The 41,955-nt window shown below is 49.9% G+C and carries 43 protein-coding genes and 1 riboswitch (1 of these 44 only partly in view); of the genes, 37 read left to right on the forward strand and 6 right to left on the reverse strand.

The annotated features are described in order from the left end of the window. Window positions 1-378 carry the 5' end (the start) of an anaerobic ribonucleoside triphosphate reductase gene (locus tag ACIFQM_RS18305; protein ID WP_430065944.1) on the reverse strand. It extends 1,572 nt beyond the left edge of the window, so 378 of the gene's 1,950 nt are visible here — the first part of the coding sequence; its start codon is at window positions 376-378; its stop codon lies beyond the left edge, outside the window. Window positions 379-636: 258 nt separating this feature from the next. Further along, window positions 637-1,107, reverse strand: coding sequence for an AbrB/MazE/SpoVT family DNA-binding domain-containing protein (locus ACIFQM_RS18310; RefSeq protein WP_430038825.1), 471 nt, complete (start codon window positions 1,105-1,107; stop codon window positions 637-639). 377 nt (window positions 1,108-1,484) lie between these two features. On the opposite strand from ACIFQM_RS18310, the gene ACIFQM_RS18315 reads away from it, so the two are divergent. Both ACIFQM_RS18315 and ACIFQM_RS18320 read left to right on the forward strand, forming a co-directional pair. Then, window positions 1,485-4,469, forward strand: a complete 2,985-nt coding sequence (locus tag ACIFQM_RS18315; protein WP_430065946.1) for a glycoside hydrolase family 3 C-terminal domain-containing protein — start codon at window positions 1,485-1,487, stop codon at window positions 4,467-4,469. A gap of 66 nt (window positions 4,470-4,535) precedes the next feature. Next, a complete protein-coding gene (locus tag ACIFQM_RS18320) occupies window positions 4,536-5,033 on the forward strand; it encodes an Rrf2 family transcriptional regulator (protein WP_430038821.1) in 498 nt (165 codons plus the stop codon). Between the two features lie 117 nt (window positions 5,034-5,150). Here ACIFQM_RS18320 and ACIFQM_RS18325 read toward each other — a convergent pair whose 3' ends face one another. After that, window positions 5,151-6,242: a GGDEF domain-containing protein gene (locus ACIFQM_RS18325; protein ID WP_430065948.1), complete on the reverse strand. Its 1,092-nt coding sequence runs from the start codon at window positions 6,240-6,242 to the stop codon at window positions 5,151-5,153. Between the two features lie 434 nt (window positions 6,243-6,676). On the opposite strand from ACIFQM_RS18325, the gene ACIFQM_RS18330 reads away from it, so the two are divergent. The 7 genes from ACIFQM_RS18330 to ACIFQM_RS18360 all read left to right on the forward strand — a co-directional run bounded on the left by ACIFQM_RS18330 (window position 6,677) and on the right by ACIFQM_RS18360 (window position 12,390). Beyond that, window positions 6,677-6,991, forward strand: coding sequence for a hypothetical protein (locus tag ACIFQM_RS18330; RefSeq protein WP_430039058.1), 315 nt, complete (start codon window positions 6,677-6,679; stop codon window positions 6,989-6,991). A gap of 95 nt (window positions 6,992-7,086) precedes the next feature. Beyond that, window positions 7,087-7,482, forward strand: a complete 396-nt coding sequence (locus ACIFQM_RS18335) for a Fur family transcriptional regulator (protein WP_430038817.1) — start codon at window positions 7,087-7,089, stop codon at window positions 7,480-7,482. After that, the gene (locus ACIFQM_RS18340; RefSeq protein WP_430038815.1) at window positions 7,458-8,297 is read left to right on the forward strand and encodes a winged helix-turn-helix domain-containing protein; all 840 of its coding nucleotides are present in this window, start codon (window positions 7,458-7,460) and stop codon (window positions 8,295-8,297) included. Before ACIFQM_RS18335 ends, ACIFQM_RS18340 begins: the two co-directional genes overlap by 25 nt. 145 nt (window positions 8,298-8,442) lie before the next feature. Continuing rightward, a complete protein-coding gene (locus tag ACIFQM_RS18345) occupies window positions 8,443-8,856 on the forward strand; it encodes a BlaI/MecI/CopY family transcriptional regulator (protein ID WP_430038813.1) in 414 nt (137 codons plus the stop codon). 3 nt (window positions 8,857-8,859) lie between these two features. Continuing rightward, the gene (locus ACIFQM_RS18350) at window positions 8,860-9,720 is read left to right on the forward strand and encodes a M56 family metallopeptidase (protein WP_430038811.1); all 861 of its coding nucleotides are present in this window, start codon (window positions 8,860-8,862) and stop codon (window positions 9,718-9,720) included. A gap of 120 nt (window positions 9,721-9,840) precedes the next feature. Continuing rightward, on the forward strand, window positions 9,841-10,248 hold the full coding sequence (locus ACIFQM_RS18355; protein ID WP_430038809.1) for a DoxX family protein: 408 nt from the start codon (window positions 9,841-9,843) through the stop codon (window positions 10,246-10,248). Between the two features lie 156 nt (window positions 10,249-10,404). Continuing rightward, on the forward strand, window positions 10,405-12,390 hold the full coding sequence (locus ACIFQM_RS18360; RefSeq protein WP_430038807.1) for a methyl-accepting chemotaxis protein: 1,986 nt from the start codon (window positions 10,405-10,407) through the stop codon (window positions 12,388-12,390). A gap of 96 nt (window positions 12,391-12,486) precedes the next feature. Here ACIFQM_RS18360 and ACIFQM_RS18365 read toward each other — a convergent pair whose 3' ends face one another. Beyond that, window positions 12,487-13,467, reverse strand: a complete 981-nt coding sequence (locus tag ACIFQM_RS18365; protein WP_430038805.1) for a DMT family transporter — start codon at window positions 13,465-13,467, stop codon at window positions 12,487-12,489. Between the two features lie 179 nt (window positions 13,468-13,646). On the opposite strand from ACIFQM_RS18365, the gene ACIFQM_RS18370 reads away from it, so the two are divergent. From ACIFQM_RS18370 to ACIFQM_RS18470, 21 genes are all read left to right on the forward strand, one after another. Beyond that, window positions 13,647-14,504: a LysR family transcriptional regulator gene (locus tag ACIFQM_RS18370; protein WP_430038803.1), complete on the forward strand. Its 858-nt coding sequence runs from the start codon at window positions 13,647-13,649 to the stop codon at window positions 14,502-14,504. A 69-nt stretch (window positions 14,505-14,573) separates the two neighbouring features. Next, on the forward strand, window positions 14,574-15,287 hold the full coding sequence (locus ACIFQM_RS18375; RefSeq protein ID WP_430038801.1) for a pirin family protein: 714 nt from the start codon (window positions 14,574-14,576) through the stop codon (window positions 15,285-15,287). Window positions 15,288-15,302: 15 nt separating this feature from the next. Continuing rightward, entirely contained in the window at window positions 15,303-15,638 is a 336-nt protein-coding gene (locus tag ACIFQM_RS18380; RefSeq protein WP_430038799.1) for a hypothetical protein, read from the forward strand. Between the two features lie 176 nt (window positions 15,639-15,814). Continuing rightward, on the forward strand, window positions 15,815-17,440 hold the full coding sequence (locus ACIFQM_RS18385) for a spore germination protein (protein WP_430038797.1): 1,626 nt from the start codon (window positions 15,815-15,817) through the stop codon (window positions 17,438-17,440). Then, window positions 17,440-18,660: a Ger(x)C family spore germination protein gene (locus tag ACIFQM_RS18390; protein ID WP_430038795.1), complete on the forward strand. Its 1,221-nt coding sequence runs from the start codon at window positions 17,440-17,442 to the stop codon at window positions 18,658-18,660. The genes ACIFQM_RS18385 and ACIFQM_RS18390 overlap by 1 nt, the downstream gene beginning before the upstream one ends. Further along, complete coding sequence (locus ACIFQM_RS18395) at window positions 18,653-18,877, forward strand: hypothetical protein (protein ID WP_430038793.1); 225 nt, start codon at window positions 18,653-18,655, stop codon at window positions 18,875-18,877. The genes ACIFQM_RS18390 and ACIFQM_RS18395 overlap by 8 nt, the downstream gene beginning before the upstream one ends. A gap of 40 nt (window positions 18,878-18,917) precedes the next feature. Beyond that, a complete protein-coding gene (locus ACIFQM_RS18400; protein WP_430038791.1) occupies window positions 18,918-20,030 on the forward strand; it encodes a GerAB/ArcD/ProY family transporter in 1,113 nt (370 codons plus the stop codon). Between the two features lie 68 nt (window positions 20,031-20,098). Beyond that, entirely contained in the window at window positions 20,099-21,253 is a 1,155-nt protein-coding gene (locus ACIFQM_RS18405) for a GerAB/ArcD/ProY family transporter (RefSeq protein WP_430038789.1), read from the forward strand. A 101-nt stretch (window positions 21,254-21,354) separates the two neighbouring features. After that, window positions 21,355-22,200, forward strand: a complete 846-nt coding sequence (locus ACIFQM_RS18410; RefSeq protein ID WP_430038787.1) for a uroporphyrinogen-III synthase — start codon at window positions 21,355-21,357, stop codon at window positions 22,198-22,200. A gap of 170 nt (window positions 22,201-22,370) precedes the next feature. Beyond that, entirely contained in the window at window positions 22,371-22,925 is a 555-nt protein-coding gene (locus tag ACIFQM_RS18415) for a TIGR00730 family Rossman fold protein (RefSeq protein ID WP_430038785.1), read from the forward strand. Between the two features lie 57 nt (window positions 22,926-22,982). Next, a riboswitch (cobalamin riboswitch) is annotated at window positions 22,983-23,166 on the forward strand. Beyond that, entirely contained in the window at window positions 23,125-23,352 is a 228-nt protein-coding gene (locus ACIFQM_RS18420; protein ID WP_430046858.1) for a hypothetical protein, read from the forward strand. (Overlaps the previous riboswitch by 42 nt.) 128 nt (window positions 23,353-23,480) lie before the next feature. Then, the gene (gene cobJ / locus ACIFQM_RS18425; protein ID WP_430038781.1) at window positions 23,481-25,319 is read left to right on the forward strand and encodes a precorrin-3B C(17)-methyltransferase; all 1,839 of its coding nucleotides are present in this window, start codon (window positions 23,481-23,483) and stop codon (window positions 25,317-25,319) included. A 95-nt stretch (window positions 25,320-25,414) separates the two neighbouring features. Further along, on the forward strand, window positions 25,415-26,518 hold the full coding sequence (locus ACIFQM_RS18430; RefSeq protein ID WP_430038779.1) for a sirohydrochlorin chelatase: 1,104 nt from the start codon (window positions 25,415-25,417) through the stop codon (window positions 26,516-26,518). Further along, window positions 26,515-27,294, forward strand: a complete 780-nt coding sequence (gene cobK, locus ACIFQM_RS18435; protein ID WP_430038777.1) for a precorrin-6A reductase — start codon at window positions 26,515-26,517, stop codon at window positions 27,292-27,294. Before ACIFQM_RS18430 ends, cobK begins: the two co-directional genes overlap by 4 nt. Window positions 27,295-27,430: 136 nt before the next feature. After that, entirely contained in the window at window positions 27,431-28,075 is a 645-nt protein-coding gene (locus tag ACIFQM_RS18440; protein WP_014278561.1) for a precorrin-8X methylmutase, read from the forward strand. Window positions 28,076-28,149: 74 nt separating this feature from the next. After that, window positions 28,150-29,295, forward strand: coding sequence for a cobalt-precorrin-5B (C(1))-methyltransferase (locus ACIFQM_RS18445; protein WP_430038775.1), 1,146 nt, complete (start codon window positions 28,150-28,152; stop codon window positions 29,293-29,295). After that, window positions 29,288-30,544 (forward strand): precorrin-6y C5,15-methyltransferase (decarboxylating) subunit CbiE, encoded by a 1,257-nt coding sequence (gene cbiE / locus ACIFQM_RS18450; RefSeq protein WP_430038773.1) that lies wholly within the window; start codon window positions 29,288-29,290, stop codon window positions 30,542-30,544. The genes ACIFQM_RS18445 and cbiE overlap by 8 nt, the downstream gene beginning before the upstream one ends. 29 nt (window positions 30,545-30,573) lie before the next feature. Beyond that, entirely contained in the window at window positions 30,574-31,290 is a 717-nt protein-coding gene (gene cobI, locus ACIFQM_RS18455) for a precorrin-2 C(20)-methyltransferase (RefSeq protein ID WP_430038771.1), read from the forward strand. Then, the gene (gene cobM, locus ACIFQM_RS18460) at window positions 31,287-32,081 is read left to right on the forward strand and encodes a precorrin-4 C(11)-methyltransferase (RefSeq protein ID WP_134912100.1); all 795 of its coding nucleotides are present in this window, start codon (window positions 31,287-31,289) and stop codon (window positions 32,079-32,081) included. Before cobI ends, cobM begins: the two co-directional genes overlap by 4 nt. Further along, window positions 32,074-33,162: a cobalt-precorrin 5A hydrolase gene (locus ACIFQM_RS18465; protein ID WP_430065950.1), complete on the forward strand. Its 1,089-nt coding sequence runs from the start codon at window positions 32,074-32,076 to the stop codon at window positions 33,160-33,162. The genes cobM and ACIFQM_RS18465 overlap by 8 nt, the downstream gene beginning before the upstream one ends. Then, complete coding sequence (locus tag ACIFQM_RS18470; RefSeq protein ID WP_430038767.1) at window positions 33,155-34,609, forward strand: cobyrinate a,c-diamide synthase; 1,455 nt, start codon at window positions 33,155-33,157, stop codon at window positions 34,607-34,609. Before ACIFQM_RS18465 ends, ACIFQM_RS18470 begins: the two co-directional genes overlap by 8 nt. A 174-nt stretch (window positions 34,610-34,783) precedes the next feature. On the opposite strand, the gene ACIFQM_RS18475 is transcribed toward ACIFQM_RS18470, so the two are convergent. Continuing rightward, a complete protein-coding gene (locus ACIFQM_RS18475; protein WP_430038765.1) occupies window positions 34,784-35,233 on the reverse strand; it encodes an AbrB/MazE/SpoVT family DNA-binding domain-containing protein in 450 nt (149 codons plus the stop codon). Window positions 35,234-35,664: 431 nt separating this feature from the next. On the opposite strand from ACIFQM_RS18475, the gene ACIFQM_RS18480 reads away from it, so the two are divergent. From ACIFQM_RS18480 to ACIFQM_RS18505, 6 genes are all read left to right on the forward strand, one after another. Beyond that, a complete protein-coding gene (locus tag ACIFQM_RS18480) occupies window positions 35,665-36,303 on the forward strand; it encodes a ThuA domain-containing protein (protein WP_137060635.1) in 639 nt (212 codons plus the stop codon). Between the two features lie 102 nt (window positions 36,304-36,405). Further along, window positions 36,406-36,765, forward strand: a complete 360-nt coding sequence (locus ACIFQM_RS18485) for a phasin family protein (protein WP_430038763.1) — start codon at window positions 36,406-36,408, stop codon at window positions 36,763-36,765. Window position 36,766: 1 nt separating this feature from the next. Further along, on the forward strand, window positions 36,767-38,437 hold the full coding sequence (locus tag ACIFQM_RS18490; RefSeq protein ID WP_430039056.1) for an ABC1 kinase family protein: 1,671 nt from the start codon (window positions 36,767-36,769) through the stop codon (window positions 38,435-38,437). A 23-nt stretch (window positions 38,438-38,460) separates the two neighbouring features. Next, window positions 38,461-39,033: a hypothetical protein gene (locus ACIFQM_RS18495; RefSeq protein WP_430038761.1), complete on the forward strand. Its 573-nt coding sequence runs from the start codon at window positions 38,461-38,463 to the stop codon at window positions 39,031-39,033. 143 nt (window positions 39,034-39,176) lie between these two features. Then, on the forward strand, window positions 39,177-39,308 hold the full coding sequence (locus ACIFQM_RS18500) for a hypothetical protein (protein WP_430065952.1): 132 nt from the start codon (window positions 39,177-39,179) through the stop codon (window positions 39,306-39,308). Then, window positions 39,305-40,753 carry a SulP family inorganic anion transporter gene (locus tag ACIFQM_RS18505; protein ID WP_430038757.1) on the forward strand — a complete coding sequence of 483 codons (1,449 nt, stop codon included), beginning with the start codon at window positions 39,305-39,307 and terminating at the stop codon, window positions 40,751-40,753. The genes ACIFQM_RS18500 and ACIFQM_RS18505 overlap by 4 nt, the downstream gene beginning before the upstream one ends. A 164-nt stretch (window positions 40,754-40,917) precedes the next feature. On the opposite strand, the gene ACIFQM_RS18510 is transcribed toward ACIFQM_RS18505, so the two are convergent. Beyond that, a complete protein-coding gene (locus ACIFQM_RS18510) occupies window positions 40,918-41,154 on the reverse strand; it encodes a helix-turn-helix domain-containing protein (protein ID WP_430038755.1) in 237 nt (78 codons plus the stop codon). Between the two features lie 171 nt (window positions 41,155-41,325). On the opposite strand from ACIFQM_RS18510, the gene ACIFQM_RS18515 reads away from it, so the two are divergent. Beyond that, window positions 41,326-41,685 (forward strand): hypothetical protein, encoded by a 360-nt coding sequence (locus tag ACIFQM_RS18515; protein WP_430038753.1) that lies wholly within the window; start codon window positions 41,326-41,328, stop codon window positions 41,683-41,685. Window positions 41,686-41,955 lie beyond the last annotated feature (270 nt).

Consider the following 41,955-nt stretch of genomic DNA (forward strand, 5'->3'; position numbering starts at 1 on the left):
TTGCTGAGACTGGAATATGATAGCCACCAGTGCCATAGCAGACATAATAGTTTGTGGTGTGCGCACAGAGCCGTTGCCTGTATTAAAACCATCTTGCAACAAGCGGCCAAAGGGAATAAAGATACAGTTCGTAGTCCCGAGCGCATATTGGTCCAAATCGTGAACATATACATATCCACGGTCAATCGCGTCCGTCAGTTCAGACGGAAGCACACGTAGCCGCGCATACCACTTGGCGTACTCGGAGCCGAGCTTGCTCATTTTGCCGCTGAACGATTCTCCATTCAAATTTGCATTCTCCCGCAGCATGTCCAAGTCTTGTGCGCCAATGACCCGCTCGCCGATGCTGTATAATTGATGTTCCTCCAACACCTTCATTGCAAAAACCTCCATATAGTAAAATATATATTATTCTCCAAAAAACAATATATTGACGATATCATGTACTAAACATTTGTTTCAGTCTATATATTGTATATATGGATGGATGGAGAGTATGTGATTTTTGTCACGTTGATAAGGGGGAGAACACACAAAAAAGTCAGGTGGAAATTAGGAACATATCAACGAATACGCTCCTTATTCTACACCTGACGATCGGATATTTGACAAAAAACAATAAAATTGCTGAATAATCTAAAGCAGCTTTTTCAGTTGGGACACCCGGCCTTGTGAGATATCGAGCATTTCGGCATATATCTTTTGCGGCAGGTTGGGATGTTCCTGAATCAGCTTTCGGAGCTTTTTTACCATTTCTCCTTGCTGGATTCTGGATTGTTTAGGCTGCCAGGTTGTATAGTTACGAACCGGCTTGGTATGCTCTTGAGCCTGGATGGCTTCAGTGCTGGTGGGATGTACATTTTCCTCTGTCTTTAATACCTGAATGCAATCGGCGCAAATAAAGCTATCACGAAAATAAGTCAAATGATCAACTGTGCCGCAAAATTTGCAGGATACACCTGTATATTTCCTTAATACAAATCCTTCTTCATTCACGAAAAATTCGAGCGAATCACCAATATTGATATCCATCGTGGTGCGCATTTCCTTGGGAAGCACGATTCGCCCCAATTGATCCAGAGGCCGTGTCATTCCGGTATTTTTCATAAACCCTTCCTCCTTTGATTATATATCCTGATTATACCAAAAAATATTATTTTTTGCTTTGTTTATTGAAGAAAATATACAATTTTTTTAATTTACGCACTGTTACTCACCAGGTAGATTGGCTAAGAGCTTCCTGAATGGTTCTGTAGAAGGCGCGGACGAAGCTACAAATTCATGATTATAAGCTCATGTCCAAACAAACATCCGATATCCATGCCATTGGCGACACTAGTCTATTCGGTATTGCTTGAGGAAAGACACCAAATGGTGAGCAGCAGCAGTTGTTGCCGGGGTACTCCTTTTTCGCTATGATATATTAAAACGCTTTCATAAGGGCCTTTTATGATATTTTAAATGAAGACAAGGAGATGACGGATATGAGTCATGAAACAACGGATTTAGAATATCTTTTTCAAAATCCGAAGCTTCATCTGGACGAACGTGTCTGGGATTTGGTGTCCCGGCTCACCTTGGAGGAAAAGATTGAATCCATGCTGCAATATCAGCCTGCCATTGAACGATTGGGAGTCCCCGCATACAAGCATGGTACGGAAGCAGCACATGGTATAGCCTGGTTAGGAGAGGCGACTTCCTTTCCGCAGCCTGTGGGTTTGGCTTGTACGTGGGATACGGAGCTGATGCGACAAGTCGGCTCGATTATTTCGGATGAGGCGCGTGTATACTACCGCCGGGACCCGGCGCTAAACGGACTGACGTTATGGGCACCAACCGTAGATATGGAGCGTGATCCGCGCTGGGGGCGTAATGAGGAAGCGTATGGAGAAGACCCGTATTTGACGGGAGAACTGACGAAGGAATTGGTCAAAGGCATACAGGGCGATCATCCGGTATATTTGAAAGCGGTTGCGACATTAAAGCATTTCCTCGGAAACAATAACGAGGTGGACCGGGGAAGTGATTCCTCCAGTATAGACCCGCGAAACCTTCGTGAATACTATTTGAAAGCCTTTGAGAAGCCTTTTACGGAAGGCAAAGCCCAGTCCATGATGACCTCTTATAACCTGATCAATGGAACGCCTGCTACGTTGTACCACGGTGTGAATGATATTGTCAGGCACGAATGGGGAATGGACGGCTTTGTCGTCAGTGATGCTGGTGATGTGATGGGAATCGTAAAGGACCATCAGTATTATGACTCCCACACACCGGGTGTGGCTGAATCTATTCGCGCAGGAATCGACAGCATTACAGATGATGCGGATTTGTCCAAGCAGGCCATTCGTGATGCCTTGGCGCAAGGAACGCTGCAAGAAACGGACCTGGATCAGGCGTTGTTCCATACATTTCGTGTTCGCTTTCGTCTGGGGGAATTTGATCCGGCGACAGACAATCCCTATGCCTTGATCGGGGAAGAGGCCCTGATGACAGAGCAAGCCCGTGAGCTGTCGTTGCGTGCAGCGAGAGAGCAGATCGTACTGTTGAAAAATGAGCGTTCGCTCCTGCCGCTGGACCCTGTGGGGTGCGGCAAGGTGGCGGTGATCGGGGCACTCGGCAATGAGGTGTACCGTGACTGGTATTCCGGTACACTTCCATATTTTGTGACACCGCTTGAAGCGATTCGCGCCAAGCTGGTAACCAAAGACGCGCAGGAGCGCGTCATATACCGCGATGCCAAGGATCGCGTGACCTTCGCGGCGGCGGCTGACGGAGCGAAGCTCACAGTTGATTCCTTCGGTGACATGCGGTTGTCCCATGATGCCGAGCCAACGGTTTTGACCGTGAACGATTGGGGCTACGGCAGCGTCACGTTGACCGACGAGCGCCTGGGTACCTATGTGACGAGCGATGAGGAGACGCTTCGTGTGACAGCTGAGGAAGCGTATGGCTGGTATGTCAAAGAAGTCTTTGGTCTGACTCCTGTTGAAAAAGGGGAGCATCTGTGGACAACATGGAATGGCAAGCCTGTGATCACAGGGCCGGAGGGCTCATTGAAGGTAGCCGAGGCTGCGAGTTCCGTACCTAACGCTGTAGGGGATAACGGGACGAAGGCTTCGACAGCCTTGGAACAGGTAGATGCAGCTTTCCGGGTAGAGACGGTGTCGGATGGTTTAGTGGAAGCGATAGCCACTGCGCAAGCGGCAGATACAGTGATTGTATTCGTCGGCAATCACCCGTTGATTAACGGCAAGGAAGAGAATGACCGTCCGGGTTTGGAGCTGGCAGCTTCCCAGCAGCGGCTCATCGAGGAAGTGTATCGGGTTAATCCCAATACGATCGTGGTTCTGACGGGCAGCTATCCGTTTGCCATCCCTTGGGTACAGGAGCATATTCCAGCGATCGTGTACACGTCTCATGCCGGGCAAGAGCATGGCACGGCAGTAGCGGATGTGCTGTTTGGGGATTACGCGCCAGCGGGTCGTTTAAATATGACATGGTATCAAGCGGAGGACCAATTGGGTGATATCAAAGATTACGATATTATTCGCGGCGGACGTACCTATCAATATTTTGAAGGTGAACCTTTATACGTTTTCGGCCACGGTTTGACGTATTCGCCATTTGAGTACAGCCATCTGCGCACAGATGTCCAAGCGCCCGATCCCAACGATACGTCTGTCCCCGAAGGTCGAGACAACTCTTTTGATGCCCTGGATGCCACGGATACCCTGAAGGTATGGGTGGATGTTACGAATCGGGGCACAGCTGCTGGGGAGGAGGTTGTACAGCTATATGTACGGCCCGGAGCTTCGCGAGTAAAGCGAGCGTTGAAAACCTTGTGTGGATTTCAACGCATCCGCTTGGAGCCGGGGGAGACGCGAACGATTTCTTTTACAATGCGAGTGAAGGGTTGGGCGATTTGGGATGTCACACGGGATTGCTATTGCGTTGAAGCTGGCGAGTACACCTTGCTGGCAGGTGCTTCTTCAGCGGATATCCGGCTGGAGCATCCTGTGAGCGTTCGAGGCGAAGTTATTCCACCCCGGCAAGCCGGACAACGCATTCGCGCTGAAAACTTTGATGATTGTTCCCATGTCCTGCTGGATGAAAGCAAGGAGCAAAAGGAGGCCTGTGTACGTCTACGTTCACCTCAATGTCCCGGCTGGCTTGCCTTTTATGGCGTCGAGTTGGGAACGGCGTGTGTGATTGAACTTCAATGTCGCGTGTCAGGCAATAGCCACGATGCAGCAATTGAGCTTCGTTTGGATACGCCGGACAGCGAAGCTGCAGCACGTATAAACGTTGGCCATACGGGAGGAGCGCAAGCGTGGATGACGCTCTCCGAAGCACTGGGTCCAGTCTCAGGTTCACGTGATGTGTACCTGTGGTTGAGTGGCGAAGTGCGGCTAAGTTATTTTACTTTGAGCGCTTGTGCTACAGGAGATTCCAGCCTTCAGGCTTGAACTTACTTCTGACTTCACGTACAATGCATTCAACGAAGTTTCTACAGCTTAGGGGTGTCATTTCATTTGAATAGTGAAAAAAGACTACGCACCGCAACGCCCAGATGGCTTGGGGTGGCGGTAAAGGCGCTTGTCTATTTGGAAAAGCATGGAGAGCTCTGTGCCAGCGGGTCTATTGCCCGCTCTATTGACTGTGAGGTCACCTTGGTGCGCAGGGTGCTGACGCGACTTGTACAGGCAGAATTAATAGCAGCACGTGAAGGCCGTGAGGGAGGCTATGTGCTTACCCGTTCGGCAGACCATATTACACTTGCCGATATATACCACGCCATTGAAATATGTGATCCGATTTTTCCAGGTATGATGCATGAACCAGAGACGAACCCTTTTTGTGAGGAGCTTGCAACCGCTGTATCCGAAATCGTAGTCGAGAGCGAACGACGTATGCTGGAGGTATGGGAGTCCCATACGCTGGCCTCACTCGCCAAGCGTACAACGTTGGTTGTGGGCGGCAGTAGCCATAGTGAAGGCGAGGATGCCAAGGCTTCTTCCAAAGGGGATTAGCACATTTTTTTAAAAAAGGATAATAGCCGATACGATTCTTCCAAGAGAGGAGTGTATCGGCTATTTCTTAGGGTACTTCATATGATGCGAAATCGTAAATGAAAAGAATGCCCGGCTTTATACCTGATAGGAGCAGACCCGATTACGCCCTGCATTTTTAGCCTCGTATAGCGCTCGATCCGCCTGTTCCAGCAGAGCCGCCCCGGACATATCCACCCCGGTATCAGGAAAGGTCGTTACGCCGATAGACACCGTGACTTTGAGTACAAGCCCGTCCGACAAAACGAACTCGTACTGATCTACCCCGCCAAGGATCTGATTCGCTATGCGTAACGCTTGCCGGAAAGCACAATTTGGCAGAAGTACGGTGAATTCCTCCCCGCCGCTGCGGGTTACCACATCAAAGGAGCGACATTTTTCCCTCAAAATCTGACCTAGCTGACGCAGCACCGCATCCCCGGCCGCATGACCGTAGGTATCGTTCACTTCCTTAAAATGATCAATATCCAACACCAGTACAGATAAGTGCTCGTGACGTTGACGAGCTTGAGGAAGCTGTTCTTCCAATGAAAATTCGAGCTGTCTTCTGTTGCTTAAATTGGTGAGATGATCTGTATAGGAGGTATGCTCCAGACGAAGTAACAGCTCATTGGAGGTATTGATGGACTCAGCAATGAGATACAGAAGAAATCCGCCTGCCATAGAAATAACAAAATGGAGCGGATAAACGTCCAGAACATCATTAATATCATTCAAATTAATTGTGAGAGAGCAGAAAATAATGCCCAAAGCGAAAACGTTCATCATCATCATCTTCGTTAAACGTGACCAGGACAGATGTGACAGCAAAGCGCAACCCAGGCCCACAAGCATCATAAAAAAAGCCCCCACAATGGCTTGAGTGGTGATACCAAACAGCATTAATCTGCCTAAGCATATAAATAGGGTAGCCATGAGTGTTGCCGGTCCACCAATGTAAGCCGCCGTAGCTACGATGGCCAGATGACGAAGATCGGCAATGGTATTAAAGCCCAATGGAAACGAATAGTACATCAAGATAATGCCATAGCATCCAAAAAGAGCGCCTCCGATCCAATGTGCCTTACGCTTTAAGGTATGTAGGCGGATTTTATATCTTTGTAATATGAGCCCGGTTATGTACAAAAAGGTGACAAGGATACAGGTATTTATAAAAAACATACTGAACAAGATGTTAACCCTCCCGAGAGGCATATTCCTTCATTTTATCAAAAAAACTGACAATAAGCTTGAAAATAAAGAATTTATTGAAATTTATTACGCGGATGTGGCTTATAACGTTTCGTCCTTAAACTTAGTGCATAACTGGGAATAGATTGAGCATACTCCAAACATACAAAAATTAGGAAAAAAAGGTGCTGTCTAAAGCTACCTTTCTGGTGATGAGGTTTGCTCATGATTCGTTATCCCTATCGCAAACATAATAAAAAGTCGGGTGCGGACAAGAATAATGGAACGCCTTTGCATTCTTTAAAGATTGAAGCTAATGTGGAAGCCAACTTACAACAGATTAGGGAATTGACGTCAGGAAGCCGGACTTCCCGGGCTTTAAGCCTGTACTCAGCTCAGTACTTAGAGAACGTTTGCCTTTTCCTTACGGTGAAATGATCTGTTTCATGATGTTTATCCTTTGTGTATGTAAGCCATCACAGATGACCATGGCAGGTTATGTGGGCATTATAGCTGCGGGCATCGTTGTAGTTGAAGTAGCCATATTAAATGTAACCGTGCTGGGTACGAATATAACGGACCAAATATCCAGGTTGATCAGCAGGTTGTTTCCGAGCATGAGTAGCATAAAAAGTGTGAATATCCATAATATTTTCATGAAATATCCCTCCGACGTGTATGAGCCGAATGTATACCACGTATACATTGTGATGCAAAGTGGCTCAATTTATCCGATCCCATTGACTTGAAATAAATTAAGATTTATACTTATTCTAAATTTATTTACTATTGTTATTACTAGTTGATAATAAATATAATCTGTAATAGTTAAGGGAGATACGGTATGAGAACCTTAAATTTAACTTCGCAGCGCCAAGCGGTGTATGACGTGGTTCGTGAGGCCCACGATCATCCTACTGCGGCCGATGTTATGAATCGCTTGATGGAGCGTGGATATAATCTGGCCTATGGAACGGTCTATAATTCACTGCGTTATTTGACGGATAAGGAATTGATCCGTGAGTTGAAGCTGGGGGAAGCTGCCAGTCGTTATGACGGACGAATGGATGATCATCAACATATTATTTGTGAGGTATGCGGCCGGGTAGATGAAGTGATGAGCGAGGTTCCACACGATTGGATCGAGACGGTTGCGCATGAAACGGGATATACCATCGCCCATGCCCATGTCGTATTCGGAGGAGTGTGTAAGGAATGCCAAAGCAAGCGAATCAGGTAACGAATCGGCTCAAAGCGGCAGATATGCCAAGACGGGTGAAGGGTAACTGGACAACGATATTATCCGCTCCCTCTACCCCTGCGCTACAGACGGTTCCTTCCAATGAGCCGTTGTACTGCCCGACTACACGCCGCATCGTTCTGATCAGCTCGGTTCCGGGTGTCGTTCATGGTTTGGTACGTACGTTGTCAGACGCGTGCTTTGATGTGATGGTGTTCCACCGCTGGGAGCCTGAAGTACAACGTCATCTGGGAAGCGATCTGCTGATTTACGATTTGACCGCTACCGATACACGGAGTGAATTACTGGATATCCGTAATCGTCTTGAGGCGGAACAGATGAAAGATACGCCCGTCATGTATGTGATTCAGGATCGGCTGGCTGTTCGTGCGCATGAGCTACTTCCTTCGGAAGAGGTGCTGGTATGGCCAGCGGCTTCCAATCATATGGTGCATGATATTGAACGGATGATTGTACGTCATCCGGCAGCGTCCCGTCAGGCAACGCAAGGTAGCCGTCGTTCGGTGTTCAAGGACATCTGGATTGACCGTGATAAAATGTTAGTATATAAAGAAGAGAATCAATTGAATCTGACCAAAACGGAATATGATTTGCTGTTGAAGCTGATGGATGCTCAAGGCAAAGTCATTTCTCGTGAGCAGATGATGCATGATATCTGGGAGACGGATTTTGTAGGCGGCAGCAATGTCGTGGATGTGCATGTTAAAAGCTTGCGCAAGAAGCTGGGCGACCGGCCTGCGGAGCCTGAATATATTGCAACGGTCAGAGGTGTAGGCTACAGATTGGCGGATTGAACTGAAACTGATCAGGCGATGAATTGCCGCCGGATGGAGACATTCGGCGGATGTATATAAATCCTTTTGAAGAAACTTACATTAGGTGTGACGGTTGACTTTATCAGGATATATACACTACAATCGGTAGTGTGAGGTGCTTCTTATGAAACGGCTGAATTTTAAAACTGGCGAAACTGGACTCAACCGATTTTTCGGACCTCTGGAAGCCAAAATTATGGATATTTTATGGTCCACTTCGGATCGGAGCATCAAAGAAGTGCAGACCGCGTTGGAGGGGGATCGGGACTTTAATTTCAATACGGTGATGACCGTGATGAACCGTCTGGTGGAAAAGGGAATACTGAGTAAGAGTATACGCGGAAGAACGTCTTTGTATCGACCGGTTTTGAGCAGGGAAGAATTCAGGAATGAACAGTCCAAGGAGTTAAGCCACGAACTGGTGGATGAATTCGGTCCACTCGCTGTAAATCATATGATTGATGCTCTGGAGGTGGCCGATCCTATGCTGATCGAACGTCTGGAACAAAAAATTAAACAATGGAAAAAGGATATATAGACGATGTGGAAAACACGTTCTAAATTACTGTTTACAGCAGGCGCCTTTATTTCGGGTTTCGCCCTTATACAGATGGGTATGTACGCCGGGCAGCATATTTTCGGCTGGAAATTGGATTTTAACGTGTTTCAGATTTGTAGAAGTCTGTTGCAGAACTACGGAATTGGCTACATGGTGGATGCCCTCAGTGGACTCGTCTTTCTCACCTTTGGGATTGCCGGGATAGAGGCGATACGGCAGTGTATGGCCACAAGGGCGGCTTTCCGCAGACTGCGCCGGATGCGTGACCTGCCGCTGACGGAGGCACTGGGTGAACGATATCGTGAACTGGGAGCCGACCGGATTTGGGTCATTGATTATGCCAATCCTACCGCTTTCACCATGGGATTATGGAAGCCTCGCATTGTATTATCCTCCGCATTGCTGTCCCTACTGGACAAGTACGAGGAAGAGGCTGTCATATACCATGAAGCGTATCATATGAAGCATTATGATCCATTAAAGACATGGTTGCTGCAAATGTGCGCCACACTGCTGTTCTACTTGCCGGTGCTGCGTCATATTACCAACCATTATAAGATAGCCCGTGAAATTTTGGCTGACAATGAAGCAATTAAACGCACAGGTTCACCCATGGGAATTGGAAGTGCATTGCTCAAACTGCTGAGAATGACGCCCGCGAATGCCCATCTGGTGAATTCCGCCGCTTGCTCCTCTTTTGCAGAAACGTCCATTAATTATCGGATCTCACGTATTCTAGACCCTCAGCAAGAGCCGGTAATCCAATTGCCCTGGCGTTCGATTATGTTATCCAGTTATGTGCTAGTGATGCTGACGCTTATGTTTGCCCTAGCGTTAATGTAGTTTGGCAAGATATATCCTAATGGGTGGCGCTTTATGCGCTACCGATTATTGATGCATAGAACACTACGCATCGTAGTGTTCTTTACCTAATCTGTACACAAATGAAAAGGAGATGAGCATATGAATCAAACACTTACGAATATTGGATTATTGTTGGTACGAATCTTTACAGGGGTCATCTTTATTGTTCACGGGTTACAAAAATTTCAGGGATTAGACGGAACCTCCGGTTTCTTCCAAAGCATCGGGCTTCCTGGGTGGTTGGCTCCTGTGGTCGCTACAGTTGAGCTAGTTGGCGGTATTGCGCTTGTCCTGGGCATCGGGACACGACTCGCCGGGGCAGCATTGACCATCGTTATGATCGGTGTATTGCTGACTGCTAAAAAAGGACAACCTTTTGGTTCGATTGAATTTGATCTTCTGGTTTTGTTTTCCAGTCTACAGCATGCGTTGGTTGGCACACGTTTTCTTTCGCTGGATCAGTTGTTCAGCCGTAAAAAGCATGAAAGCAGTAACGTACAGGTCTAAATGATCATATTAACCGCGTCCTCAGTCTCAGGGCGCGGTTTTTTTGTTTTGCTCATTACGAAAATTGGATGTGAATCATTTGCTTTATTTAACCGATATAACTTCCATCGAGTGTAATATTAAAAACATAGCTTTTCAAGTAAAGGGGAAAAACACATGGAAAAAATACAAAAGAGAAAAACCATTTGGACACTCAGGAACAAGCTGATTTTAGGATTTTTACTTGTTTTGTTGTTACCAAGCTTAAGTATATCTATCGCGACCTATAAATCATCATTTAATGCTATGGAGAAACAGCTCTACAGCAGTGCAAATCAGGGGGTAGCGACGGCCAACTCAATTATTGAATATGCAATCGCCAGTAAAATTAAAGATGCGAGTTATTTGGCGGAGCGCCTCGACAGATCGATGATTGATGGTCAAAATAGTCCGTTGATTCAGCCTGAGCTGATCCAATACAAAGGCTTGCATGAAGATGCGAACGATATTTTTGTCGGTACAACAGAGGGCCTGATGATCCGCGGCGTACCCAAGGAGAACGAAGGGACATTTGATCCCCGCAAACGACCTTGGTACATCGAAGCGATGAAGCAACCCGGTAAGGTGATGATCACTCCTGTCATCATCAATTCTTCGGGTATTCCTGTTGTCGTGGTATCTCAAACGCTCTCCGACCAGTCCGGTGTTCTGGGGATCTCTCTAAATCTGGAAAGTGTACGTAAGCTGGCTTCCATCAAAATAGGACAGGAGGGGTATATCGTCATTATGGACCATACGAAAAAATTTGTGGTCCATCCTACGGCAAAACCGGGTACATCTTCTCAGGAAAGCTTTATTAATACGATGTACACTGCGTCGAGCGGGCACTTTAACTATGTGCATGATAAACATGAGAAATATTTGACCTATGTAACGAATAAGGATACCGGCTGGAAAATTGCAGGAACCTTCTATCAATCTGAAATTAGCGATGCCACCGCTGCCATGCGTTACGTAACTATTTTCGTGCTGGCAGCCTCGTTGATGATTGCGCTGGTTGCTATTTTCCTGATTACTCGTTCCGTTCTGGTGCCGATTCGCAGACTACAAAAATCGGCAGAGCAGATCAGTGAAGGAGATTTGACAGGCGATTTGGAAACGGGAAAAACCGATGAGGTTGGCCAGTTGTCTGCTCACTTCCAAACCATGGTGGATAGTTTGCGCACGATGATTCGAAGCGTACACGAAACCACAGATCGGGTAAGCTCTTCTGCAGAGGAATTGGCTGCGGGTGCTGACCAGACGACCAAAACCATTGAGCATGTCACCATAGCTATTCAGGAGGTAGCAGTGGGCAGCGAGCAGCAGGTTCAAAGCGTCAAACATGGCTCCGTCAGTATGGAGGAGCTTGCTCAGCAGGCAGTGAACGTATCCGAGCGTATGGTGGGCGTATCTGAGCATGTGAAGAGAAACGCCGAGTCTGCTCAAGAGGGTAGCAAGGCAGCTACACAAGCTGTACAGAAGATGCATGACATCGACGAGACGGTTAATGATCTGGGACAGGCGATGGATTCTCTTAGCGAGCGCTCCAGTGAAATTGTGAATATTATCAGCGTTATATCCGGAATTGCTAAACAAACGAATCTGCTGGCGCTAAATGCATCCATTGAGGCGGCACGCGCTGGTGAGCATGGTAAGGGATTTGCCGTGGTTGCTACGGAGGTACGCAAGCTGGCCGAGGAATCTGCGAAATCAGCGACCTTGATTTCAGAGCGTATTGAAGCGATGCAGGCGGATATGGACCACGCTTTGACGGCTATGCATCAAGCGCGGACACGGGTTACAGAAGGCATTGATTCAGTAAGCACGTCTGAGCAATCCTTTGCGGAAATTAGCCAGGCTGTCGAACGAGCGATGGGGCATATCAATGATATTACCGGAGTGACACAGGAAATGGCTCGGGGTGCGTCAGGTGTCGTGAGTATTATGGGCGATATTTCCCATATTTCGAACGAGTCAGCGGGCAATACGGAGTCGATTTCAGCCGCCGCTGAGCAGCAGCTCGCCTCTATTGAGGAAATTGCTTCTTCCTCAGCGGATCTGAGCCAAATGGCTGAGGAACTGCGTGAGCTAGTTGGACGATTCCAGGTCGGAGAGAAATAATAAACGGATAAAAGCGCACAGATTCAGGAGTTTATCTCCTTGTCTATGCGCTTTTATGCTTTTTGCCACACATTGTATGGCTTGTATAGATAGGTACTATCTTTGGAATGATTTACGCCGATCCAAGCGGAAACGGATGCGGCGCGGATTGCGGGAAGGGCGTAGAGAGCTTCTTTGAAACATATTGTTAAGCAGCAGCGCGAAGATGACCAGCACTGTCCCGAATAGCTCAAACCGGCTGATGGTATAGCCTTGGAAATACATAAGCACCAGCGTGGTAATTGGTACAAAGTTAATAAATAAAATTCCGTTCAACGGTGACAGCATTCGGATTCCTGCGTTCCAGCTCAGCAAGGCCGCCAGCCCCGGAAGAAGGATCATAAAGCTCATTTCGTACTTGACCGACCATACATGCTGCCAATCAGGCACCGCAACCCAGTTGAAGGCGGAGGCGGTCGTGACGACTACGAAGGAAACCAGGGTTCCGAGCAGACAGGTTAAGGTAGAGTAGCGAAGGGTGGACCATCCTGCAAAATGGCTACCTCCCATGGAATACACGACCCATCCAATCACTCCTACGAAAATGAGCAGCAGCGGCAGCAAATGCTGTCCGGCGAGTGTGAAAAAGGTCCATTTTCCGTTCGTAATCACGAGTACAGCTCCAGCCAGTGCGATCAGCATACTGATCAGTGTGTATTTTGGCGGCATTTTACGGGTCATGACCCATATCATCGCAATCGAAATCATCGGCATCAGCACTTCCATAATAGAAGCTACAATGGTACCTGCTGCACCCATCGCGTGCTGTCCCTGGAAAACGGCCATATTATAAATGGTAAATCCCATCGTACCAAAGAACAGCAATGTCTTGCCCTTGCCCTCAAAGCGAAAAGCAGCACGTCCCTCTTTGAGCCACAACAGTACAATTAATATGAGCGTAACCGAAAAATAACGTAAAAATGAAAAGTACAGCGGATTGACCTGTTGCAATGCAATGTGCGAAACCGGAAACATGGCTCCCCAGGACATACTGGCGATCAGGCACAATAAAGATCCGGTCATGATTTGTCTATTCATGGTGAAAGAAAGCTCCTCCTTGCCGGCCTCAGCGGACATATCTTATGGACACATCATAATGGACAGGGAGCTATTGGTAAAATGATTGAAAATAAACGTTAACATCATTTAAAATGATAATAAGTAACAAGGCGCGTCAATTTTGATGGCCTTGCTCATCACGATAAGGGGGAGCAGTGGTGGATCTGAACGATTTAAACATTTTCCAGACGGTGGCTGCTCATGGCAGTGTAAGTAAGGCGGCAGTCGAGCTTAGCTATGTCCAGTCCAATGTAACGGCCAGAATCAAGCTGCTGGAAAAGGAGCTGCAAACGCCTTTATTTTATAGACATAAGCGGGGCATGATCCTCAACGCAGAGGGCAAGCGTCTGCTGCAATATACGAAAAGCATTTTGTCGCAATTCGAGGAAATGAAACATGCGTTTCAGAGTACCTCTGCACCTTCGGGGGTACTGGAGATTGGCATTGTGGAGACGGTGATCGCGCTCCCGGCGATTTTACATGCTTATTACAGCAAGTACCCGGATGTCGAGCTGTCCCTCAAGGCCGGGGTTACGGAGCACCTGGTACAGGAGGTTGCGGAGATGAGGCTGGATGGAGCCTTTGTAACCGGACCGGTGAAGCATCCCCTCATTGAACAGTTGGATGTGTTCCAGGAAAAGCTGGTCCTCGTTTCACAAGGAGATGAGTTTTCCGTTGAGGATGTAACAACCCGTCCGCTCCTTTTATATAAAAAGGGCTGTGGCTACCGTGGGCGGCTGGAAACCTGGCTCCAGATGGAGGGGATTATCCCCAAGCAGATTATGGAGTTTGGAACATTCGAGACGATTATTGGCAGTGTGGCGGCTGGCATTGGAATGACGGTTTTTCCTGAATCCTCGATCAGCGGGCTGGCGGCTCAGGGTCTGGTGCATTGTCATGCAATGCCTGAGCCGTACAACGAAGTGACAACGGTATTTATCCGTCGTAAGGAAGCTTATGTGACCAGTACCTTGCAGTCTTTTATGGATGAAATTATCGCTCAGACAGGGGCATAGCATTATCTTTGGGGCTCGGGTACAATGAAAAAGATTTGATCTCACTTTTGTTCCAGAAGGAGGGCTACTATGTTCACAATATATCCGGCTGCTTCCCGATTCAGCTTCGATAAGGGATGGCTGCGGGGCAGTCACAGCTTTTCATTCGCTGAATATCAGGATGAGAACAATACAGCGTTTGGCCCCATGCGTGTCTGTAATGACGACGTGATCGCACCGGGCCGGGGCTTTGGGGCGCACCCGCACAGTGACATGGAGATTGTCTCCATCGTGCTGTACGGCGAGCTGCGTCATGAGGATAACCGTGGGCATGTGGCGGTGACGAATTTTGGAGGTATCCAGCGGATGTCTGCGGGGCACGGGATCATCCATACAGAGCACAACGCTTCGCAAACGGAGGATGTCAGTTTACTTCAATTGTGGTTTAGCCCGCTCACGAGAGGACTGGAACCGTCGTATGAAGCTACAGCGTTCGACCCTGAGCGTCTGCACGGTCAGCTTCTGCCTGTCGTTGCCGGGAAGCGTGTTCCGGGTACGGAGGGAGAAATAGCTGCCATTCATCAAGATTTAACGATGTATCTAAGCAAGCTTCAGCCCGGAGAGCGTGTGGAATACGCACAGTCCGAGGGACGGCGCGTATTCTTGTTCGTCATCGAAGGCTCGCTGCGTGTGAACGGTGAACATAGGCTAGACGTGCGCGATTCGGCCCGTATTGAGCAGGAGCCGAGGCTGTCGCTGGAGGCGCAGGAGCCTGTCTTTTATATGCTGATTGATTTGCCCTAAAAGGAGGTGCGCGCAATGGCGCAGCAGGAAACATGGCTGATTAAGCACGCCGTCACGGGTCGCAGCTTTGCTGACAGCCGCAAGCAGATTTTCGATTGCCGTTTGGCATCGACAGACGGCGTGTTTCGCTTCACGCTTCAAGAGCTGCCGCATGAGGCAGCGAAGGAGATTGTGCGTTATAGCGGGGAACTGAATGTATTCCGTTTTGTAACGCCGGAGGACGGAGCCATTGTGAAGCATTGGTATTACGTCACCCCGGAAAGCGTACAATACGATGAGCAGACCGGGGAGCTTACATTTCAAGCCGGTTCTGAAATTGAATACCACCCTGACGAATATTGGGGGGATTAATCTCTATTTTATTCACCATTTTATGACGATGCTTTTGGAGACTCTGCGATTGATTGCAGGGTCTTTTTGTCATCTGTTCAACATGCTGAGCCTGTTGGATACATAATCCTGTGCAGGCTGGTACATCCTACATGTTATATTATCTATCCGGCTTATTCGTAAGGGGGGAAATAAAGATGAAAAAAGGACGCTTTCCCAAGCTGCCGAGATTACCGTGGAGCCGAAGAGCGGTGCCGGCCCCGGACCGCAAGGCGCGAGATCCTCGTGTTCCCAATGGCCTGCCTGAACCACTGTGGCTGGAACAGCCGCTTCGGAGCAGTTTGGATGACAATTTGGCCGCATTGCGCGATATTTTCAAGGATTGTTCTGATGTTGTCTATCGGGAGCTGATGATTTCCCCTGAACGCAAAGGGCTATTGGCTTATATTGAAGGCACGGTGAAATCGGAGGATTTGCAGGATCATATCCTGCGACCTTTCATTTTGGGCATGATGCTTAAGGACCCCGAGGTAAACGGAACATTAGATCCGCTGGATGAAACTCGGATTTCCATGTCCCAGACCAAAACGATGAATCAATGGAAAATGGTCTCGGCGGCGATACTGGACGGCAATGCTGCCTTGTTCGTAGACGGTAGGTCTCGTGCGTATATCTTCAGTGCTAAGGGAGGCGTCCGCCGTGGCGTGGAGGAGCCTCAGACCGAGGCGGTTATTCGTGGGCCACGTGAAGGATTTACCGAGACCCTTCGTGTAAATACCGCCTTGCTGCGATTCAAGCTGAAGACCCCCAAGCTCAAGATGTTCAGCATGACCATGGGAACAGAAACCCAAACAGGTGTTGTACTTACCTATATTGAGGGCATCATAGATCCGAAGCTGGTGGAGGATGTAAAAAAAAGGCTTAGCGATATCGAAATAGATGGTGTGCTGGAGACAGGATACATTGAGGAACTGATTGAGGATCACCCGTTTTCACCGTTTCCGGAAATGGAATACACGGAACGTCCGGATACGGTTACCGCGCAATTGCTGGAAGGACGTTTTGCCATTTTTGTGGACGGTACGCCCTTTGCCCTGATTGGGCCAGTCACGATGTGGCAGATGATGCAAGCAAGCGAAGACTATTACGAGCGTTTTTTCATCAGTAACATGGTGCGCTGGATTCGGTTTCTTTTTCTCATATTAGCCCTCTTTTTGCCTGCATTATATGTAGCGGTCACAACCTATCATCAGGATATGCTGCCGACGACGCTCATCCTGAGTATTGCGGCGGCGCGTGAATCTATCCCTTTCCCCGCCTTGGTGGAAGCATTGATTATGGAGATTTCCTTTGAGGCGTTACGGGAAGCGGGGATTCGTCTCCCCAAAACGGTCGGCCAGGCTGTCAGTATTCTCGGTGCACTTGTTATCGGTCAAGCCTCTGTACAGGCGGGAATTGTGTCGGCACCGGTGGTTATTATCGTTTCGCTCACAGGTATTGCGTCGTTTACTATTCCGCGTTTTAACTTTGCGATTACGGTCCGCATGTTACGGTTCCCGATTATGCTGATGGCAGGTGTGTTCGGGCTGTTTGGAATCATTATCGCGACCACACTGCTCGCTACACATTTAACCAAGCTAACGTCGTTTGGTGTGCCTTACATGAGCGGGTATAGCCCATACAATCACATGGACCAAAAGGATATCGTCGTTCGTGCGCCATGGTGGAAAATGACCAAACGTCCTTCCTGGATTGGAAAAGGTAACAACAAACGAGCGAAAGAAAAGATGAATGGATCGCCCACAACCGAGGAGGGATGGTAATGAAGCCCCAATGGTCTGATGCAGGGAAAATGCGTAAAACGGCTGTGCTCAGCTGTTTGCTGCTTTGTTCTGTTCTTTTGGGTGGATGCTGGGATCGCCGTGAAGTGAACGATGTAGCCTTTGTAATGGGGACCGGGTTGGATAAGGAAGGGGATCAATACCGTGTAACGATGCAGATTGCCCTCCCCGGACAGCTCGGTTCCTCAGGAAGCACAGGAGGCGGGGGAGGGACGAGCGGAACCAAATCCTACTACCTGGAGTCTAGAGTAGGCCCCAGCTTTCGGGGGGCAAGTACCGAGGAACAGCGAGGTGTTTCACGAACGTTGAATTATTCCCATCGCCGGGTGCTGTTGTTCAGTGAGGAACTGGCGCGAGAAGGAGTCAGCAATATGATGGATGTATTGGCACGTATCCCTCAGAATCGTCTGTCTTCTTTGGTGGTCATCACGAAGGGAACGGCGCTGGATATGCTTCAGGCGGATGCACCGATTGAGCAATATCCTGCAGAAATGGTGCGCGAGCTAAACTATTCCTATATGAAAAAGCCCCGTTCTATCAAGCTGCTGATGAATTCCATTTTGCTGGAAGGCGTTGACCCGGCTGTGCCGGTAATGTCCCTGGTGAAGAACGGCCCCTCTAATTTGAAGGACAAGAAAACGAATATTCAGGTCGATGGACTGGCTGTATTTCGCAAGGACAGAGTAACCGGCATTATAGATAACCATTTAAGTCGGTTTTTGATGCTGGGTATGGATCAGGCCAAGGATACGGAAATATTTATAACCCCTCCCAAGGGAAGCGGTTATTTGTCTGTGCATATCATCGAAAACAGCGTTCATTTCAAACCCTATGTTCATGGGGATGATATTCGGATGACCCTCCAACTGAACTGCAACGGGAATGTAAGGGAGAATGAGACGACCTTCGATATTTCCAATGAGGCAAACTTGAAGTGGCTGGAGCAGCAGGTAGAACGTCAGATCAAAAAGGATTTGGGTGAGGCTATCCGGGTGATTCAACAAAAATATCATTCTGATGTGCTTGGTTTGGGACGGGTTATCATTACGAGTCTTCCGAATGAATGGAAACGGATAAAACCCCGTTGGGATCAGTTGTACCCCAAGGTGGAAGTCACCATAAATCCGGTTGTGCATATTGAAAATATCGGTGCAGTGACCAAGCCATTCGGGTTCAAGAAGGAGCAAATCCAGAATGAATAAAGTGTTTCTGCTACCTTTGGTGCTGGCGATCCTCTTCATGTATCTGATGGACCGTAAAAGCCTGAACGCCGCACCTGCTGTCAACCGCTGGATCTCACGTGTATTGTACGCCCTTAGTATCGGTATCTGGATCTATGGAACGTCGACACACGGTAATGTCTATATGGCTACCTGGCTGATCCGATGCATTGATATGTGGCTGCCCTCTTCGTTGTAACGAATTGTAATGATGCTTGTGGAAAAAGGAGACGCACCTTATGAAACAGTTCACAACTAGACAAATGGTGCTGCTCGGTGTGCTGCTGGAGACGAATATAACCTTGATACACGCTCCGTCGCAAGCTGGGTCGTATGCGGAACAACACGCCTATTGTACCTGTATGGTAGTAGCCGCAGTATTGTGCTTGCCGATCTGGGCATTGCTTAAGCTTGGGCAGCGTTTTCCCAATCAGGATCTGTTTCAAGCCATGATCAGTTCCAGTGTGGTGATAGGGCGTATACTGCTGCTCCTGTATTTCGCCCTGTTTTTGATCGTGTTTGGTCGGGATTTGTGGATTATTGCCGATTTGGTAAAGGCGGTTCTATTGCCGCGAACTCCCTTTTTCATGATTTCACTTATTATACTGTTAGCCGTCGTTTATATGGCTAGGGGCGGTATGAACACCATCTTGAACATGAGTGAGATTTTTATACCGATATCCATTATGACACTGCTGACCATGCCGTTTTTCTTTGGCAGAAACATGGATTTCTCAGAGCTTAGACCGTTTTTGTATCCAAGTATGACCGGAATCATGAAAGGAAGCTGGTATATGTTTTCGTATATGGCAGACATTCTGATGTTGCCTTTTGTATTGCAAGGGAAAAACTATCGCCCGCAGGGTGCATGGTGGGGCCATTTAATAGGGACTGCTTTTATGGTCTTCATTGTTACACTCATGCAGGTTGTCATTGGGCTTCCCATTCTGACGCGGCTGTTCTACCCATCCTATGAGCTGGCACGTCAGTTGTATATAACGGATTTTCTGGATCGGTTTGATTTATTTGTAGGGGGATTTACGATACCCACCCTGCTTATAAAGGTGGGACTGGATCTGTATATTCTGAGTATGGCTGTCAAACGCTTGTTCCCTCATGTACAGGGTGCTTTGATGGTTTGGCCTGTGGGTTTGCTGGGATATGTCAGCTCCTTTATTATTTTTTCGAACAGTATTCAAATTTATGATTTCAGCCGGGAATGGACGATGGTGATGATTATGTTCTTTATCATTATGCCCTTGGTGCTATGGCTGCTGCTGTGGCCCAACAATAAAGGTAAGGAGCGGGGAAAGGAGTATAAAGCAAGACTTGGAAATGGTCCGGTTCATTAATATGTATATGCCGGCTGTATTGCGGGGTATGTAATAAGTGCCTGCGGGCAAAAGGAGGATGTACCTGCATGAGGCAGTTCACAACCAGACAAATCGTGATGCTTGGTGTGTTGATGGAGGTCAGTATTACCCTTGTACATGCTCCGACGCAGGCAGCGGATTACGCGCATCAGCATGCCTATTGGACCTGTGCGATAGCGGCCATCGTAATATGCTTGCCGATCTGGGCGATGTTGAAGCTTAAGCAGCGTTTTCCCGATCAGGATCTGCTGCAGGCCATGGTCAGCTCCCACCCCGTGCTGGGGCGTATGCTGCTGGCAGCTTATCTTATTTTATTCCTGATCATTTTTGCAAGGGATTTGAGAATTATGACTGATTTTGTAGAGATTGTTCTTTTGCCTATAACTCCGATTGTCGTCATATCCCTTATTTTGCTGCTGACCTTGACGTTTATGGCTAAAGGGGGTATCAGCACCATTGTGAGCATGGCGGAGCTTTTTGTACCGTGGTTGCTTCTGACACTGCTGACCATGCCGCTTTTTTTTGGGCATAATATGGATTTTTCTGAAATGAGACCGCTGTTGCGTCCGGATATAGGGGGAGTTATCCAGGGTAGCTGGCGTATGCTTGGTTATATGGCAGATTTCTTGATGCTGCCCTTGGTGATTTCCGGACTGAGCTTTAATGGACGCAGTGTGTGGCTTGGACATTGTATCGGAACCGCTTTTATGATCATGCTGGTGCTGCTAGAGGAGCTAGTTATTGGTGTTCCTATCATGTCACGGCTGTTTTATCCATCTTATGAACTGGCGCGTCAGTTGCAGCTAACGGACTTTCTGGATCGGTTTGATTTGTTTATAGTCGCTCTTACCGTGCCAACCCTGCTTACAAAGATGGGGTTCGATCTGTACGTTATCAGTTTAACTGTAAAGCGCATGTTTGCCCCTGCCTGGGGGAATTTAATTGTATGGCCTGTCGGTCTGTTGGGTTATGTCTGTTCCTTTATGCTGTTCTCTAATATCATCCAAATCTATGACTTTAGCCGGGAATGGACCTTGGTTATGATTACTTTCTTTGTGCTTATGCCTTTTGTGCTATGGCTGCTACTTCGACCCAAGCCTAAAAAAGATAGCGGCGATCCTAAGCCATCGGAAGAGAAACAGGATAGCACGAGTCAGCAGGAAAACCAGTGCGAAAGTAAGGCAGGACAAGTCGATTTATAAGCTTACTATATTCATCGGAAAAGTAATTCTTATTTGTCTTTTAGCCCCTTGATTGTATACTTGGTAGAAAGGAGCAAGACTTCTACAAGGGGGGAAACAGGATGGCCCAACGCATGGCAGGCAAGCGAGTCGCCCTTGCCGGTCCTCGTAAAGCAGACGAAATGGCGCTGTTGGTTACAAAAATGGGGGGCGAGCCGGTGCTGCGTCCGGCCCAGGGCACAGTTTTTCTGGACGATATCGAGCTGCGTAACGCTATTGTATCGTGGGTGAAGCAGCCGCCGGACTGGAACATTTTCACGACAGGCATGGGGCTGGAGGCACTATTCGATATGGCGGAGGATATGGGAGTAGCAGAACAGATTATGGAGCTGTTGCATTCCTCGAACATTGCAGCACGGGGCTACAAAACGGTCAATGGACTCAAAAAGCGTGGCTTTACGCCAGCTGTACGGGACGAGGACGGAAGCTTGATCGGATTGACGCAGGCCTTTGCCCCATATGATCTGAAGGGGAAGGAAGTGCTGTTGCAGCTACATGGTGATCCGGCTCCCCGACTGGTGAAGTGGCTGGACGAGCAAGGCGCCGTTACCCGGCAGGTGCTTCCCTATAAGCATATTCCGCCGGAGGAGGCAAATTTGCAAGCATTGCTACAGGATATCCTGAACCGCAATGTGGATGCAGTTACGTTCACCAGCGGTCCGCAGATCCGCTTTTTGGCTCAATATGCGAGGGAACAGAAGCAGATGGAGGATGTGCTGGAAGCCTTTCGCCAGGATGTGATCGCTGTGTCGGTAGGCAAGGTGACGGCGCAGTCCATTTTGGAGGAAGGGATCGAACGGATCGTGTTTCCAGTGGAGGAACGCATGGGCGCGATGATGGTGGAGCTGGGAAGATATTTTGAGCATAGCGCTTCGGCGCACGGCTGCGGCCTGGAAGTAGTGAGCTGAAAACTTCCCCATATCCTTGGGATAAAGGGTAAAATGAAGATAAGGGCCTACAGGGTCTTTATCTTTTTTTGTTGGAAATGCATCGACAGAAGTTTTTGTTATAGGGAAAATATTTATTTAATATAATGAAAAAGCCTCGATGCGGATACCAGGACAGGAGCTGAGACGTTATGAATTCCATTTGTGTATTTGCCGGGTCCAGGCCCGGACATTCATCGGTATATCTTCAGGAGGCAGGCAAGCTTGGAGAGGCTATGGCGAGACATCAGGTCCGTTTAATCTATGGAGGCTCCAGCAAGGGGCTGATGGGCGAGGTCGCGGATGCGATGCTGGCAGGGGGCGGTCAGGTCACCGGGATTATGCCAACCCTGTTATTCGATGCAGAGATTATTCACCGGGGAATTACTGAATTTATTGAGGTGGCGAACATGCATGAACGCAAAGCGGTGATGAGCGAAAAGGCTGACGCATTCATTGCCCTTCCGGGCGGATTGGGAACCTTTGAGGAGCTATTTGAGGTGCTGTGCTGGGCGCAAATCGGCATTCATCGCAAGCCCATCGGGCTGCTGAATGTGAACGGATATTTTGACCCGTTGGAGGAAATGGTGCGTCATAGTGTGCGGGAGGGCTTTACCGGAGTTGACCATCCAACGCTGTTGAGTATCTCTGCGGACCCGGACGAATTGTTGCATATGTTAAAAAATAAGGCAGAGAACTTGAAATAAAGCGTTTTTCATGCTTGCGCAACTGATTAAGCCAAGGTTATGATAAGACCCATAATCAAATAGCGGACAGACAAGGTGCCTTTGTGATAGCGAAGGGTAACAGGGAATCGGGTGCAAGTCCCGAGCGGTCCCGCCACTGTAAGGAAGAGGATTTTTTCAGACGTCACTCGTGAGAAAACGGGGAAGACGAAAAAATCTGTTGATGCCGAGCCAGGAGACCTACCTTGATCTGTATGCACCGTTAACCTTCGCGGAGAGGATGGGTGTACGAAATCAGGAAATCAGGCGCACGCTGCTTTTTCCATGTTGGTTACAGGTTTGCGTGGATCAGAACGTGCAGAAGCGTTTCAAGCGTGAACAGGCAGATGGAAAGCAACGGCACGATGGCGGAAGACAAGAAGTGTCTTCTTATGCTGTGTCCGTCTGATGATACGATGCGTACATAGGAAACCCATCCGGGCAGGATGGGTTTTTTTGAGTTACAGGATGTCCATATACAAGTGAAATAGATAGAAGTATGGAAAACATGGCATAGATTTAAGAGGGAGGATAACGATGAGCCCATTAGGAAAATTGCTCGTGATTGGATTCGGACCGGGGGATATGGAACATATCACCAAACGGGCGCTGGACGCGTTGGCCGAGAGTGAGGTCATTATTGGCTACAACACCTATGTGGATCTGATCCGTCCGTTGTTGAATGGACAGGAGATTGTACGCACAGGCATGACGGAGGAAGTGAGCCGTGCGCAGGAGGCGGTTCGACAGGCGGAGATGGGTAAGAAGGTAGCCGTCATTTCCAGTGGAGACGCAGGCGTATATGGTATGGCGGGGCTGGTGTACGAAGTGCTGATGCAAAAGGGCTGGCGCCGTGAGGACGGGGTTGAGGTAGAAGTCGTGCCGGGGATATCGGCGATTCAGTCCTGTGCTTCGCTGCTGGGTGCGCCCGTCATGCATGATGCGTGCACGATCAGTCTGAGTGACCATTTGACCCCTTGGGAAACGATTGTGAAGCGTGTAGAGGCGGCAGCTTCGGCGGATTTTGTCATTGCATTGTACAATCCGCGGAGTGGCCGACGTACACGCCAGATTGTTGAGACGCAGTCCATCTTGCTGCGTTACCGTGATCCGCAGACTCCGGTTGGGCTGGTCAAGAGTGCTTACCGTGACCGTCAGCAAGTAATAGTGACGACGCTGGAGGACATGCTGAACCATGACATTGGCATGCTGACGACTGTCATTATAGGCAATTCCTCGACGATGGTGTATGACGGTCTGATCGTGACGCCACGCGGGTATCAGCGCAAGTATACGCTGGGTGCGACCGAGCAGGCGCTCAAGCCGCATCAGCGGCTCCGCACGGAAGCGGAGCCGTGGTCGCTGGGCGCGCAAGAGGATCGCGCGTTGAATGCGTCGCAGGCAGGCGCAGCTCCCGCAGTACCAGCCCCTGCGGGAGCTGGCGGGACCGCGCCCGCTCCTTCCGCGAGCGGTGCTGCTGCGGTTGCCACGCAGGCACGCCCGCAAGTGGTGGCTGCCGTGCAGGCCGCGCCGTCTGCGGCGCAAGCCGGTGCAGCCCCGGCAGCGCTGGCAGCGGAGGCGCTGAGCCGCCTCGCTGCGGGCGGCAAGCTGCCGGGCGAAGCGAGCGCACGCTGGAGCGGGCAAGCGCCCGTCGTGAGCGCCACCGGAACGGCAGCCGTGGCCGGAGCAGTGGCTACGGCCGGGACAGCGACAGGCAGCTTTGGCAAGCCTGCGCTGTTTGAGGTGGGCGTTTCCCCCGGCGTGGGAAACAAAAAGTTCACCGCTCGCCAGATGGCGCTGCTCGCGGAGGTAGCGGGTGATGAAGGCGAGCTGGAGTATACGCCGGATCACCAGATCGTGCTGCGCGTGCCATGCGCAGATCCGGAGGAGCTGGTAGGGCGGCTGCGTGATGAACGATTCATCGTGATGCCGATTGGCGATGTGTTTAAGGTGAAGGCGTGCGACTTCTGCAATATGGAGAAGGATGACGCTGTGCCTGTGGCAGAGCATCTACAGGTTGTACTGGGCGGATTGCAGGCACCCAAGGAAACGAGCATTGCCTTGAACGGCTGTGGTATGGCCTGCTATGGGGCAGTGCTGGAGGATATCGGAATCGTATACCGCAAGGGAGGATACGATCTGTTTCTTGGCGGCAAAAAATTTGGTCGCAACGCTCATGCCGCTCAACCTGTAGCGGAGGGCATTCCGGGAGATCAGATTACGGATATCGTTGAGAATGTCATCGCTGAATATAAGGAAAAAGGGCATCCAAACGAGCGTTTTCATAAATTTTTCAAACGTGTAGGTGTTGTAGCGGGTTTTCGGCATGAAGATGCGCCTGCAATAGTGGAAGTGAATGCCGTCTGTGGTGATTAATGGGCTAGAAAGCCTGTTTTTATGGATGTAAGCATATAGATAAAATAGGGCGTCTTGCAGGTTATCCCTATTTTGATGAGGAGGAAAATACAGTAGTGAATGCAATATTGTTGGTTGGACATGGAAGTCGGGACCCGGAGGGGAACCGGGAGCTGCTGGAATTTGCACAGGCGGTGGCAGATCGGGTGCCGGATATGAGTGTGGAAACCTGTTTTTTGGAGCTGACACGGCCCAGCATTGCTGAGGGTGTGCAGGCGTGTGTGGAGCAAGGGGCGACGCGTGTTGTGCTTGTTCCGATTATTTTGTTCGCAGCGGGACATGCCAAAATTGATATTCCGATGGCGATTGACCGGGCAAAGGCGAAATATCCGCAGGTGGAATTTGTATACGGACGTCCGATTGGCGTTCACGAAAAAATCGTCAGCATTCTGCAAAGCCGCTTGAAAGAGGCCCGTCCGGTTGCGGTTCCAGCCGGTATGGATAGCGCTGTGGAGGCTTCTGCCGAGGTGACGGATGAAGAAACGGCTGTGCTAGTGCTGGGACGCGGAAGCAGCGATCCGGATGCGAACAGCGACTTTTTCAAAATTACCCGTATGCTGTGGGAGAAACTCCCGTATACGTGGGTGGAGAGCAGCTTTATCGGTGTGACACAACCCTCATTTCCAGATGGCTTGGAGCGTTGTCTACGTCTAGGTGCCAAAAAAATCATCGTGCTTCCATACTTTCTATTCACAGGTGTGCTGATTAAGCGTATCCGAGAAATGACAGAGGAATTTGCGGAGTCTCATCCTGAATTACACGTGGAAATGGGCGGATATATTGGGTTCCATCCTCAATTGGTCGAGCTGGTGCTGGAGCGTGCCAATGAAGGTTTAGTCGGCAAGGTTATGGCCAATTGCGATAACTGCCAGTTCCGTCTGGAGGCGCAGGAGCATCACCATCATCACCACGACCATGATCACGATCACGGACATGACCACGATCATCATGATCATCACGACCATGACCACCATGCACATGGACACGAGCATCATCATGAGGATCACTCGCATGATCACGACCATGACCACAAGCACGAGCATGTACATGCGCACAGCCATGATGACCATGATCATGAACACCACCACGATCCTACACATGCGCCGTCTGTTGCGAGCGGAAGCGGGATTTCAGGCAGCGGGCAGGTGAGTGGCTCATGATTTTTATGCTATGCGGAACGAGCGATGCTCGGGAACTGGCGCTGCAAATCCGTGACAACGGCTTCAGGGTATTGGCCTCCGTCGTAACAGAAAGCGCGGCAAACAGCCTGTCCGAAGTGGGTTTGGACGTACGTACAGGTCGAATGACAGCCGATGAAATGGCAGCGGTGGTTCGGGAACAGGGAGTGCAGGCCATCGTGGATGCCAGTCATCCTTTTGCAGAAGAAGCTCATGCGAATGCCATGACAGCCGCCCGCGAGTCTGGGGTTCCTTATGTTCGCTACGAGCGGGCAGGGCTGGTGTATGACAATCATCCCCTGCTTCATATCGTACCCTCCTATGAGGAAGCCGCATTGGAAGCGAAGCAGCTCAAAGGCTCAGTAATGCTTACAACAGGCAGCAAGACGCTCGGCACGTTCACCAAGCATTTGCTCGAAGACCCGGAGATTCGTTTGGTTGCTCGAATGCTCCCACGTCTGGACAATATGGAGAAATGCGGCGAGCTAGGCATGGAGCAAAAAAATATTATTGCCATGCAGGGACCTTTTTCCCGCGAGATGAACGAAGCATTGTACAAGCACTTCAGCACGACGGTGATGGTGACCAAGGAAAGCGGACGCACGGGAGCGGTGGATGAAAAGGTTCAATCTGCGCTGGAGCTGGGCATTCATGTGATTTTGATTTCCAGACCAGAAGTGGAATTTGGTACCGTATTTGATCATTTCAACGGAGTGATCGACGCACTGCGTACAGCAGAAGAGAAAGCTTCCATTTGAGTTGAGTCATGCCCCTGTGAATCCGGTCGATCCGGTCAATCCAATGAATGCACAACGATTTCTGGCGTGTATTTAAAATATAGTCATCTTAAAGTACGTATATAAACTAATTTTCTATAAAGGAGTGGTCGAGACGATGGATTTTAAAACAGATTTCAAACCGCTGACGGTGCAGCCGCAGGAGATTGAGGGCAAAAGCTTCGAAATGATCACCGAGGAGCTGGGAGAGCATCCTTTTACAGAAGCGCAATATCCAGTCGTACAACGTGTGATTCACGCGTCTGCTGATTTTGAGCTGGGTCGTAGCATGGTATTTCATCCGAAAGCGATTGAAGCTGGAGTTGCGGCCATTCGCGCAGGGCAGCAGGTCGTTGCGGACGTGCAAATGATTCAGGCGGGTCTGAGCAAGGATCGTATCCGTCAGTTTGGCGGAGATGTGCATGTCTACATTTCCGACCCGGACGTGATGGAGGAAGCAAAAAGACTGAATACGACACGCGCCATCATTTCGATGCGCAAAGCGATTCAGGCAGGTGAAGGCGGTATCTATGCGATTGGTAATGCGCCGACAGCGCTGCTGGAGCTGATTCGTCTGGTAAAAGAAGGAGCGGCCAAGCCCGGCCTGATTATCGGGATGCCAGTCGGCTTCGTATCGGCGGCAGAATCGAAGGACGAGCTGCGCAAGCTGGATATTCCGTTCATTACGAACATTGGGCGCAAGGGCGGCAGTACCATCGTCGTGGCGGCATTGAATGCAATCTCCTTAATGGCTGTCCGCTAGATGCGGCTGTCCGTTTGCTGTATCATGAAATGAATTGGAGCATGATCAGCATGAGAGGTTAAGGAGGAATTGGCATGAAAAAGGAAGCGGCGTCCGCCGACAGGCCCAAAAGGATGAAAAGCGGTGAAGCTCCCGCGCCGGACAAGCCGATGCGGTCAGGCTTTACGACTGGAGCCTGTGCGGCTGCGGTTGCCAAGGGAGCAGTGCAACTGCTCATCACGGGCATTCCGTCGAAGGAAGCGGTGATATCGCTGCCAGCGGGATTCGATCATGCGTTTGAGCTGATCGAGCCTGTGCTGAACGCGGACGAGGCTTCCTGCACGACGATCAAGGACGGCGGCGATGACCCGGATGCGACGCATCAGGCGAGAATTATCGCGTCCGTCAGTTGGCGGGAGGAGTCGGGCATTGAACTCGATGGCGGCATCGGTGTGGGGCGGGTGACGAAGCCCGGCCTGCCTGTGCCTGTCGGGGAAGCAGCGATTAATCCTGTGCCGCGCCGGATGATTACCGAGGCTGTCACAGGCGTGCTTGAGGAGCATGGATCGGCTAAAGGTGTCCGTGTCGTCATCAGCGTGCCGGACGGTGAAGAAATCGCCAAGAAGACGCTGAATGGGCGACTTGGTATTCTTGGCGGTATTTCCATACTGGGTACGCGAGGTGTAGTGGTTCCATTTTCCACATCAGCTTATAAAGCCAGTGTCGTGCAGGCCATATCGGTTGCGCAAGCCATGGATTGCAAGGAAATTGTCCTGACCACAGGCGGCAGTAGTGAAAAATATGCCATGCAAATGTATGATCAGCTCACGGAAGAAGCCTTTATTCAGATGGGCGATTTTGTCGGCTTTGCGATCAAGCATGGAAAACGGCTGGGAATGAAGAAAATTATTCTCGTCGGCATGCCCGGCAAGCTGTCGAAGGTCGCTCAAGGTGTCATGATGGTTCATTCCAAGAGCGCCCCGGTGGATTTTGGCTTTTTGGCCGAGGTCGCGCGTGAAGCGGGTGTGGACGAGTCGCTTGCAGCGGCGGTGGCCGAGGCAAATACAGCTACACAGGTGGCGGATATGATGACCGAGGCGAATGCGCTGAGTTTTTTTGAAAAGCTGTGCACCTATGGTTGTCAGCATTGCTTGGAGCATGCAGGTGGTGGAATCGTCGTAGAAATGGTACTGGTAACGATGAAAGGGAATGTGCTGGGGAGGGCGAGAGTCGGTGAGTAGAGTGATCCGTGTCATTGGTATTGGTGAAAATGGAGCGGCAGGTCTGTCGCAGGAGACGCTGGAGCGAATCGAGCGTGCGGACGTGCTGGTTGGCGGAGAGCGGCAACTGGCCTTTTTCAAGGAAGCCACAGGGGAAAAACGAACATTAAAGAGCGGCTTTTCCGCCGTAGTGGAAGAATTGGGACGTTTGCGTGAGGACAAGGATATTGTCGTGCTTGCGTCAGGCGATCCGCTTTTTTTTGGCATCGCAGGGTATTTATCCGCCAAGCTGGGGGCTGAGCATCTGGATATTTTGCCGCATCTCAGCTCGGTTCAGCTGGCATTTGCACGTCTGGGCGAGAGCTGGCAGGATGCGGTGCTGGAAAGCGTACACGGCCGTCCGATGACCGGACTGGCGCAGCGGATCGACGGACAGAACAAGGTCGCGCTGCTGACGGACGACCGGAATCATCCCGTCGCAGTCGCTGCCTATCTGCTGCATTACGGCATGACAGAATACGATGCCTTTGTCGGCGAGCATTTGGGCGGACCGGATGAGACGTATCGGCATTATACGCTGGAAGAGATGGCGCGGGGAGAGTTCCAACCACTGAACGTGGTTATTTTGCGCCGCCGTAAAGGTGCGGACGTACCTGCGATTCGTCGGGGGTTTGGCTTTGAGGACGCGGAATTTCACCAGCGCAAGCCGGAAAAAGGGCTGATTACGAAGCGCGAAGTGCGTGTATTCAGCCTGTCCGAGCTGCGTCTGACAGAGCGAAGCATCGTATGGGACATTGGCGCAGGCTCTGGTTCTGTAGCTGTGGAGTGTGCGCGGCTGGCGAAGTACGGGCAAGTGTTTGCCATTGAGAAGAATGAAGGCGATCTCACCAATGTGGAAGCGAACAAGATCAAATTCCGCACCGATTTTCCGGTCATTCACGCCAAAGCGCCTGCCGGACTGGAAGAGCTGCCAGACCCGGATGCGGTGTTTATCGGCGGGAGCGGGGGGGAACTGGCGGAGCTGATTCGGCTGTGCGCTTCCCGTCTGCGTACGGATGGACGAATTGTAGTGAATGCCGCAACGATTGAGACGCTGCATGACGGCATGAAGGCGATGCAAGAAGCGGGGCTGGAAACCTCGGTGACGTTACTGCAAACAGCGCGTAGCAAGCCGATTTTGAATATGACGCGTTTTGACGGACTGAATCCGATATATGTCATTACGGGGCGGCCGTCGGTGGAAGCGGCTGACGAGGTAGCAGGGGAGTAATTTGGTAGATCAAGAGGGGGAGAGACAGCATGAATACGGCGGCAACAGGAACACTTTACGGCGTAGGCGTGGGGCCGGGTGATCCCGAGCTGATTACGGTCAAGGCGTATCGTATGCTTCAAGAATGCGCAGTTGTGGCTTATCCGAAGAAACGTCGGGGAGGCAAATCGTATGCCCATGAAATCGTGGAGCTGTACGTAAACCCAGAGGAAAAAGAGATGCTGGGGCTCATTTTCCCGATGACCAAGGACCCGGTTGTACTGGAACGGGAGTGGAACAAAACGGTGGTTGCCTGCTGGGAGGCTCTGAGTCAAGGCAAGGATGTAGCCTTTGTCACCGAGGGGGACCCGAATCTGTACAGTACCTTTATTCACTTGGCGCGTCTCATGAAGGAGCTTCATCCCGAGGTGCCGATTGTATCTATTCCGGGCATTTCCTCTGTGTTGGGAGCAGCGGCGGCACTGGAGTTGCCTTTGGCAGACGGAGATCAGCAGGTCGGTATTATTCCGGCTACCCATGATAAGGAAGCGATGAAGCGGGCGATTGAAAATCACGATACGATCGTGTTCATCAAGGTTGCCAAGGTGCTGGATCTGATTTTGGATGTGCTGGATGAACTGAATCTGGGGGATCGGGCGTCTGTTATTACCAAGGTCACTTCTCCTTATGAAATGGTATGGCGTAACGCGCGCGAGCTGCGCGGACAGGAGCTTGAATATCTGAGTCTGATGGTGGTGAGCAAATGAGTTTGGAGCCGAAAGTATATATTGTAGGAGCGGGGCCCGGCGATCCCGAGCTGATTACCGTCAAGGGCTCCCGGATTTTACGTACAGCAGATGTTGTATTGTACACGGATTCACTTGTGAACGACGAACTGATTGCCACGGCCAAGCCGGAGGCGCAGGTGCTGCAAAGCTCGGGCATGGATCTGGAGCGGCAGGTCGAAATTATGAGCGAGGCTGTGCAGGCTGGACGCAGTGTAGCTCGTGTACATACGGGGGACCCGGCAGTGTACGGTGCCATTTTGGAGCAGATGGTATTGCTGAAGCAGCGCGGAGTCGCTTATGAAATCGTGCCCGGTGTTAGCTCGGTCTTCGCTTCTGCTGCCGTGCTTGGCGCAGAGCTGACTGTGCCTGACCTGACACAGACGGTCATTCTGACGCGTGCGGAGGGACGCACACCTGTACCGGATCGGGAAAAGCTGCGCGACTTGGCATCCCATCACTGTACAGTGGCGTTGTTCCTTAGTGCAACGTTGGCGAAGAAGGTCGTTGTCGAGTTTCTGGCGGCTGGCTGGAGCGAGGACACACCTGTAGCGGTTGTACAACGTGCAACCTGGCCAGACCAAAAGATTGTGCGCACAACGCTCGCTCAATTGCCTGCCGATCTGCGCGCAGCGGGAATCACGATGCATGCGATGATTTTGGCAGGTTGGGCGCTCGATCCGGGGCTGGTGGACAAGGACGCGCATCGTTCCAAGTTGTATGATAAGTCGTTCACCCACGGCTACCGCAAGGGAGTGAAGCCTGGTGAGTAATCCATTTGCCGCTGTGGCGATCACGAAGCATGGAGTGGAGATGGTCCGTCATTTAGGAGCCAGTTTTCCGGGAACGGATGTGTATTACATGTCCAAGTTTGAGCGGGGCGACGAGCAGGAGCACGGTATTCAATTGTTCGAAGGCTCGGTTAAGCTGATTTTGCCGGATTTATTTAAACAATATAACGGTATTATTTTATTTATTTCTCTCGGTGCGGTCGTTCGTATGATTGCGCCGATTCTAGTGGATAAAAAGGTAGACCCGGCGGTTGTCGTCATTGATGATCGCGGGGAGCATGTCATTAGCGTACTGTCGGGGCATTTGGGCGGAGCCAATGAACTGACCCGTCATGTGGCTTCGGTACTCGGCGCGCGCCCGGTGATTACGACCGCATCGGATGTGCAGGGCACGATTCCGGTGGACATGTTCGGTCGGGAATTAGGTTGGGTAGTCGACAGCTTCGACAAGGCAACTCCGGTGAGTGCGGCTGTTGTGAATGAGGAGCCTGTGGCGCTCGTGCAAGAGACAGGCGAACGGAACTGGTGGCGTTATGACAAGCCTGTGCCTGCCCATATCAAGGTATATGCTTCGATGGCAAAAGCGTCACAAGAGCCGTTCAATGCGGCATTGGTCGTTAGCGACCGTCTGCTGGAGCCGGAGGAAGAGGAACGGTTTCTGGCTAATGGCGTGCTATATCGTCCGAAAAGTCTGGTGCTCGGCATCGGCTGTAATCGGGGTACTGCTGTGGAGGAGCTGGAGGCTGGCGTGCTGGACAGCTTGAATGAGCTTCGCTTGTCTGTGAAAAGCGTGCGCAATATTGCGACCATTGATCTGAAAAAGGATGAAGAGGGCTTGCTTGCCCTTTGCGCCAAATACGGCTGGGAGCTGGTGACGTACACCCCGTCAGAGCTAAACACCGTGCAGCTTCCCAATCCATCGGAAACGGTCTTCAAGTACACAGGAGCGTACGGTGTCAGCGAGCCTTCAGCGCTCTTGTCCTCCGGTGCAGATCATTGGCTGCTGGAGAAGAAAAAAAGCGGTAATATGACCATTTCCGTAGCACGGGTAGCTTATGACTGACCGCAATAAGCAGGATGTGCGGACCGATCCGGCCGCTGGCGCGCGGAGAAGCCGTATCGTCGTGGCTGGAACGGGCAGTGGCGCGGGCAAAACGACCGTCACCCTCGGGCTGATGAAGGCTTTTGCCGACGGCGGCTTGCGAGTGCAGGGTTTTAAGTGCGGGCCGGATTATATTGATCCGACCTATCACACCGCCGCGACCGGAACGCCTTCACGTAATCTCGATTCATGGATGACCTCGCCGGATACGGTGCGTGAAACCTTTATCCGTGCCTCCGAAGGTGCGGATATTTCCGTGATTGAAGGCGTCATGGGGCTTTATGACGGCAAGGACCCGCTCAGCAACACCGGGTCGACCGCCGAAATCGCTATGCTGACGGATAGTCCTGTGCTGCTGGTCGTTGACGTACGTAGTATGGCACGAAGCGCGGCCGCTATTGTACTAGGTTTCCAGCGTCTGGAGCCGAAGCTGCGCATTGCGGGTGTGATCGTGAACCGCTGCGGAAGCCAAGGGCATTACGGCATCGTCAAAAAGGCGATTGAGCAGGAGTGCGGCATCCCTGTGCTCGGCTGGCTCCAACGCGACGACGGGCTGGATATTCCCGAGCGTCATCTGGGCTTGGTCCCGGCTGTCGAGCGCGGCGAACTGGAGCCGCTCTTTCAGCGGGCAGCGGAGCTGATCCGCGCAGGCACGGATTTGGACGCGCTGCGGGCACTGGCGGACTCGGCTCCGCCGTTGTCTTTGCCAGTGCAGCCGCTATTTGCCCCGGGTCGGCTTTCGTCGGAGACGCAAGCCGACGCCGGGGCACGTCCAGTCATTGCCGTTGCCAGAGATGCGGCGTTCAATTTTTACTACCCGGAAAATTTGGATTTGCTGCGTCAGTCGGGAGCTGAACTTTCTTTTTTCAGTCCGCTGGCGGGAGAACGCGTACCTGAGCAGGCAAGCGGCCTATACCTGGGCGGCGGCTTCCCTGAGGAGTTTGCCGCAGATATCGCTGCAAATACGGGCTTCTTGGAAGATATCCGCAACGCGGTGAGCCGGGATATGCCTGTATTCGCCGAATGCGGTGGTTACATGGTGCTGGCACGTACACTTACAGATCGTTCCGGTGCCGTGCATGGCATGGCGGGAGTGATCCCGTCCGATGTGCGAATGCAGGAAAAGCGGGCCGCACTCGGATATCGGGAAGCAACTGCATTACAGGATTGCTTGCTGCTGGAAGCCGGTGAGAACATTCGGGGCCATGAGTTTCATTATTCTGTGATGGCCTATGATGAATCGGCCTCCCCGTACCCTTATGCCTATCAAACCAAGGGGATGCGCGGGCTCCAGAGCGAAGGCTATGCGAAGGGTAACCTGTTGGCAGCTTACACGCATATTCACCTTGCCTCTCTTCCCAAGGCGGCAGCACGCTGGGTAGAAAAGTGCAGGGCATACGGTCAGTAATCCGCCATCTGGCAACCATTGCAACTGTAGTTCCTAACAGGATAAAAGAACAACTTCGTGTGTATGCCAAAAAAGCCGGGTCCCTTGCTGACAAGGGTCCGACTTTTTTAAACTTAGGAAAGAATCAACCTTACATAACATGGAAGCGTATTCATTACTTTTTTAGTGGTTTGCTCACATGAGCTTCTTCAACTGGGAAATCCTTCCCTGACTCACGCCTAGCATAGAAGCGAGTTGTTTTTGTGAGGATGCTGGGTGTTCTTCCATAAGCTCTTTCATTTTTTCCAGAATAACATCTGTACGTTGATAAATCTTTTTCATATGCATATTTTGCTTGATTGGATTCAAGTTGGTTTCTGCCACCGTGACCGGAAGCAAATCTTCCGTTTTCATCGCTGCTGTACATTCGTCGCAAATAAACTGGTCTTTAAAATAAGTGTTCGTATCAACCGCACCGCAAAATATGCAATTGGTTGATTTGTACTTACGGAGCATGAGTGTCTGGTCTTCAATAAAAAACTCTAATGGATCGCCGATGTCAATCTCCATCGTCATGCGCAACTCTTTAGGAAGCACAATTCGTCCCAAGCTGTCCAAAGGCCGGGTCATTCCAGTCCTCTTCATTCATGCAACCTCCCCGGTTTTTAAGATTCATAGAATGTATAAGTTTTAAGAGAGCTTAATAATTCTATAACCGCAAGCATAAACTTCTTACTAAAAAGCGATTCAGCCTTTTTTAGAAAACACATGAACACGCTTTTTTTCTTACGAGTATACCATAAACCGATGAATTCGCCAGTGTTCACGCATATAAATTTTTGAACATGTTTATTCCAATCGAATATATATGCTATAATCCTCTGCTAAAGGATTTAATAGCTCGCCTGTAGAATTATTTATATATCCCATAGCTCGGGCTATGATGGCGGTGTTATGCGCAACGGGTGAGGGCTAGTTTGAATTTTTTGAGCCCAGAGACGACACAAATAAGAACAAATGATACGGGACATCGTCTTTAAAGTCCTTATGTACAGATTAGGCAAGGAGGATTCATCATGGAAAGAAGAAAAGCATTGTTGTTAGGAGATTATACGTATCCGGAGTTTCACCCGCTACAAGGGGTGGACGGAGAGATTAGCCATATTTTACAGGATTGGATGACAGTACAATGCAGCGAGAATCGTAAAATGCTGCTCAAGGAAAACCTGGCCTCATTTGATTTATGCATCTCATACTGCGATAGCCGCAAGGAGGTTCTGTCTCCCCAGCAAACAGCAGGGTTGCTGTCCTACGTCAGTGGCGGGGGTGGACTGCTCGTGCTGCACAACGGAATTACGTTGCAAGGCCGATATGAAATTGCACAGCTCATGGGGGCGCGTTTTTTGCGGCATCCTGCTGCGGGCCAGTTGTCCTTCAAGGTGACGGAGCCGGACCACCCGATTATGGAAGGGATTGAACCGTTTGAGATCGAGGAGGAGCCGTATCGGTTTGATTTTGATCCGTTTACTGAAAAAACACTGTTGATGGAATACGAATACGAGGGCCAATGGTGCCCAGCAGCATGGTCGTTGTCCTATGGCTTGGGTCGGGTTGTCTATTTGATGCCTGGACACAATCAGCCAAGCTTCCAGCATGAAGGGTATCGTAAGCTGATTCTTCAGGCTGCCAAGTGGGCCGGACGCTTGCCGGGCTAGTATAACTGATGTCTTCTAACTAGGGAAGGGGAGCTGCGGACTTTATGCGGTTCCCCTTTTCGGGTTATACTATAGGAAATCACAGGTAGGGGAGGATATATCATGAGCGATTTGTTCAAAAAAGCCATCTCTTTGGGATGGGGCCTCACCATTGTCAGCAAAGAAAAGGTGGAAAAAGCCGTCGAGGATCTTGTGAACCGGGGAGAACTTGCACCCTCGGAATCCAAAGCGCTGGTTGATCGTCTGATCGAACGGGGCGCAGAGGAACAGGGACAGTTCAAAACGGTGATCCGCGAGCAGGTTAGCCGCATTTTGCAGGAGCTGGATGTACCTACCGAAACTGATGTCGCAAGTTTGGAGCAACGTGTGGCATCCCTGGAAAAAAAGGTAGCGGAGCTGGAAAAAGAGAAGGCCGCGCTTACGGGTTCGAGCGATGCTGAAGAAGGGAACCGACTGGATTAAAATGGCGGTTCGTATAAAGCACGCCGGTCGTTACCGGGAAATTGCCATGGCGCTGGCGCGTCATGGCTTTGGCTATATGGTGGAGGAAATAGGCCTGTTCCAGCTATTATCGCTGCCCCGTAAGTGGCTGATGAGAGAAACGCCAGAGTCCAAAACGCTGGGCGAACGGATTCGGCTGGTGCTGGAGGATCTTGGGCCTGCGTTTATTAAGCTTGGGCAGTTGGCAAGCACGCGCGCAGACCTGTTGCCGGAGCCGATTATCCGTGAGCTGGTCAAGCTTCAGGATCAGGTGCCGCCATTTTCTGCTGAAACCGCACGTGGCATTTTGGAACAGGAGCTGGACACGTCATTGGAGGATATCATGGCCCGTTTTGACGATGTTCCGCTGGCTGCTGCTTCCATTGGTCAGGTGCATCTGGGGAAGCTGCACAGTGGAGAACTGGTCGCCATTAAAATCCAACGCCCTGGCGTGAACCGCATCATTCGGCGGGATCTGGATATTTTGAGGGAACTGACTGCAATGGCGGTCAAACGCTGGGAATGGGTGGAACGCTATCAGCTTAGCCAGATGATGGAGGAGCTGGGCAGATCGCTCATTCAGGAACTGGATTACAACCATGAAGCCCGCAATACGGAGAAAATCTCGCTCCAGTTCGAGCAGGACTCGCATATCCATATTCCGAAAATATATTGGGACCATACCTCCTCACGTGTATTAACCATGGAGTTTTTGGATGGTACTCATCTGGGCAATCGCGAAGAGCTATTACGTCGTGGATATGATTTGAAGGATCTGGCGCAGCGGCTGGTAAACAGTATGCTGCATCAAATCTTTATTGAAGGTTTTTTTCACGCCGATCCTCATCCGGGAAATTTGCTTGTCCTTAAAAATGGCAGTCTCGCTTATTTGGACTTCGGCATGACCGGGCGGTTGAGTGAAGAGATGAAGAATCATCTGTCCTCGCTTATTATCGCGCTGATGCGCAAAAATACCGATGCCATGGTTCGGGCTATCGAACGGCTGGGGCTAGTTGAGCCAGATACGGATATGAACGCGCTGCGTGCCGATCTGGATAAGATGCGCGAAGATTACTCGGACGTTCCGTTCTCGCAGGTCAGCATCGGGAATGCCCTGAACGACCTGTTCGGCGCAGCACAGCGGCACCGGATCGGCCTGCCTTCAGACGTCTTGCTGCTCGGTAAGTCGCTGCTGACGCTGGAAGGGGTCGTTGAGCATCTCGACCCTGATCTTAGCATTCTTGCTCTGGCGGAGCCTTTTGGCAACAAGCTGTTAAAGGAGCGCTTTAGCGGCCGTCGTATCCGGGGCAAGCTGCTGGGCGGTGCGACCGAGCTAGTCGAGACGCTGATGGAGCTTCCAGGGCAGGCAAGGCATCTGGCTTCGATTATCAGCAAAGGCAAGCTCAAGCTGGAGGTCACCGTGCCGGAGCTGGAAATGCTCCTACGCAGGCTGGATCAAATCAGCAATCGCCTGTCGTTCAGCATTGTACTGCTGGCGTTCTGCATTATTATGGTCGGTCTGATTATCGGTTCATCACTGAATCATCAGGCGAACATGCTGTGGAATGTACCTGCGATTGAGATTGGCTTTGTCGTCGCTCTCTTAATGGTTGCCTTTTTACTGTATTCTATTTTTAAATCGGGAAGATTTTAGATACCCATCGGAAAGGATGAGCCATGGATACTCATGAGATCAACACCATCCCCATTCATAGTTTCCAAATCACCGATGTGCCGTGGCACCGTCTGACGACTCCATATGGCAGGGGGACCGAGCTGCCGCAATTGATGTCGGACGGAAAATATGATGACATTGCTAATCTGATTGAGCATCAGGGCACATTGTGGCAGGTTACGCCGTGGGCTTTGCTTTTCTTATTAAGAAATATACATGCGAGAAAAGTGAATGATATCACGCTAGAGGAATTAGAGTGTTATCATGCAGTTATTGAGGCATTGGATATGCAAAATGCACAAGCTGATTCACAGAAGTCTGTTGAATCCCTGGCCATGCTGTTGGATGAAAAATATCTGTGGCCAGAAGACACCGATCCTGAAGAAGATGAACTGGAGTGGGAAGAGGAAGAAGCGCGAGGCTATGATCCGGTGGCCTTTTGGAGCTATTACGATTATAGCTACCGTTTATTGAAGCGTGCATTACCTGACTTTGAGAGCATGCTCCTGCATAGCTCCGAAGCGGATATCTGTGACTCCCTAATGGAGCTTGTACAGGAATTGCGAAAATTTTAAATATAAGAAAACGAATCAAACGAAGGAAACAGCGATATTCCAAGGAAACGCCTGTTTTCTTTTTCCAAACAGCCTCTTACCTGACTCGTTTCTGCGAACCCCTTACGTTATAATGATGGACTGAATGTAACGGACGGGTTCGTGTGAGAGAAACGAGCCGAATCATAGGAGAGCCTATGCGATTGGCCGCTGGACGGAGGCCCGGAACGACTACCGGGCTGCGGGTCAACACGCTGTTCTCCGTTAATATAGGAGGCTGGAACGAGACTGTATGAATCTTAGACAACAATGGTTCGGTAATATCCGGGCTGATATACTTGCAGGTATGACCGTGGCGCTGGCGCTGATCCCGGAGGCGATTGCCTTCTCGATCATTGCCGGTGTCAATCCGATGGTCGGATTGTACGCCTCCATTTCGATGGCAATTGTCATTTCTTTTGCAGGCGGACGTCCGGCGATGATCTCGGCAGCAACTGGCGCTGTAGCGGTACTGGTGGTGGGCTTGGTGAAGGATCATGGCGTGGAATATCTGTTTGCGGCTACTATTTTGGCAGGTATTATTCAGGTGCTGCTGGGTGTTTTGAAAATAGGGCGCTTTATGAGCTTTATTTCGCAGCCGGTCATGACCGGGTTTGTGAATGCGCTGGCGATCCTCGTCTTTATGGCGCAGCTCACCCACTTTCACGGAGCCAATTGGATCATGTACGCGATGGTGGCGGGTACGCTGCTCATTGTGTATATTTTGCCGAAGTTTGTGAAAAGCATTCCCGCTCCATTGACGGCAATCATTATCATGACGATCATCACGTATACGTTTGGGTTAAATGTTAAAACCGTAGGCGATATCGGTACGCTGACTAGCTCACTGCCTTCATTCCATATGCCGCAGATTGAGTGGTCGTTGCATACCTTGTGGATATTGCTGCCGTATTCCTTTACGATGGCGCTGGTGGGACTGCTAGAATCACTGCTAACAGCCAGTATTTTGGATGAAATGACCGAAACAAAAAGCAATAAAAACCGGGAGGCCCGTGGGCAAGGGCTTGCCAACTTTGTCAATGGTTTTTTCGGCGGTATGGGTGGCTGTGCCATGATCGGGCAATCCGTTATTAATGTTAGCTCGGGAGGTAGAGGGCGTTTGTCCACCTTCACGGCAGGGGTGTTTCTGGCCTTTCTGCTGTTGGTGCTCGGCGGGGTTGTGAAGGAAGTACCGATGGGCGCACTGGTGGGAGTTATGTTTATGGTGTGTATCGGGACAGTGGACTGGAATTCGCTCCGAAATATCGCCAGGGTTCCCAAAGCGGACACATTTATCATGGTTACAACGGTCGTCATTGTGGTGGCTACGCATGATTTGTCCAAGGGAGTTATCGTGGGTGTGCTGCTGAGTGCCCTGCATTTTGGCTGGAAAATGGCTAAAATCCGCATCAGCGCGACAGAGGACGACGATGAAAAGGTGTACCATGTTAGCGGTCCGATGTTTTTCGCTTCGACGACTCATTTTGTCGATCATTTTGAACCTTCGGATGATCCGAAACGCGTGGTGGTCGATTTCAGCCAATCGCATATTTGGGATCATTCTGCGGTAACCGCCATTGGGAAGGTGCTGCAAAAGTACACGAAATCCGGTAAATTGATTACCCTGCGGGGACTGAACGAGGAAAGCCGTTTGATTGTAGAAAAGCTCGGCGGTTCTGTAGTTACGGAGCCGCTGGTGTGATAAATGGTATAGAATAGGTCAAGGCCTGGAATTTAGACATTCCAGGCTTTTTTATGAGTAAAATATTTGAAATTGTTACAATAATTATTCTAAATAACTTAAAAATATCCCTGCCAAAGGCAGAGATATAAAGTGCAGCGGATTATTCTATGGATGAATTAGTGTTACTCTAATTCATCTTCAGGTAAATATTCGAGAACATCGTGCAGGGTTAACGGACGACCAGAAAGACGAATCAGCGTTTCCATCACTGTATTAAACGTTTTGAATTCAATCCTCTTGGATGTATTGTTACACATTTCATAGATCGTATTGGGTCTGATTTTAGCCTCACGAGCAAGAGCGTTTTTAGTAATCCCGATTTCTCGAAGCAATTCTTCAAGTTTGAAAGTAATTCCCATACATACACCTCATTAAAAAATTTAGATACAATAATATTAACTATTGAAGTTTATCCTTAAAAGATATAAAATAACTACAAAGGTTGTACTTGAAAGGCTCATGTATTAGGAACCGAACTCAACAACCTTTCATAGAGGACAATATAAAAGATGTGAAGGGAGTTAATTCTAATGAACAAAAGTAATTTTGAAAAAGTAAGTCTCATTCTTGGTCCCTGCGATCTTCCGCATATGTATGAGCTTTTCGAGGGCTATCTGATCAAGGACCGTTACGTCATGATGATCGACAATAGTGTGCTTACCCTTCGACATGTAAAAAAGGAAAGACATCATTCCCATCTATATGTGGACGGCGATACAGGTGGCATCACTCTTGCAAGGCATGTACAACGTGAAGACATAGATGTGATTACTGAGTTGGTTGAACGATTGCGCAACATGGATGCATTAAGTTTTCTTACAGACGAACTGTTATGGAATACATGTCGGGAAGATATGGACTTTGATTTAGTTCGGAATAAAGGACTATGAAAAAATGGTGAACGTAAATTCGAATTCTAATTTTTGTTCCGACGTTACTTAACTATAATGTAACACACAAGCGTAAAAGGGTGAAACAAACTCTTCCATTACTTAAGGTACATATTTACTCTACAAATAGTCTTTAGGCACAGACTACCAATAAGAGCCTAAATGAATAGAATAGTAATTTACACATGGCTAAAACAGATGTGGTACCTGCACTCCTGATGGAGGTACACAGGAAGGCAGGTTTTTTAAATGACGGATTGTCAAGCCAAG

Origin of the sequence: Paenibacillus sp. NRS-1782 (assembly GCF_050467685.1) — a bacterium.
Taxonomy (GTDB): domain Bacteria; phylum Bacillota; class Bacilli; order Paenibacillales; family Paenibacillaceae; genus Paenibacillus; species Paenibacillus terrae_A.

Coding starts and splice junctions, on each gene's coding strand:
- cobJ (WP_430038781.1), top strand. CDS start 23,481: ATGAGCCCATTAGGAAAATTGCTCGTGATTGGATTCGGACCGGGGGAT.
- ACIFQM_RS18495 (WP_430038761.1), top strand. CDS start 38,461: ATGGATACTCATGAGATCAACACCATCCCCATTCATAGTTTCCAAATC.
- cobI (WP_430038771.1), top strand. CDS start 30,574: ATGAATACGGCGGCAACAGGAACACTTTACGGCGTAGGCGTGGGGCCG.
- ACIFQM_RS18415 (WP_430038785.1), top strand. CDS start 22,371: ATGAATTCCATTTGTGTATTTGCCGGGTCCAGGCCCGGACATTCATCG.
- ACIFQM_RS18335 (WP_430038817.1), top strand. CDS start 7,087: ATGAGAACCTTAAATTTAACTTCGCAGCGCCAAGCGGTGTATGACGTG.
- ACIFQM_RS18380 (WP_430038799.1), top strand. CDS start 15,303: ATGGCGCAGCAGGAAACATGGCTGATTAAGCACGCCGTCACGGGTCGC.
- ACIFQM_RS18315 (WP_430065946.1), top strand. CDS start 1,485: ATGAGTCATGAAACAACGGATTTAGAATATCTTTTTCAAAATCCGAAG.
- ACIFQM_RS18345 (WP_430038813.1), top strand. CDS start 8,443: ATGAAACGGCTGAATTTTAAAACTGGCGAAACTGGACTCAACCGATTT.
- ACIFQM_RS18410 (WP_430038787.1), top strand. CDS start 21,355: ATGGCCCAACGCATGGCAGGCAAGCGAGTCGCCCTTGCCGGTCCTCGT.
- ACIFQM_RS18350 (WP_430038811.1), top strand. CDS start 8,860: ATGTGGAAAACACGTTCTAAATTACTGTTTACAGCAGGCGCCTTTATT.
- ACIFQM_RS18480 (WP_137060635.1), top strand. CDS start 35,665: ATGGAAAGAAGAAAAGCATTGTTGTTAGGAGATTATACGTATCCGGAG.
- ACIFQM_RS18475 (WP_430038765.1), bottom strand. CDS start 35,233: ATGAAGAGGACTGGAATGACCCGGCCTTTGGACAGCTTGGGACGAATT.
- ACIFQM_RS18310 (WP_430038825.1), bottom strand. CDS start 1,107: ATGAAAAATACCGGAATGACACGGCCTCTGGATCAATTGGGGCGAATC.
- ACIFQM_RS18490 (WP_430039056.1), top strand. CDS start 36,767: ATGGCGGTTCGTATAAAGCACGCCGGTCGTTACCGGGAAATTGCCATG.
- ACIFQM_RS18355 (WP_430038809.1), top strand. CDS start 9,841: ATGAATCAAACACTTACGAATATTGGATTATTGTTGGTACGAATCTTT.
- ACIFQM_RS18385 (WP_430038797.1), top strand. CDS start 15,815: ATGAAAAAAGGACGCTTTCCCAAGCTGCCGAGATTACCGTGGAGCCGA.
- ACIFQM_RS18485 (WP_430038763.1), top strand. CDS start 36,406: ATGAGCGATTTGTTCAAAAAAGCCATCTCTTTGGGATGGGGCCTCACC.
- ACIFQM_RS18505 (WP_430038757.1), top strand. CDS start 39,305: ATGAATCTTAGACAACAATGGTTCGGTAATATCCGGGCTGATATACTT.
- ACIFQM_RS18470 (WP_430038767.1), top strand. CDS start 33,155: ATGACTGACCGCAATAAGCAGGATGTGCGGACCGATCCGGCCGCTGGC.
- ACIFQM_RS18510 (WP_430038755.1), bottom strand. CDS start 41,154: ATGGGAATTACTTTCAAACTTGAAGAATTGCTTCGAGAAATCGGGATT.
- ACIFQM_RS18365 (WP_430038805.1), bottom strand. CDS start 13,467: ATGAATAGACAAATCATGACCGGATCTTTATTGTGCCTGATCGCCAGT.
- ACIFQM_RS18360 (WP_430038807.1), top strand. CDS start 10,405: ATGGAAAAAATACAAAAGAGAAAAACCATTTGGACACTCAGGAACAAG.
- ACIFQM_RS18405 (WP_430038789.1), top strand. CDS start 20,099: ATGAGGCAGTTCACAACCAGACAAATCGTGATGCTTGGTGTGTTGATG.
- ACIFQM_RS18330 (WP_430039058.1), top strand. CDS start 6,677: ATGATCTGTTTCATGATGTTTATCCTTTGTGTATGTAAGCCATCACAG.
- ACIFQM_RS18340 (WP_430038815.1), top strand. CDS start 7,458: ATGCCAAAGCAAGCGAATCAGGTAACGAATCGGCTCAAAGCGGCAGAT.
- ACIFQM_RS18390 (WP_430038795.1), top strand. CDS start 17,440: ATGAAGCCCCAATGGTCTGATGCAGGGAAAATGCGTAAAACGGCTGTG.
- ACIFQM_RS18440 (WP_014278561.1), top strand. CDS start 27,431: ATGGATTTTAAAACAGATTTCAAACCGCTGACGGTGCAGCCGCAGGAG.
- cobM (WP_134912100.1), top strand. CDS start 31,287: ATGAGTTTGGAGCCGAAAGTATATATTGTAGGAGCGGGGCCCGGCGAT.
- cobK (WP_430038777.1), top strand. CDS start 26,515: ATGATTTTTATGCTATGCGGAACGAGCGATGCTCGGGAACTGGCGCTG.
- ACIFQM_RS18400 (WP_430038791.1), top strand. CDS start 18,918: ATGAAACAGTTCACAACTAGACAAATGGTGCTGCTCGGTGTGCTGCTG.
- ACIFQM_RS18445 (WP_430038775.1), top strand. CDS start 28,150: ATGAAAAAGGAAGCGGCGTCCGCCGACAGGCCCAAAAGGATGAAAAGC.
- ACIFQM_RS18515 (WP_430038753.1), top strand. CDS start 41,326: ATGAACAAAAGTAATTTTGAAAAAGTAAGTCTCATTCTTGGTCCCTGC.
- ACIFQM_RS18375 (WP_430038801.1), top strand. CDS start 14,574: ATGTTCACAATATATCCGGCTGCTTCCCGATTCAGCTTCGATAAGGGA.
- ACIFQM_RS18395 (WP_430038793.1), top strand. CDS start 18,653: ATGAATAAAGTGTTTCTGCTACCTTTGGTGCTGGCGATCCTCTTCATG.